Origin of the sequence: Cronobacter sp. HA18003 (assembly GCF_011605905.1) — a bacterium.
GTDB lineage: Bacteria > Pseudomonadota > Gammaproteobacteria > Enterobacterales > Enterobacteriaceae > Cronobacter > Cronobacter sakazakii.
Genome location: NZ_JAANQO010000029.1, coordinates 1 through 57,671 on the forward strand (window position 1 = coordinate 1; position 57,671 = coordinate 57,671).

The 57,671-nt window shown below is 58.2% G+C and carries 51 protein-coding genes and 4 tRNA genes (1 of these 55 running past the window's edge); 16 read left to right on the forward strand and 39 right to left on the reverse strand.

The features are described from left to right. Nucleotides 1-165 precede the first annotated feature (165 nt). Genes hemG through pepQ form a run of 4 tightly spaced genes read right to left on the reverse strand, consistent with a single transcriptional unit; the run spans nt 166 to nt 4,143 of the window. Complete coding sequence (gene hemG, locus G6041_RS20870; protein ID WP_007872657.1) at nt 166-699, reverse strand: menaquinone-dependent protoporphyrinogen IX dehydrogenase; 534 nt, start codon at nt 697-699, stop codon at nt 166-168. A gap of 10 nt (nt 700-709) precedes the next feature. Next, nucleotides 710-2,161 (reverse strand): Trk system potassium transporter TrkH, encoded by a 1,452-nt coding sequence (gene trkH, locus G6041_RS20875; protein ID WP_012126021.1) that lies wholly within the window; start codon nt 2,159-2,161, stop codon nt 710-712. 39 nt (nt 2,162-2,200) lie between these two features. Continuing rightward, entirely contained in the window at nt 2,201-2,812 is a 612-nt protein-coding gene (locus tag G6041_RS20880) for an IMPACT family protein (protein WP_012126022.1), read from the reverse strand. After that, nucleotides 2,812-4,143, reverse strand: a complete 1,332-nt coding sequence (gene pepQ / locus G6041_RS20885) for a Xaa-Pro dipeptidase (RefSeq protein WP_012126023.1) — start codon at nt 4,141-4,143, stop codon at nt 2,812-2,814. The genes G6041_RS20880 and pepQ overlap by 1 nt, the downstream gene beginning before the upstream one ends. A gap of 189 nt (nt 4,144-4,332) precedes the next feature. Here pepQ and fadB point away from each other — a divergent pair, with 189 nt between their 5' ends. The 3 genes from fadB (at nt 4,333) to G6041_RS20900 (ending at nt 8,179) form a co-directional block, all read left to right on the forward strand. Then, nucleotides 4,333-6,522, forward strand: coding sequence for a fatty acid oxidation complex subunit alpha FadB (gene fadB / locus G6041_RS20890; RefSeq protein ID WP_012126024.1), 2,190 nt, complete (start codon nt 4,333-4,335; stop codon nt 6,520-6,522). Between the two features lie 10 nt (nt 6,523-6,532). Next, a complete protein-coding gene (fadA, locus tag G6041_RS20895) occupies nt 6,533-7,696 on the forward strand; it encodes an acetyl-CoA C-acyltransferase FadA (RefSeq protein ID WP_004385505.1) in 1,164 nt (387 codons plus the stop codon). A gap of 135 nt (nt 7,697-7,831) precedes the next feature. Further along, a complete protein-coding gene (locus tag G6041_RS20900; RefSeq protein ID WP_004385506.1) occupies nt 7,832-8,179 on the forward strand; it encodes a hypothetical protein in 348 nt (115 codons plus the stop codon). Between the two features lie 27 nt (nt 8,180-8,206). Here the strand turns inward: G6041_RS20900 and fre are convergent, their stop codons facing one another. Together fre and ubiD are read right to left on the reverse strand one after the other, a co-directional pair. Next, entirely contained in the window at nt 8,207-8,908 is a 702-nt protein-coding gene (gene fre / locus G6041_RS20905; RefSeq protein ID WP_007891415.1) for an NAD(P)H-flavin reductase, read from the reverse strand. Between the two features lie 45 nt (nt 8,909-8,953). Continuing rightward, nucleotides 8,954-10,438 (reverse strand): 4-hydroxy-3-polyprenylbenzoate decarboxylase, encoded by a 1,485-nt coding sequence (gene ubiD / locus G6041_RS20910; RefSeq protein WP_004385509.1) that lies wholly within the window; start codon nt 10,436-10,438, stop codon nt 8,954-8,956. A gap of 183 nt (nt 10,439-10,621) precedes the next feature. Here ubiD and rfaH point away from each other — a divergent pair, with 183 nt between their 5' ends. Beyond that, entirely contained in the window at nt 10,622-11,110 is a 489-nt protein-coding gene (gene rfaH, locus G6041_RS20915; protein ID WP_007766492.1) for a transcription/translation regulatory transformer protein RfaH, read from the forward strand. Nucleotides 11,111-11,157: 47 nt separating this feature from the next. Here the strand turns inward: rfaH and G6041_RS20920 are convergent, their stop codons facing one another. The 10 genes from G6041_RS20920 to udp form a co-directional block, all read right to left on the reverse strand. Further along, a complete protein-coding gene (locus tag G6041_RS20920; RefSeq protein WP_004385511.1) occupies nt 11,158-11,490 on the reverse strand; it encodes a glycine zipper family protein in 333 nt (110 codons plus the stop codon). Between the two features lie 123 nt (nt 11,491-11,613). Next, nucleotides 11,614-12,417: a 3'-5' ssDNA/RNA exonuclease TatD gene (gene tatD, locus G6041_RS20925; RefSeq protein ID WP_171966536.1), complete on the reverse strand. Its 804-nt coding sequence runs from the start codon at nt 12,415-12,417 to the stop codon at nt 11,614-11,616. Nucleotides 12,418-12,445: 28 nt separating this feature from the next. Next, complete coding sequence (gene tatC / locus G6041_RS20930) at nt 12,446-13,207, reverse strand: Sec-independent protein translocase subunit TatC (RefSeq protein ID WP_012126027.1); 762 nt, start codon at nt 13,205-13,207, stop codon at nt 12,446-12,448. Nucleotide 13,208: 1 nt separating this feature from the next. Then, complete coding sequence (gene tatB, locus G6041_RS20935; protein ID WP_012126028.1) at nt 13,209-13,769, reverse strand: Sec-independent protein translocase protein TatB; 561 nt, start codon at nt 13,767-13,769, stop codon at nt 13,209-13,211. A 3-nt stretch (nt 13,770-13,772) separates the two neighbouring features. Continuing rightward, a complete protein-coding gene (tatA, locus tag G6041_RS20940; RefSeq protein WP_007704573.1) occupies nt 13,773-14,036 on the reverse strand; it encodes a Sec-independent protein translocase subunit TatA in 264 nt (87 codons plus the stop codon). Between the two features lie 78 nt (nt 14,037-14,114). Further along, nucleotides 14,115-15,755, reverse strand: a complete 1,641-nt coding sequence (gene ubiB, locus G6041_RS20945; RefSeq protein ID WP_007891403.1) for a ubiquinone biosynthesis regulatory protein kinase UbiB — start codon at nt 15,753-15,755, stop codon at nt 14,115-14,117. Next, nucleotides 15,752-16,357 (reverse strand): ubiquinone biosynthesis protein UbiJ, encoded by a 606-nt coding sequence (gene ubiJ / locus G6041_RS20950; RefSeq protein WP_084999154.1) that lies wholly within the window; start codon nt 16,355-16,357, stop codon nt 15,752-15,754. The genes ubiB and ubiJ overlap by 4 nt, the downstream gene beginning before the upstream one ends. Before the next feature lie 11 nt (nt 16,358-16,368). Then, nucleotides 16,369-17,124 (reverse strand): bifunctional demethylmenaquinone methyltransferase/2-methoxy-6-polyprenyl-1,4-benzoquinol methylase UbiE, encoded by a 756-nt coding sequence (gene ubiE, locus G6041_RS20955; RefSeq protein WP_004385518.1) that lies wholly within the window; start codon nt 17,122-17,124, stop codon nt 16,369-16,371. Between the two features lie 89 nt (nt 17,125-17,213). After that, on the reverse strand, nt 17,214-18,647 hold the full coding sequence (gene rmuC / locus G6041_RS20960) for a DNA recombination protein RmuC (RefSeq protein ID WP_041460625.1): 1,434 nt from the start codon (nt 18,645-18,647) through the stop codon (nt 17,214-17,216). A gap of 145 nt (nt 18,648-18,792) precedes the next feature. Then, entirely contained in the window at nt 18,793-19,548 is a 756-nt protein-coding gene (gene udp / locus G6041_RS20965; protein WP_012126031.1) for a uridine phosphorylase, read from the reverse strand. A gap of 259 nt (nt 19,549-19,807) precedes the next feature. Between udp and G6041_RS20970 the strand changes: the two genes are divergently transcribed. Beyond that, nucleotides 19,808-20,626 carry a dienelactone hydrolase family protein gene (locus tag G6041_RS20970; protein WP_012126032.1) on the forward strand — a complete coding sequence of 273 codons (819 nt, stop codon included), beginning with the start codon at nt 19,808-19,810 and terminating at the stop codon, nt 20,624-20,626. A gap of 418 nt (nt 20,627-21,044) precedes the next feature. Here the strand turns inward: G6041_RS20970 and metE are convergent, their stop codons facing one another. Further along, entirely contained in the window at nt 21,045-23,306 is a 2,262-nt protein-coding gene (metE, locus tag G6041_RS20975; protein WP_012126033.1) for a 5-methyltetrahydropteroyltriglutamate--homocysteine S-methyltransferase, read from the reverse strand. Nucleotides 23,307-23,630: 324 nt separating this feature from the next. Between metE and metR the strand changes: the two genes are divergently transcribed. After that, nucleotides 23,631-24,584 carry an HTH-type transcriptional regulator MetR gene (metR, locus tag G6041_RS20980; protein ID WP_012126034.1) on the forward strand — a complete coding sequence of 318 codons (954 nt, stop codon included), beginning with the start codon at nt 23,631-23,633 and terminating at the stop codon, nt 24,582-24,584. Here metR and G6041_RS20985 read toward each other — a convergent pair. The 3 genes from G6041_RS20985 to pldB all read right to left on the reverse strand — a co-directional run bounded on the left by G6041_RS20985 (nt 24,472) and on the right by pldB (nt 27,325). Further along, on the reverse strand, nt 24,472-25,371 hold the full coding sequence (locus G6041_RS20985) for a carboxylate/amino acid/amine transporter (protein WP_038878811.1): 900 nt from the start codon (nt 25,369-25,371) through the stop codon (nt 24,472-24,474). The two genes, metR and G6041_RS20985, sit on opposite strands and share 113 nt — an antisense overlap. A 111-nt stretch (nt 25,372-25,482) precedes the next feature. Continuing rightward, nucleotides 25,483-26,283 carry a sugar/pyridoxal phosphate phosphatase YigL gene (gene yigL, locus G6041_RS20990; RefSeq protein WP_004388405.1) on the reverse strand — a complete coding sequence of 267 codons (801 nt, stop codon included), beginning with the start codon at nt 26,281-26,283 and terminating at the stop codon, nt 25,483-25,485. 49 nt (nt 26,284-26,332) lie between these two features. Next, nucleotides 26,333-27,325 carry a lysophospholipase L2 gene (pldB, locus tag G6041_RS20995; RefSeq protein WP_004388406.1) on the reverse strand — a complete coding sequence of 331 codons (993 nt, stop codon included), beginning with the start codon at nt 27,323-27,325 and terminating at the stop codon, nt 26,333-26,335. A gap of 109 nt (nt 27,326-27,434) precedes the next feature. On the opposite strand from pldB, the gene rhtB reads away from it, so the two are divergent. Then, entirely contained in the window at nt 27,435-28,055 is a 621-nt protein-coding gene (gene rhtB / locus G6041_RS21000; RefSeq protein WP_004388407.1) for a homoserine/homoserine lactone efflux protein, read from the forward strand. Here the strand turns inward: rhtB and rhtC are convergent, their stop codons facing one another. From rhtC to pldA, 3 genes are all read right to left on the reverse strand, one after another. Next, a complete protein-coding gene (gene rhtC / locus G6041_RS21005; RefSeq protein WP_012126036.1) occupies nt 28,056-28,676 on the reverse strand; it encodes a threonine export protein RhtC in 621 nt (206 codons plus the stop codon). 59 nt (nt 28,677-28,735) lie between these two features. Continuing rightward, the gene (gene recQ, locus G6041_RS21010) at nt 28,736-30,565 is read right to left on the reverse strand and encodes an ATP-dependent DNA helicase RecQ (protein WP_007872621.1); all 1,830 of its coding nucleotides are present in this window, start codon (nt 30,563-30,565) and stop codon (nt 28,736-28,738) included. A 67-nt stretch (nt 30,566-30,632) separates the two neighbouring features. Then, entirely contained in the window at nt 30,633-31,502 is an 870-nt protein-coding gene (gene pldA, locus G6041_RS21015) for a phospholipase A (protein WP_012126037.1), read from the reverse strand. A 180-nt stretch (nt 31,503-31,682) separates the two neighbouring features. On the opposite strand from pldA, the gene yigI reads away from it, so the two are divergent. The 4 genes from yigI to G6041_RS21035 all read left to right on the forward strand — a co-directional run bounded on the left by yigI (nt 31,683) and on the right by G6041_RS21035 (nt 34,139). Beyond that, complete coding sequence (gene yigI, locus G6041_RS21020; RefSeq protein WP_004388411.1) at nt 31,683-32,153, forward strand: acyl-CoA thioesterase YigI; 471 nt, start codon at nt 31,683-31,685, stop codon at nt 32,151-32,153. A gap of 52 nt (nt 32,154-32,205) precedes the next feature. Then, nucleotides 32,206-33,099: an EamA family transporter RarD gene (gene rarD / locus G6041_RS21025; RefSeq protein ID WP_007853847.1), complete on the forward strand. Its 894-nt coding sequence runs from the start codon at nt 32,206-32,208 to the stop codon at nt 33,097-33,099. A gap of 189 nt (nt 33,100-33,288) precedes the next feature. After that, complete coding sequence (locus G6041_RS21030) at nt 33,289-33,675, forward strand: hypothetical protein (protein ID WP_012126039.1); 387 nt, start codon at nt 33,289-33,291, stop codon at nt 33,673-33,675. 59 nt (nt 33,676-33,734) lie between these two features. Next, nucleotides 33,735-34,139: a DUF2628 domain-containing protein gene (locus tag G6041_RS21035; protein WP_041460626.1), complete on the forward strand. Its 405-nt coding sequence runs from the start codon at nt 33,735-33,737 to the stop codon at nt 34,137-34,139. A 56-nt stretch (nt 34,140-34,195) separates the two neighbouring features. On the opposite strand, the gene corA is transcribed toward G6041_RS21035, so the two are convergent. The 8 genes from corA to lptM form a co-directional block, all read right to left on the reverse strand. Next, nucleotides 34,196-35,146, reverse strand: a complete 951-nt coding sequence (corA, locus tag G6041_RS21040; RefSeq protein ID WP_004388415.1) for a magnesium/cobalt transporter CorA — start codon at nt 35,144-35,146, stop codon at nt 34,196-34,198. 152 nt (nt 35,147-35,298) lie between these two features. After that, complete coding sequence (gene ysgD / locus G6041_RS21705) at nt 35,299-35,355, reverse strand: YsgD/CorL family protein (protein WP_350338730.1); 57 nt, start codon at nt 35,353-35,355, stop codon at nt 35,299-35,301. 271 nt (nt 35,356-35,626) lie between these two features. Beyond that, nucleotides 35,627-37,789 (reverse strand): DNA helicase II, encoded by a 2,163-nt coding sequence (gene uvrD / locus G6041_RS21045; RefSeq protein WP_004388416.1) that lies wholly within the window; start codon nt 37,787-37,789, stop codon nt 35,627-35,629. Nucleotides 37,790-37,928: 139 nt separating this feature from the next. Continuing rightward, nucleotides 37,929-38,645, reverse strand: a complete 717-nt coding sequence (yigB, locus tag G6041_RS21050; RefSeq protein ID WP_012126041.1) for a 5-amino-6-(5-phospho-D-ribitylamino)uracil phosphatase YigB — start codon at nt 38,643-38,645, stop codon at nt 37,929-37,931. Then, on the reverse strand, nt 38,645-39,550 hold the full coding sequence (gene xerC / locus G6041_RS21055) for a tyrosine recombinase XerC (protein ID WP_012126042.1): 906 nt from the start codon (nt 39,548-39,550) through the stop codon (nt 38,645-38,647). The genes yigB and xerC overlap by 1 nt, the downstream gene beginning before the upstream one ends. Then, nucleotides 39,547-40,251, reverse strand: coding sequence for a DUF484 domain-containing protein (locus G6041_RS21060; RefSeq protein ID WP_012126043.1), 705 nt, complete (start codon nt 40,249-40,251; stop codon nt 39,547-39,549). The genes xerC and G6041_RS21060 overlap by 4 nt, the downstream gene beginning before the upstream one ends. After that, nucleotides 40,248-41,072, reverse strand: a complete 825-nt coding sequence (gene dapF / locus G6041_RS21065) for a diaminopimelate epimerase (RefSeq protein WP_007780118.1) — start codon at nt 41,070-41,072, stop codon at nt 40,248-40,250. The genes G6041_RS21060 and dapF overlap by 4 nt, the downstream gene beginning before the upstream one ends. 32 nt (nt 41,073-41,104) lie before the next feature. Next, nucleotides 41,105-41,308 carry an LPS translocon maturation chaperone LptM gene (gene lptM / locus G6041_RS21070; protein WP_004388423.1) on the reverse strand — a complete coding sequence of 68 codons (204 nt, stop codon included), beginning with the start codon at nt 41,306-41,308 and terminating at the stop codon, nt 41,105-41,107. A gap of 166 nt (nt 41,309-41,474) precedes the next feature. Here lptM and cyaY point away from each other — a divergent pair, with 166 nt between their 5' ends. Continuing rightward, the gene (gene cyaY / locus G6041_RS21075) at nt 41,475-41,795 is read left to right on the forward strand and encodes an iron donor protein CyaY (protein WP_007704482.1); all 321 of its coding nucleotides are present in this window, start codon (nt 41,475-41,477) and stop codon (nt 41,793-41,795) included. On the opposite strand, the gene cyaA is transcribed toward cyaY, so the two are convergent. Then, a complete protein-coding gene (gene cyaA / locus G6041_RS21080; RefSeq protein WP_004388425.1) occupies nt 41,796-44,342 on the reverse strand; it encodes a class I adenylate cyclase in 2,547 nt (848 codons plus the stop codon). It lies immediately after the preceding gene. 282 nt (nt 44,343-44,624) lie between these two features. On the opposite strand from cyaA, the gene hemC reads away from it, so the two are divergent. Genes hemC through hemY form a run of 4 tightly spaced genes read left to right on the forward strand, consistent with a single transcriptional unit; the run spans nt 44,625 to nt 48,716 of the window. Continuing rightward, entirely contained in the window at nt 44,625-45,566 is a 942-nt protein-coding gene (gene hemC, locus G6041_RS21085) for a hydroxymethylbilane synthase (RefSeq protein ID WP_012126045.1), read from the forward strand. Further along, nucleotides 45,563-46,303 (forward strand): uroporphyrinogen-III synthase, encoded by a 741-nt coding sequence (gene hemD / locus G6041_RS21090; protein ID WP_012126046.1) that lies wholly within the window; start codon nt 45,563-45,565, stop codon nt 46,301-46,303. Before hemC ends, hemD begins: the two co-directional genes overlap by 4 nt. A 20-nt stretch (nt 46,304-46,323) precedes the next feature. After that, on the forward strand, nt 46,324-47,520 hold the full coding sequence (hemX, locus tag G6041_RS21095) for a uroporphyrinogen-III C-methyltransferase (RefSeq protein ID WP_012126047.1): 1,197 nt from the start codon (nt 46,324-46,326) through the stop codon (nt 47,518-47,520). Further along, nucleotides 47,520-48,716, forward strand: coding sequence for a protoheme IX biogenesis protein HemY (gene hemY / locus G6041_RS21100; protein WP_004387258.1), 1,197 nt, complete (start codon nt 47,520-47,522; stop codon nt 48,714-48,716). The genes hemX and hemY overlap by 1 nt, the downstream gene beginning before the upstream one ends. A gap of 569 nt (nt 48,717-49,285) precedes the next feature. Here hemY and G6041_RS21105 read toward each other — a convergent pair. The 7 genes from G6041_RS21105 to wecG form a co-directional block, all read right to left on the reverse strand. Then, nucleotides 49,286-54,868 (reverse strand): Ig-like domain-containing protein, encoded by a 5,583-nt coding sequence (locus G6041_RS21105; protein WP_012126048.1) that lies wholly within the window; start codon nt 54,866-54,868, stop codon nt 49,286-49,288. Between the two features lie 628 nt (nt 54,869-55,496). After that, nucleotides 55,497-55,573: transfer RNA gene (locus G6041_RS21110), tRNA-Pro, on the reverse strand. 36 nt (nt 55,574-55,609) lie between these two features. Further along, a tRNA-Leu gene (locus G6041_RS21115) sits at nt 55,610-55,695 on the reverse strand. Nucleotides 55,696-55,717: 22 nt separating this feature from the next. Further along, nucleotides 55,718-55,793: transfer RNA gene (locus tag G6041_RS21120), tRNA-His, on the reverse strand. A 54-nt stretch (nt 55,794-55,847) separates the two neighbouring features. Beyond that, nucleotides 55,848-55,924, reverse strand: a tRNA-Arg gene (locus G6041_RS21125). 102 nt (nt 55,925-56,026) lie between these two features. Continuing rightward, complete coding sequence (gene thrP / locus G6041_RS21130; protein WP_012126050.1) at nt 56,027-57,412, reverse strand: bifunctional threonine/serine APC transporter ThrP; 1,386 nt, start codon at nt 57,410-57,412, stop codon at nt 56,027-56,029. 225 nt (nt 57,413-57,637) lie between these two features. Further along, a protein-coding gene (gene wecG, locus G6041_RS21135) for a lipopolysaccharide N-acetylmannosaminouronosyltransferase (protein WP_029039575.1) crosses the window boundary here: on the reverse strand, nt 57,638-57,671 show its final stretch. It continues 707 nt past the right edge of the window; only the last 34 of its 741 coding nucleotides appear in the window; its start codon lies beyond the right edge, outside the window; it ends in the stop codon at nt 57,638-57,640.

Sequence of the window (57,671 nt, forward strand, 5' to 3'; positions counted from 1 at the left end):
AGTCAAGCGTTTATTTTCGCTTTCGTCTGCCTGACGGGCCGGCTCGTTTGCCGTTGTGCCGTGTCAGTGGAGGCGCATTATAGGGAGTTCTTTCCGCCTGACAACCCCTAATTTCAAAAAACTTTTCGTTCGCTTACTTTCCAGGCAATGTGCCGGAAAATGATACTAATCGCGGCTCAGACGGGCGATTTCCTGCGCAAAAAGGGCCACCTGAGGCCAGTCCGTGTAGACCACTTCTTTTGAGGTATCCGTTTCCCCGCCTGTCATTTTCATAATCAGGCGAATCATGAAGCGGTCAAACCAGCGATAACGCGGATAACGCAGCGCACCCGCAAAGACAGCGCAATGATCAGGCTGCCACGGCGAGTTCAACAGAAACTTGCGCGTATAGCTGTTGGTCTGCGGTGTGCGCTTCTCTGGCTTACGCGCCACAAGGTTTACCGAAAAGAACGCGCCCGGCAGCGCATTAAGCGCCTGTTGATGCTGCTTCACAAACGCGTCCAGCGTCGGGTGAAAATGGCCATAGCGAATCGACGCGCCTATCACCACCTTCTTATATTGCGTCCAGTCTGGCGCTTCGGCGCGATGCAGGTTAACCACATCCACCGCCTCGCCCATTTCCTGTAGCTGGGACGCGATATAAAAAGCGATTTCACGCGTTTGTCCGTCGCGGGTGGAAAACAGAATTAAGGTTTTCACATTTATCTCCTTATTCGCGCCAGAAAGTCGGGGTGAACAGCACCAGAAGCGTAAACACCTCCAGACGCCCGAAAAGCATATTGGCAATGAGTATCCACTTAGCGACGGGATTCATACTGGCGAAGTTATCCGCTACGACGCCAAGACCAGGCCCAAGGTTATTGAGCGTCGCCACCACAGAGGCGAATGCCGAGAAGTCGTCCACGCCGGTCGCGATAATCGCCAGCATGCTGACCAGAAACACCAGCGCATACGCCGAGAAAAATCCCCACACCGCTTCGAGGATACGTTCCGGCAACGCGCGGTTGCCAAGCTTAATACTGTAAACCGCGTTCGGGTGCACCAGCCTTTTCAGCTCGCGGTTGCCCTGTTTAAAGAGCAGAAGAATACGAATAACCTTGAGACCGCCGCCGGTTGAACCCGCGCAGCCGCCAATAAACGCCGAGCAGAGCAACAACACCGGCAGAAAGAGCGGCCACTTCGCGATGCTGTCCGTCGTAAAGCCTGCGGTCGTCGCCATCGACACCACCTGGAAAAACGCCTGGTTAAGCGTCGTTATCGCCGAATCGTAGGTATCATGGAACCAGAGCACCAGCGTACAGATAAAGACCAGCGTCAGCTGCACGCCGATAAACATGCGAAATTCCGGGTCGCGGGAATAGACCTTCAGGCTACGCCCGCTGAGCAGCGAAAAGTGCAGGCCGTAGTTACAGCCGGAGATCAGCAGAAAGATAGCAATAATGGTGTTAATGGTCGGGCTGGCGAAATACCCCACGCTTGCATCGTGCGTAGAGAACCCGCCGATAGCGATAGTGGCAAAGCTGTGGCCAATCGCATCAAACGCGGGCATTCCGGCAAACCACAGCGCCAGCGCGCACGCCACCGTCAGCAAGACATAAATCAGCCACAGCGTTTTCGCCGTTTCGGCAATACGCGGGCGCATTTTGTTGTCTTTGAGCGGCCCCGGCATTTCAGCGCGGTATAGCTGCATCCCACCGACGCCGAGAATAGGCAGAATCGCCACCGCCAGCACGATGATCCCCATCCCGCCGAACCATTGCAGCATCTGGCGATAAAAAAGAATGGCATGCGGCAGAGAATCAAGGCCCACCAGCGTCGTCGCGCCCGTGGTGGTCAGCCCAGAAAAGGATTCAAAAAAGGCGTCCGTGATGGTGAGGTTTGGCCGCTCGGAAAAGATAAACGGCAACGCACCGACGCTGCCCAGCACCGTCCAGAAGAGCACGACGATAAGAAACCCTTCGCGCGATTTCAGTTCGCGCTTCTGATGACGGTTCGGCCACCAGAGCGCCGCGCCGATAGCCAGCGCGACAAAAAAGGTTTGAGTGAAAGCGCGTCCCGCGCCGTCGCGGTATAGCAGAGCTACCAGGCCGGGAATGATCATTGTCCCGGAAAACAGGATAACCAGTAGACCAACGATTCGGGTAATGGCGCGAAAATGCATCTGCCGTTTCCTTTGGAATCAAAATGAAGGAGAGGATTATTATTCAACCGACAACAAATGCAATGCACCACGGCTAAAGTCGGCAAGCTTTGCCGAAAAAGCCGCCACCTGCGTATGCGGAAGCGCCACGCGCAACGCCACATTGGCCTGAAACGCGCTTTCCACCACCTTGCCGTTAAACTGACCGAGCAGCCCTTCCACACCCGCGAGCTGCGCGTAATCGCACAGCAAAGTATATTCCGTCAGCGGCACTTTGAGTGTCGTTTCAAGCCGCGTTAACGCCTGTTGAACGCCGCCACCATAGGCTTTGACCAGCCCGCCGGTGCCAAGCTTGATGCCGCCGAAGTAGCGCACCACCACGGCGGTAATCTCGCCGACGCCGCTGCCCATCAGCTGCGCCAGCATCGGTTTTCCGGCCGTGCCCGCCGGTTCACCGTCGTCCGAGAACCCGAGTTGCTGCGAATCATCGGGCGCGCCCGCCACCCACGCCTGGCAATAATGCCGGGCATCCGGATAATCGACGCGCGCCTGCGCAACGAACGCTTTGGCCGCTTCCACGCCCTCGGTATGGTCGAGCAACGTAATAAAGCGGCTCTTTTTGATCTCTTCCGTAAAGATCACCGGCGAGGCCGGAACAGGCCAGCTCTCCATCAGGCGAGCTTCAGATCCCGGGTCATGTTTTCCACGCCGTGCTCGTGAATCACCACGTTATCCTCAATACGGATACCGCCGAACGGCTTCAGCGCCTCGATTTTCTGCCAGTTGAAGTGCTTGCTGAACGGGCCTTCTCGCCACGGCACCAGCAGCGACTCAATAAAGTAAATGCCCGGCTCAATCGTCAGCACCATACGCGGCTGCAATACGCGCGTGCAGCGCAGATACGGATATTTCGCCGGTGCAGCCAGATGCGTGCCGGTATCGTCCTGCATAAAGCCCGCGACATCATGCACCTGCAAGCCCAGCGGATGCCCGATACCGTGCGGCATAAACGGCCCGGTAATGTCGGCTTCCACCATCGCTTCTTCGCTAATGTCCGTGACAATCTGATGACGGCGCAGCAGCTTCGCGATGCGCTGATGGAACTGAATGTGGTAATCGATATAACTGACGCCCGCTTTCATGGTGCCAATCAGCGCCAGCTGTTCTTCATTCACGTCTTTAATCAAAGCCGCGAAATCGCTGTCGCCGTCGGCCGCCCAGGTGCGGGTCAAATCGGCTGCATAACCGTTATATTCGGCGCCCGCGTCCAGCAGGAAGCTGCGCATCTCAGACGGCGCGCGGTGATCGAGCCGGGTGTAATGCAGCACGGCGGCGTGCTCATTAAGCGCCACGATATTGCTGTAAGGCACATCGGTATCGCGATGGCCGGTCGCGGTCAGGTACGCGAGGTTAATATCAAACTCGCTCATGCCTGACAGAAACGCCTCATGCGCAGCGCGATGGCCGTTAACCGCCGTCTTCTGCGCTTCGCGCATGCAGGCCAGTTCGTAATCTGTCTTATACGCGCGGTAAAAGTGCAGATAATCAATCACGCCTTTCGGGTTAATTTTATCCGCCGGGACGTCCAGCTTCAGCGCGCGCTCCGGCACCGGGCCAATGTACGCGATGTTGCCACGCGCGGCAGGCAGCTGACCGCCGATGTCATCGGCTTTCGGCAGCGCGATAATGTCTATCTCTTCCGTCCAGAACGCACTCGGCAGCGGCTCGACGTTATGCCAGTAATCCACCGGCAGGTAAAACCACAGCTTCGGCTTGTTCACGCCATCCACCAGCAACCAGCAGTTTGGCACCTGCGTCACCGGCACCCACGCTTTGAACTGCGGATTCACCTTAAACGGATACGGATGATCGTCTAAAAAGACATTAAACAGCTCCCCGGAATGGATAAGCAGCGCGTCCAGATTAAAGCGGGCAAGCACGTTGCGGGTACGCTCCTGGAGCGTATCCAGATGATTTTTATAGAGGGTGGTCAGCGAATCCATACTTTACCTTTAAAGTTTGAGCTCTCAACTCCGGCATCTTAGCACACCGGTTTATTCCCTGAGCGTTTTCCACCATCCGTGATCGCGTTTGCAAATATTTAAACAGTAATTTGCATTTCATTAACATCAACTCCACACTCCGCTTCATCTGGTACGACCAGATCCCCTTGCTGGATTCAGGAGACCGACATGCTCTACAAAGGCGACACCCTGTACCTTAACTGGCTGGAAGACGGCATTGCCGAACTGGTGTTCGATGCCCCCGGCTCGGTGAATAAGCTTGATACCGCGACCGTAGCAAGCCTTGGCCATGCGCTCGACGTGCTGGAAAAACAGCACGATCTCAAAGCCCTGCTGCTGCGCTCGGAAAAAGCCGCGTTTATCGTCGGCGCCGACATTACCGAATTCCTCTCGCTGTTCCAGGTGCCTGCTGAGCAATTAAGCCAGTGGCTGCACTTTGCCAACAGCGTATTTAACCGTCTTGAAGATCTGCCGGTGCCGACCCTTTGCGCCATAAACGGCTACGCGTTAGGCGGCGGCTGTGAATGCGTGCTGGCGACCGATTTCCGTCTCGCCACGCCGGATGCCCGTATCGGCCTGCCGGAAACAAAACTTGGCATCATGCCGGGCTTTGGCGGTTCGGTACGCCTGCCTCGTCTGCTGGGCGCTGACAGCGCGCTGGAAATCATCGCGGCCGGTAAAGACATCACCGCTGACGCGGCGCTAAAAGTGGGCCTGGTTGATGCGGTCGTGAAACCGGAAAAACTGATCGAGGGCGCGCTGCGTATGCTGCGCCAGGCCATCGACGGCGAGCTCGACTGGCAAGCCCGCCGCCAGCCGAAGCTTGAACCGCTGCGCTTAAGTAAAATCGAAGCGACTATGAGCTTTACCATCGCCAAAGGCATGGTGATGCAGACCGCGGGCAAACACTACCCGGCACCGATGACGGCGGTGAAAACCATCGAAGCGGCCGCAGGGCTGGGCCGTGATGAAGCACTGGCGCTGGAGAATAAAAGCTTTGTGCCGCTGGCGCGCTCCAGCGAAGCGCGCGCGCTGGTCGGCATCTTTTTAAACGACCAGTACGTCAAAGGCCTTGCGAAAAAACTGACCAAAGAGACCGAGACGCCGAAACAGGCCGCGGTACTGGGCGCAGGCATTATGGGCGGCGGCATCGCTTACCAGTCCGCCTGGAAAGGCGTGCCGGTCATTATGAAAGACATTAATGAGAAATCACTGACGCTCGGCATCAGCGAAGCCAGCAAGCTGCTGAATAAACAGCTGGAGCGCGGCAAAATCGACGGGCTGAAGCTCGCAGGCGTTATCGCCACCATCCATCCGACGCTGGATTACGCCGGCTTTGAGCGCGCTGACGTGGTCGTCGAGGCGGTGGTCGAAAACCCGAAGGTGAAAAAAGCGGTGCTGGCGGAAACCGAAGAAAAAGTCCGCCCGGATACCGTGATTGCCTCCAATACCTCGACGATTCCTATCAGCGAGCTGGCAAGCGTGCTGAAGCGCCCGGAAAATTTCTGCGGCATGCACTTCTTTAACCCGGTGCACCGTATGCCGCTGGTTGAAGTAATCCGCGGAGAGAAAACCTCCGACGCCACGATTGCGAAAGTGGTGTCCTGGGCCAGCAAAATGGGCAAAACGCCGATTGTGGTGAATGACTGTCCTGGTTTCTTCGTTAACCGCGTGCTGTTCCCCTACTTTGCCGGTTTCAGCCAGCTACTGCGCGACGGCGCCGACTTCCGCCAGATAGACAAAGTGATGGAGAAACAGTTCGGCTGGCCGATGGGCCCGGCGTACCTGCTGGATGTTGTCGGCATCGACACCGCGCATCACGCGCAGGCCGTGATGGCGGCGGGCTTCCCGCAGCGCATGCAAAAAGATTACCGCGATGCTATCGACGCGCTGTTTGACGCCGGTCGCTTCGGACAGAAAAACGGTAAAGGTTTCTATGCCTATCAGGAAGACAGCAAAGGCAAACCGCGCAAAGTGCCGGATGACGCGGTAGACAGCCTGCTTGCCGAAGTGAGCCAGCCGAAGCGCGCGTTCAGCGATGAAGAGATCGTGGCGCGCATGATGATTCCGATGGTCAACGAAGTGGTGCGCTGCCTGGAAGAAGGCATTATCGCAAGCCCGGCCGAGGCGGATATGGCACTGGTCTACGGTCTCGGCTTCCCGCCGTTCCACGGCGGCGCGTTCCGCTGGCTGGATACGCAGGGCAGCGCGAAATACCTCGATATGGCGCAGCATTATCAGCATCTCGGCCCGCTTTATGAAGCGCCAGCGGGGCTTCGCGATAAAGCGAGCCACAATGCGCCTTATTATCCCCAGGTTGAACCTGCCCAACCGGTAGGCGAACTGCAAACGGCTTAAGGAGTGACGAATGGAAAAGGTTGTAATTGTTGATGCTATCCGCACCCCGATGGGCCGTTCCAAAGGCGGCGCGTTCCGTCAGGTGCGCGCGGAAGATCTTTCCGCACACCTGATGCGCAGCCTGCTGTCGCGTAACCCGCAACTGGAAGCCAGCGCTATCGACGACATCTATTGGGGCTGCGTGCAGCAGACGCTGGAGCAGGGTTTTAACATCGCCCGCAACGCCGCGTTGCTGGCGGAAATCCCGCACAGCGTGCCCGCGGTGACGGTCAACCGTCTGTGCGGTTCGTCAATGCAGGCGCTGCACGACGCCGCGCGGATGATCATGACCGGTGACGCCAGCGTTTGTCTGGTGGGCGGCGTGGAACACATGGGCCATGTGCCGATGAACCACGGCGTCGATTTTCATCCGGGCTTAAGCCGTAACGTCGCGAAAGCCGCGGGCATGATGGGGCTAACGGCGGAGATGCTTTCACGTATGCACGGCATCAGCCGTGAAATGCAGGACGCTTTCGCCGCTCGCTCGCATCAGCGCGCCTGGGCCGCCACACAGGCCGGGCATTTTAAACAGGAAATCATTCCGACCAGCGGCCACGACGCCGACGGCGTGCTTAAGCGCTACGACTTTGACGAAGTGATCCGCCCGGAAACCACCGCCGAAGGGCTGTCGCAGCTGAAACCGGCGTTCGACCCGGCAAACGGTACGGTCACGGCGGGCACCTCGTCAGCGCTCTCCGACGGCGCGGCGGCGATGCTGGTCATGAGCGAATCGCGCGCCCGTGAACTCGGCCTGACCCCGCGCGCCCGTATCCGTTCTATGGCGGTAGTAGGCTGCGATCCGTCGATTATGGGTTACGGCCCGGTGCCCGCCTCGAAGCTGGCGCTGAAAAAAGCCGGTCTGACCGCGAGCGATATCGATCTGTTTGAGATGAACGAAGCCTTTGCCGCGCAGATCCTGCCCTGCATTAAAGATCTGGGCCTGATGGAGCAGATCGACGAGAAGATCAACCTTAACGGCGGCGCGATAGCGCTCGGCCACCCGCTTGGCTGCTCCGGCGCGCGTATCAGCACCACGCTGATTAACCTGATGGAGCGCCGCGACGCCGAGCTTGGCCTTGCCACGATGTGTATTGGCCTGGGCCAGGGCATCGCGACGGTCTTTGAGCGGGTGTGAGTCAGACAACGCGCCTGGTATCAGGCGCATTGGTGAAAAGTTTAGTTGCCGTTCTTCCCGCCTGTCAGGGGCGGGTTTTTTATTTTCCACATTTGTGCCAGGCTTTTTTAACGACTCTACACTTCAGGGAAAACTATGAAGGGATGCTTTATCTTCGCGCCGCTTGCCGCTGCGCTTTTTTGCACCACTTCTGCACGGGCAGAGCTGTCGGAGGAGACGCTGGCGCAGCGTTGCCTGACCTCGCTTATCAACACATGGCAGGATCACGCGTATATGCAAAAAGTCCTGACTGAATCGCGCGTTGTACCGGAAAGCGTGGTGGTGGAACGGTATGACGAAAACGTCGGCCAACAGCATATCGCGACCCAGCTCACCGCGAAGCTCGATCATCCAGTGCGCAAAAACATTACGCTGCTTTGCCTGCTGGAAAACGATAAACCGTTATATGTCTGGTCAGGAAAGGAGATTGCCGCCAGCCCGTAAACAGGGCTGGCGTTATGCGGGCACGACTCAGATAAACGCGAAAGCGTCGCCGAACAGGCGGTCTTCGCGCGCGGCGCGCTCGTTGCAGAAGAGGTCGCGGGCGATCTTCGCCATCTCGAAACGTCCCGCGATGTAGATATCGTGTCCGGCAAGCGTACCGAAATCCTGCATCACTGCCGTCAGTACCGTGCCGCTGCGACCGCGCCACGTCTCATCCGGCTGCTCGACCACCGGAACAATCTTCAGGTTCGGATGGTCAACCGACAGCGCTTCCAGCTCTGACAGATCGTAAAGGTGTTTCTCTTCGCGCCCGCCCCAGTAAATCGTGATATCGCGATTCGGGTTGCGCGCCAGCGCCGTCAGCAGAATCGAACGCGCGTAGGAGAAGCCCGTCCCACCGGCAATCAGGATCAGCGGACGCTCTTCGTCGTCGCGCAGCCAGGCGTCGCCATGCGGAATATCGACCACGATTTCACGCTCTTTGAGAATGCGGTCCATCACCGCCATCGCGTAGAGGTTAAGTTCCGACGCGCCGATATGCAGTTCGATAAAGCCCTGCTCATCCGGCGTGGAGGCCATAGAAAAAGGGCGCTTGTCCCGCTCATCCATTACCACCATCAGGTACTGACCTGCGCGAAACGAAAAGGCCGCTTCCGGCACTAAACGAACGCGATAAACGGTATCCGTGATGGCTTCTACCGAGGTCACTTTACAGCTTAAGGTTGTCATGCGTTCCCTCTGTCGGGTCAATAATGCAACTGCAACGGCGGCGCGTCAGGCGCCTTTTCCGTCATGAAAAATCGCGAGCTCATCCCAGATGGCGTCGATACGCGCCGTCACGTTGGGATCTTTCTTGATGGGTGTTCCCCACTCGCGCTGCGTTTCGCCCGGCCATTTGTTGGTCGCGTCGAGGCCCATTTTGGAGCCAAGTCCCGATACCGGCGAGGCGAAATCCAGATAATCGATCGGCGTGTTCTCCACCATCACCGTGTCGCGCGCCGGATCCATGCGCGTGGTGATCGCCCAGATCACATCGTTCCAGTCGCGCGCGTTAATGTCATCATCACAAACGATCACGAACTTGGTATACATGAACTGGCGCAGGAATGACCAGACGCCCATCATCACGCGCTTCGCGTGGCCCGCGTACTGCTTGCGCATTGTGACCACAGCAAGCCGGTACGAGCACCCTTCCGGCGGGAGATAGAAATCCACGATCTCCGGGAACTGTTTTTGCAGGATAGGCACCAGCACTTCATTGAGCGCCACGCCCAGCACCGCAGGTTCATCTGGCGGGCGGCCCGTATAGGTCGAGTGATAAATCGCGTTTTCACGCTGCGTCACATGCGTCACGGTAAAGACCGGGAAGTTATCTATCTCATTATAGTAACCGGTGTGATCGCCATATGGGCCTTCCGGTGCCATTTCGCCGGGTTCAATATAGCCTTCCAGCACGATTTCGGCGCTGGCCGGGATCTCAAGGTCGTTAGAAAGACACTTCACCACTTCGGTTTTGGTGCCGCGCAGCAGGCCCGCAAACGCATATTCGGAGAGCGTATCCGGCACCGGCGTCACCGCACCAAGAATCGTCGCCGGGTCAGCGCCCAACGCGACAGCGACCGGGAAGCGTTCGCCCGGATGCGCCTGGCACCACTCCTGGAAATCGAGCGCGCCGCCGCGATGCGACAGCCAGCGCATAATGAGTTTGTTTTTACCGATGAGCTGCTGGCGATAGATGCCCAGATTCTGGCGCTCTTTATGCGGGCCGCGAGTGACCGTCAGGCCCCACGTAATAAGCGGCGCGGCGTCATCCGGCCAGCACTGCATGATGGGAATGCGGTTCAGGTCGACTTCATCGCCCTGCCACACTTTCTCCTGACAAGGCGCGTTACGCAGCCGCTTCGTCGGCATGTTCAGCACTTGCTTAAACTGCGGCAGCTTGTCGAAGAGATCGCGGAAACCGCGCGGCGGCTCCGGCTCTTTCAGGAACGCCAGCAACTTGCCGACTTCACGCAGCGCGGAGATATCCTCCTGGCCCATGCCCATCGCCACGCGTTTCGGCGTGCCAAACAGGTTGCAGAGCACCGGCATGGTATGGCCTTTCGGGTTTTCAAACAGCAGCGCCGGGCCGCCCGCGCGCAATGTGCGGTCGGCAATTTCCGTCATCTCCAGGTAAGGATCGACGGGCAATGTAATGCGCTTGAGTTCGCCTTGCTGCTCCAGCAGCGCCAGAAAATCGCGTAGGTCGTGGTATTTCATGCAGTTATTCGTGGCTTTAAAATAAGCTTTTTATTATACGGTGTTCGCCGCAGGCATGCCGTAATTTTGTTAAATTAACGTGAATCATCACCACAGGCTATAGCACTGCGCGGTATAATGCCCTTAGCGATCCTGAGGTGGTTTTGTTATGCTGGCGCGTCCGGCCATGTAAGAAGAGTCATTATGCAATCCTGGTATTTACTGTACTGTAAACGCGGGCAGCTTCAGCGCGCTAAAGAGCACCTTGAACGACAGTCGGTGAACTGCCTTACGCCAATGATTACGCTTGAAAAAATGGTACGAGGCAGACGCACCTCCGTCAGCGAGCCGCTGTTTCCGAACTACCTTTTCGTTCGCTTTGACCCGGAAGATATTCATACCACGACGATAAGCTCCACCCGCGGCGTCAGCCATTTCGTTCGTTTTGGTTCGCACCCGGCCGTGGTGCCGCAGACGGTCATCGAGCAGTTGCTCGACTGGCACCCGGAAAACGTGACTGATCCGGATACGCCGCATACCGGCGATATGGTGGTGATTACCGAAGGCGCGTTTGAAGGGTTGCAGGCAATTTTTACCGAGCCCGATGGCGAAGCCCGTTCTATGTTGCTGCTGAATTTGCTGAACAAGCAGGTGCTGCAAAGCGTGAAGAACACCGAATTCCGTAAGGTCTGACGCGCAACGCAGACAGCAAAACGGCGGCTCAGTGCCGCCGTTTGTCATTAGTGCGTCGCTTCGCCAATAACGCCGCCCGCGCCTGCGCCAACCGCTGCGCCTTTCAGCACGCTTTTCCCGGTTGCCGCGGCAACGCCCGCGCCCACGACCGCACCCGCAACGCCACCTTTACGCGCCGCTTTGCCTTTATCGCCCTTTTTCAGCATCGCGCCGGTGCCTGCGCCAATGACCGCGCCGCCTACGGCGCTTTTGACATCTTTGCCTGCAATGGCACCCGCTGTCGCGCCAAGCACCGCGCCGGTCGCCGTTTTATCCATCGCCATCACCGGCGCGCTGGTGAGCAGCATCAGTGTCACAATGCCCGTAATTGTCTTTTTCATTATTGTCCCTCAGCTGTGTAATACAGGGGAAATCCCCGGCGGGAAGCATATCACCGGGCTTTGAGAGGGAAAGGCACCAGCAGCGTGCAAAAATCCACACTCTGCCGGTTTCAGCAGGCAGCGTTACGCAGGCGACGCGTTTTTCAGAAACAGACGGGCGGCATTGGCATCCGTCGTGGCCTCAAGCCAGGCGGGATCTTCACCGCGCCACTGCGCGACTTGCTTAAGAATATGCGGCAGCCAGCATGGCTCGTTGCGACGCGATTTTGGCCTGGGGGCGAGATCCCGAGGCAGCAGATAAGGCGCGTCTGTTTCCAGCAGCAGGCGATCGGCGGGAATAACCGGCAGCAGGGCGCGTAGTTCAAGCCCGCGACGCTCGTCGCAAACCCAGCCGGTAATACCGAGGTAAAGCCCGCGTGCCATTGTCTCCCGCGCCTCTTGTTCCGTGCCGGTAAAGCAGTGCAGTACCGCGCCCGGCAGTTTATCGAGCCAAGGATCGAGCAGCGCAAGAAAGCGCGCATGGGCATCGCGACAGTGCAAAAACACCGGCAGCGCCAGCTCTGCCGCCAGCCGCAACTGTTCTGTAAAGGCATGCTCCTGTTCGGCAGGCGTTGAAAAATTCCGGTTGAAATCGAGCCCGCATTCGCCAATCGCCACGACCTGCGCCTCCCCTGCGAGCGCACGCAGCCGCGCCGCGCTTTCATCATTCCAGGTACTGGCGTCGTGCGGGTGAACGCCCGCGGTCGACCAGCAGCCCTCGTAACGCCTGGCGAATGCGCAAGCCTTTTCGCTTTCTTCAAGCGACGTGCCGGTAAAGAGCATATTGCTGACGCCTGCCGCACGGGCGCGGGCGATCATCTCATCCCTGTCATGGTCAAACTGAGAGCTGGTTATATTCAGGCCAATATCAAACATTGCGCTTTCCATATGAAAACCGCCCTGACGGGCGGTTACGTTATTCTTCTGCTTCTTCTTCGGCATCCTGCTCTCGCGGACGCCGTTTACCGACGTAAAAGCGCGAGAAGAAAATCCCGACTTCAAACAGGCAGTACATCGGTATCGCCAGCAGCGTTTGCGAGAACACATCCGGCGGCGTGAGCAGCATGCCGACGACGAACGCGCCGACCAGCACATACGGGCGTTTGGCACGCAAGTCCTGCGGCGTGGTCACGCCCATCCAGCACAGCAAGACGATGGCGACCGGCACTTCAAACGACACGCCGAAGGCCATAAACAGCGCCATGACGAAATCGAGATAGCTGGTGATATCGGTCGACACCACAACGCCGACAGGCGCGGTTTTCGTTAAGAAGCCGAACGCCAGCGGGAACACCACGAAATAGGCGAAGGCCATACCGATATAAAACAGCAGCGTACTGGAAACCAGCAGCGGGATAATCAGGCGTCGCTCATGCGTGTACAGCGCCGGGGCGACAAACGCCCAGACCTGATACAAAATCACCGGTGCGGAGAGGATCACCGACACCATCATGGTCAGCTTGATAGGCGTGAAAAACGGCGACGCCACGTCGGTAGCAATCATGCTGGCACCGTGCGGCATCTGGCTTATCAGCGGGGCAGCGACCAGTTGATAGATATCGTTGGCGAAGTAGACCAGCGCCAGAAAAATCACCAGCACCGCGACGATGCAGTTCAGCAGTCGCTTACGCAGTTCAATCAGATGACTGATTAGGGGTTGGGTATCTTCAACAGCCATGTCAGGATTTATCACTCACGGTGGATGCGGCTTCAGGTTTCCGCGTGCTGGCGGACGCGTCCGACGACGCGTCAACGCCATTTTCAGGCTCGACAGGCGCTGCCCCGGTCTCTTCCGCGTGCGCCGTCTCCGTCACAGGCTTCTGCGCAGGTGACTGCGCCTGATGCTCAGCTTTCGCTGGCGTAACGCCTTCATGCTGCGCTTCGTTGCCTTTCACCAGCGGATTATGAATGGTGTGGGCGTCGTCGCTCGCTTTTTCCGGATCGTTAACGCTGTAAGAGCGCTTCATCGATTCCGCCGCTTCGCGCAGTTCGTCCATCGACGCTTTCAGCTCTGGCGTCAGGTTATCGATGCTCGCTTTTTCCACTTTCTTCAGGCTTTCCTGAAACTCCTGAAGCTTAAGCTCCTGGGTCAGTTCATTCTGCACCGTGGTTGCAAGCGATCGCAGCGCACGAACCCAGCCTGCAACCGTGCGGACAGCCACAGGCAAACGCTGCGGCCCCAGCACGATAAGCCCGATAACAAAAACCAGCAGCAGTTCGCCAAAACCAATATCAAACACGGATTACACCTGCTCTTTATCACGTTTTTTCGCGTCGTCAGCGGTGACGTCGCTTTTGGTTTCGCCGATTTGTTTATCCTGCGCAGAAGGCGCGGTGAAATCCGCATCCTGCTGGTGCTTTTGTTTGTCGTCGTCACCCATCGCTTTTTTAAAGCCTTTGATGGATTCGCCAAGATCAGAGCCCAGCGAGCGTAACTTTTTGGTGCCAAAAAGCAGAACAACCAGAACCGCGATAATCAATAACTGCCAGATACTGATGCCACCCATACATTTCCTCAGTTACCAGTGATAATGGTATTCATCAGGCCACAGTATACCTGTGGCCGTTTCATAACAATGCCTGCGCTAGTCGGTACGCCGCCAGCCGATAAGCCAGACGAGAATACCGCCTGCCATCAGCCATCCGGGCGACATGCCCCAGTCAGGACGGTTGATAAAGAGCAGCGTGCTGCTCAGCATTAGCGTGGCGCCAATGCCGAACAGATAGCGCGACTGCCCTTGCTTTACACGATGCTCCTGCAGCTCATGGGCAATCTTATCAACACTTTGTTGCAGTTGTTTGCCTTGCCGCAGGCTGTTGTAGACCAGTTCAGGAATTTCCGGGATTTTTTCCGCCCAGAATGGCGCTTTCTCTTTAAAGGAGCGCACCAGCGCCGGGAAGCCCACCTGATCTTTGATCCAGCTTTCCAGAAAAGGTTTCGCCGTTTTCCACAAATCGAGCTGCGGATAGAGCTGACGCCCTACGCCCTCAATATACAGCAGCGTTTTTTGCAGCAGCACCAGCTGCGGCTGCACTTCCATATTAAAGCGGCGCGCGGTGTTAAAGAGATTCAGCAGCACGTGGCCAAACGAGATTTCCGCAAGCGGCTTTTCAAAAATAGGCTCGCAAACGGTACGAATGGCGGATTCGAACTCTTCTACATTGGTATCCGGCGGCACCCAGCCCGAATCCACATGCAGCTCCGCCACGCGGCGATAGTCGCGGTTGAAGAAAGCGATAAAGTTTTCCGCCAGATAGCGCTTATCTTCTTTATTGAGCGAGCCCACGATGCCGCAGTCGATGCCAATGTATTGCGGATCGTGCGGGTGATCGTGGCTGACGAAAATATTCCCCGGATGCATATCACCGTGGAAAAAGCTATCGCGGAAAACCTGGGTGAAGAACACCTGAACGCCGCGCTCAGCCAGCAATTTCATGTCGGTGCCGTTGGCTTCCAGCGCCGCGACGTCATTGACCGGGATGCCATAGATGCGTTCCATGACCATCATCGTCGGGCTGCAGTAGTCCGAATAGACTTCCGGCACGTAGAGCATGGGGCTGTTTTCGAAATTACGGCGCAACTGAATAGCGTTTGCCGCTTCGCGCAGCAGATCGAGCTCATCCAGCAGCGTTTTTTCATACTCGCGCACCACTTCCATCGGGCGCAGGCGGCGACCATCCGGCAGCAGGCGCGGCACCCAGCGCGCGAGACGGTAGATAAGCTTCATATCCGCCTTGATGACCGGCAGGATATCGGGGCGGATCACCTTGATGACCACCTCTTTGCCGTTCTCTTTCAGCCGGGCGGTGTGCACCTGCGCGATTGAAGCGGAAGCAAGCGGCGTGATATCGAAATCATCAAACCACTCCTCAACGGGACGATCGCCCATGGCTTTTTCGATCTGCTGTTTAGCGAGCTTACCGTCAAAGGGTGCGACGCGATCCTGCAACAGCGCCAGCTGATCGGCGATTACCGGCGGAAAGAGATCGCGACGCGTCGACAGCATCTGACCGAACTTAATCCACACCGGCCCCAGCTCCTGCAACGCCAGACGAAGTCTTGTACCAAGCTCAAGATCTTTGTGCCGGTTCGGCATCCAGAACAACCCGCGACGCCAGATCCGCAGCGGCAGCGTGAGACGCATGCGCGGGATCAGCTCATCCAGACCGTAGCTCAGGAACGTTTTGATAATGAAATAAAGGCGCCGAATTTCACCTGGCGTCATTTGCCCTCCAGTTTATCCAACCGTTTGGTTAACGCTTCCAGCTGGCGCTCGACGGCCGAAATCTCTTCGGCAAACCAGGCGATTTCCAGCGCGCCCGGCGCGACGCGCCACTCTTCGGTAATCGCTTCCGCCAGATAGCGCTGATTACGCATAAAGCCTTTTTGCAGCAGTTGCCCGCCGCGACGCATAACGCGCCCGATGCCTTCCGCGGCGATATCGCCAACCCACGGGGCCAGCAGCCCGGCGGGATCAAATTCGGCCATGTCCATCAGCGCCACAAAATTTTGCACCACCTGCAGATCGCCCTGCACTTCCAGCTCGCCGCTGCGGATAAGCGCAGTTAGCTGCTGGCGGTCCTGGAGCTTCGGCAAAACGGAAAGGCGGGTGATAACGGTACAGTCCGCCTCGCCTTCCCATTTACTGAGCACATCCAGTTGTTGCTCGCTGAACACCAGCACCAGCGGCGTGGAAAGCTCTTCAAGCGTGATGCGCAACACTTTGCCCTGCAAACGCTGGCGCGGCGCTTTCAGCGCGCTCTCGCGGTACAGAAAAGTGTTCAGCGCGCCTTCAATGCCAGCCATCATTAGCGGTGTGAAAGGCATCCGGCACCTCCTCAGAATTTGTAGCCGCGATGCAGCGCTACGATCCCGCCGGTCATGTTGTAGTAGTTGACGTTCTCGAAGCCCGCGTCGTTCATCATCGCTTTAAGGGTTTCCTGATCCGGGTGCATACGGATGGATTCAGCGAGATAACGGTAGCTGCCAGCGTCTTTCGCCACCAGCTCGCCGACGCGCGGCAGAATGTGGAAAGAGTAGGCGTCGTAGGCTTTGTTCAGCGGCTCGAACACCGGTTTGGAGAACTCCAGCACCAGCAGACGGCCACCCGGCTTCAGCACGCGAAACATGGAACGCAGCGCTTTTTCTTTATCGGTGACGTTACGCAGGCCGAAGGAAATCGTGATGCAATCAAAGGTGTTATCCGGAAACGGCAGCGCTTCCGCGTTGGCCTGGACATACTCGACGTTGCCGACGATGCCGATATTGCGCAGCTTCTCGCGCCCCATTTTCAGCATCGAATCGTTGATATCTGCCAGCACCACTTTGCCGCTCTCGCCCACCAGACGGGAGAATTTAGCGGTTAAATCGCCGGTGCCGCCCGCGAGATCCAGGACTTTCTGGCCGCGACGCACGCCGCTGCAATCGATAGTGAAGCGCTTCCACAGACGATGAATGCCGAACGACATCAGATCGTTCATGACATCATATTTCGCCGCCACGGAGTGGAAGACCTGCGCCACCATATCCGCTTTTTGCTCTTTCGCTACGGTCTGGAAGCCAAAGTGCGTTGTATCTTGTGAATCTTCAACCATCTCAGTGCCTGCTTATCAAGGAAATGTTTGTGAAGTGTAACAGATTGGCCGCAATTGCCCTACGATTCAAGGCGGCATTAGCGCGCCGCTCAGCGCTCGCCCGCAACGCGAAACGCCGCTAAGTGGCTGTTTTCATCAGGGGCGCTGGCAAGCGCTTCGGCATCGGGGAGCGCAAACGCTTCATCATCCTGCACCGCCTGCTCGGCCAAATCCGGATTAATCTCGCGCTTTACCTCAACGCCCATACCGCGAAACGCCTCCGCCTGCGCAAGCAGGTTGCCGCGCCCGCTGGCGAGTTTTTTCATCGCCTGGCGGTAGCTGTCGCTGGCTTTGTCGAGGTTCTGGCCAATGGCGCTCATGTCGTCAACGAACAGCCGCATTTTGTCGTACAGGCGACTCGCGCGATCCGCTATCTGCTGGGCGTTACGGCTTTGATGCTCATAACGCCAGAGGTTGGAAATGGTGCGCAGCGCCACCAGCAGCGTGGTCGGGCTTACCAGCATGATATTGTTTTTTAACGCCTCGGTGATGAGCTCCGGCTGCTTGTCGATAGCCAGTAAAAAGGCGGGCTCGACCGGGATAAACATCAGCACGTAATCCAGCGTGCGCAACCCCGGCAACTGCTGATAATCCTTGCGCCCCAGCAGGCGAATATGATTGCGAAGCGAAGCGATGTGTTCGTTTAACGCCAGCTCGCGGCTGTAGTCATCTTCGGCGTTGAAGTAACGCTCATAGGCCACCAGCGTCATTTTGGCGTCAATCACCACATCTTTGCCCTGCGGCAGACGCACGATGACATCCGGCTGCATCCGGCTACGGTCGGCAAGCTGAATATTAACCTGGGTTTCATACTCATGCCCTTCGCGCAGGCCCGAGGCTTCCAGCACGCGCGCGAGCACTACTTCGCCCCAGTTGCCCTGGGCTTTGTTGTCGCCTTTTAACGCACGAGTAAGGTTGATGGCTTCCTGCGCCATTTGCGCATTCAGTTGCTGGAGATTACGGATTTCATGAGCCAGCGTATGGCGCTCGCGCGCCTCCTGGCCGAAGCTTTCCTGCACCTGTCGGCGAAAGCCGTCGAGCTGCTCGCGTAGCGGAGAAAGCAGGCCGCTCAGACTCTGGCGATTCTGCTCATCGACCTGACGACGGCTCTGCTCAAAGATACGGTTAGCGAGGTTTTCAAACTGTTCGCTCAGGCGCTGTTCGCTGCTCATCATCTGGCGCAGTTTTTCTTCGGCGTGGACCTGGGTGGCCTCCAGCCGCGTGGTGACTTCGCGCAGATCGGACTCCAGCGAGCTGTTGATCTCCCGCAGGTTGCGCAGTTCGTTATTGAGCAGATCGCACTCATCGCGCCAGTGCTGGTTATGCGCCAGCGCCTCGCGGGCCGCGCTGAGTTCGCCGTAAATATCGCGCTGTTCCGCCAGTAGATCCGCCTTGTACTGGGCGGTTCGCAGCCCTGACATCAGCCAGCCCACCACAACGCCTGCCAGCGCAACCACGGCTAACACCAGATATGAGATTTCCACCACGCCTCCTGCCTGAACTGCTCATCACGCCAGAGGGGATTGTGCTGTACATAATTCCAGACGAAAAGCGTTTTTCTGTAAGGATCGTCAATCCTGCGAGACATTACGCAAAAAGGCCGGCAGAGCGCCGGCCTGAAAGGAGTTATCAGAGAAGGCGGCGCGCCGCCTCCACCACGATTTTCACCGCGTGGCTTTCGGTTTGTTTCATGGTTTCCGCGTTCGGGATCTCTTGCTGGGTGCGGTTGACGATAACGCCCGCCACCATGCCCGCGCGCAGCCCCTGGCTTGAACACATGGTCAGCAGCGTGGCCGATTCCATTTCATAGTTCATCACGCCCATCGCCTGCCACTCTTTCATGGAGCCGTTAAAGCGGCTGACTACACGGCCAGAGAAGGTGTCGTAGCGCTCCTGGCCCGGATAGAAGGTATCGGAAGAGGCGGTTACGCCGATATGCGTAGTCGCGCCGACCGCTTTGGCCGCTTCCACCAATGCGGTAGTACAGGCGAAATCGGCAACGGCCGGGTATTCCATCGGCGCGAAGTGCAGGCTGGCGCCATCAAGGCGTACGGAGGCGGTCGTCACCAGCACGTCGCCGACGTTGATGTGTGGCTGGATAGCGCCAGTGGTGCCCACGCGCAGGAAAGTACGAATGCCAAGCTGCGCCAGCTCTTCTACCGCGATAGACGTTGACGGGCCGCCGATACCGGTGGAGCAGATGATGACCGCTTTGCCATCAAGCTCAGCGCGCCAGGAGGTGAATTCACGGTGGGAGGCCAGTTTGACCGGCTTATCCATCAGCGCGGCGATCTTTTCCACTCGCTCCGGGTCGCCCGGGACAATCGCTAATTCTGCGCCCTGAAGATTGCTTTTTTTAAGGCCGAGGTGAAAAACATCAGACATAGGTGACTCCTCTGTGGGTCGGTTTGTCAGGAGAAGCAAAACGGTACTTTACAGAACCTTTCCGGCGTTTTTCGTGACCGGATTCACTTCAAAAGAAAGGAGTTGCATTAATTTTCCATAATTTCGTGATTATGGTCACATATAGAGCGCATGAATGGAAATCCCGCGCGCCGAATGCCTGCTTTTGCCACCTCCACTCCCGCCACACGCAGGCTATAGTTAGGGATGCGCTAAAACAATAACGGGTACGGAGAATGCCATGACCAACAACACTGACCATCCGGCGGGCTTTGCCGCTGCAGTTTCACCTGTCGCTTCAACGGTAGTGCATACGCCGCAGGATGCCATTATCGCGGGCGAAACCTCGATTCCCACGCAGGGCGAAAATATGCCTGCTTACCACGCCCGCCCGCGCGCTGCTGATGGCCCGCTGCCGGTAGTGATTGTGGTACAGGAGATTTTCGGCGTACATGAACATATTCGCGATATATGCCGTCGCCTGGCGCTGGAAGGGTATCTGGCGGTGGCGCCGGAACTCTATTTCCGTCAGGGCGATCCGAATGAGTATGACGATATTTCGTCGCTGTTGAGCAATCTGGTGTCGAAAGTGCCGGACGCGCAGGTGCTGGCGGATCTGGATCATGTGGCAAGCTGGGCGTCACGCAACGGCGGCGACGCGCATCGTCTGATGCTGACCGGTTTTTGCTGGGGCGGGCGTATCGCGTGGCTGTACGCCGCGCATAATCCGCAACTGAAAGCCGCCGTGGCGTGGTATGGCAAGCTGCTGGGCGACAAAACGTTAAACTCGCCGAAGCACCCGGTGGATGTCGCCACCGATCTGACCGCGCCAGTGCTGGGGCTTTACGGCGCGCAGGATACGGGTATTTCGCTTGAGAGCGTGGAGACCATGCGTCAGGCGCTGCGCGCCGCCAACGCGAAAGCGGAAATTATTGTTTACCCGGACGCGGGCCATGCGTTTAACGCCGATTATCGCCCGAGTTATCACGAGGCATCGGCGAAGGATGGCTGGGAGCGCATGCTGGAGTGGTTCAAAACCTACGGCAGTAAGAAAGGATAAAAAAAGCGCCCGGGAAACCGGGCGTTTTTTGGTGGCGCGGTGGGTGCGCTGCGCTTACCCACCCTACAAAATCACAAACCGCATCACACCGTTTTCTGCGGGTTGCGGTGGGTGCGCTACGCTTACCCACCCTACAAAATCACAAACCGCATCACACCGTTTTCTGCGGGTTGCGGTGGGTGCGCTGCGCTTACCCACCCTACAAAGTCACAAACCGCATCACACCGTTTTCTGCGGGCTTCGGTGGGTGCGCAGGGCTTACCCACCCTACAAAATCATAAACCACACCACACCGTTTTTTCCGGGCTGCGGTGGGTGCGCTGCGCTTACCCATCCTACGTATGACCCACCCTACGCAACGCATAACTGGCCTTATCGTAGGGCGGGTAAGCGTCGCGCACCCGCCATCACAAAACCGTTACGCCTGACGCAGGTTCTGCGCCGCTTTCACCATGTTGGCGAGCGCCGCGCGGGTCTCCGGCCAGCCGCGGGTTTTCAGGCCGCAATCCGGGTTCACCCACAAACGCTCCTGCGGAATGCGCTGCGCGGCTTTCTTCAGCAGCGCTTCAATCCACGCCACGTCCGGCACGTTCGGCGAGTGGATATCATATACGCCCGGCCCGATTTCATTCGGGTATTCAAACTCCTCAAACGACTCCAGCAGCTCCATATCTGAACGTGACGTTTCGATGGTGATCACGTCCGCATCCAGCGCGGCGATAGAATCCATGATGTCGTTGAACTCGCAATAACACATATGAGTGTGGATCTGCGTGTCGTCCTTCGCGACCGCCGCGTTCAGGCGGAACGCCTCCACGCCCCAGGCGAGATACGCGTCCCAGTCGCTGCGCTTGAGCGGCAACCCTTCACGCAGCGCCGGTTCGTCAATCTGGATGATGCCGATGCCCGCGGCTTCGAGATCCGCCACTTCATCACGCAGCGCCAGCGCAATCTGTTTGGCGATAGTTTCGCGCGAGACATCCTCACGCGGGAACGACCAGCAGAGAATAGTCACCGGACCGGTCAGCATGCCTTTCACCGGTTTGTCGGTCAGCGACTGCGCGTACTTCGCCCACTCGACGGTGATCGGCGCCGGGCGGCTGATGTCGCCGATAACGACCGGCGGCTTCACGCAGCGGGAGCCGTAGCTCTGCACCCAGCCGTTCTGGGTAAAGACAAAGCCATCAAGGTGCTCGCCGAAATACTCCACCATGTCGTTACGCTCGGCTTCGCCGTGCACCAGCACATCGAGACCCAGACGCTCCTGCTCGGCGATCGCCTGCTTAATGTGTTCGGCGATACCGGTGCGGTAGTTCGCCGCATCGAGATTGCCCTTTTTGAAATCCAGGCGCAGGCCGCGAATTTCGGTCGTCTGCGGGAACGAGCCGATGGTGGTGGTCGGCCAGGCTGGCAGGTTAAAGCGGGCGCGCTGCGCTTCGGCGCGTACCGGATACGCATGGGCGCGCTGGCTGTCCTGCGGCGTAATGGCCTTAAGGCGCTGTTCCACCGCCGGGTTATGTACGCGGGCCGAGTGTTTACGGGCCTGAATCGGCGCGCTCCACTGCTCGATTTTTGTTGTGTCGCCGCTGTTCAGCGCATCGCGCAGCAGCGCCAGCTCTTCGCATTTTTGCAGCGCAAAGGCGAACCAGCTTTTCACTTCCGCATCCAGACGCGTTTCGACGCTCAGGTCGATAGGGCTGTGCAGCAGCGAGCAGGACGAGCCCACCCACAGCTCACGTTGGCCTGCGATCGCTTTCAGTTGGGCGTATTTTTCGGTGAGATCGGCGCGCCAGACGTTGCGGCCATTGATAACGCCCGCGGAGAGTAACCACTCCTGCGGCAGGCGGCGATGCAGTTCGTTGACATCGTCATGGCCATGAACCAGATCGACATGCAGCCCCTGCACCGGCAGCGCGGTGATGGTATCGAGATTATCACTCACGCCTTCAAAATAGGTGGTGAGCAGCAGTTTGGTCTGGCCTTTCAGCGCCTCGTAGGCCGGTTTAAACGCGTCCAGCCACGCCTGCGGCAGCTCCAGCACCAGCGCCGGTTCATCGATTTGCACCCACTGAATGCCACGTTTCGCAAGCTCGGCGATCACCTGCTGGTAGACCGGCAGAATGTCGTTAAGCAGGGAAAGACGATCGAACTGTTCGCCCTTCACTTTGCCAAGCCACAGGTACGTGACCGGGCCGAGCAGTACCGGTTTAACGTGATGGCCGAGCGCCAGCGCTTCGTCGACTTCATCCAGCAGTTGCGTCCAGGTGAGGCTGAACTGCTGGCCTTTGGTGAATTCCGGCACCATGTAGTGATAGTTGGTGTTAAACCATTTGGTCATTTCAGCGGCGGCGGCAGGTTCGCCGGTCGGCGCGCGGCCACGGCCGATGCGGAACAGCGTATCGATATCCACCGTGCCGTCCGCATTCTGGTGGCGCGCCGGCACGTTGCCGAGCAGCAGGCTGGTGGTCAGAACATGATCGTACCAGGCGAAGTCACCCACCGGCAGCAGATCGATGCCCGCCGCTTTTTGTTGTTCCCAGTGACGGGCGCGCAGTTCGCGGCCCACCGCCAGTAATTCTTCACGGGTGCTTTTGCCCGCCCAGTAGCTCTCTTGCGCTTTTTTCAGCTCGCGACGCAGGCCGACGCGGGGAAAACCGAGGGTGTGGTTATGGATAGTCATGATGTTCTGCCTCTCTTAAGAATGAATCCCGTGTCAGGAGATGAATCTGTTCGTTTTATCTGCTCGTCTAATTAATTAATCCGTATGTATTTCGGATTCTCCCCGAGGAGGAGAACTCTAAATAATTCGGCTTGCAGAAAGGCGGCGACGCAGCGAGTCCCCAAGAGCTTACTCCAGTAAGTGACTGGGGCGAGCGAGGAAAGCCAACGCATCTGCAAGTCGAATTATGACGAGTTTGGACGTCCAGATGTTTACACATCCATAATTGGCAGTTACTGTATATTCCTCAAGCGCAAATTATTCATGCTGAAGTGAAGGACATTCATGATCGAGATAAAACACCTGCGAACGCTTCAGGCGCTGCGTAATTGCGGCTCACTGGCGGCGGCGGCGGCATCGCTGCATCAGACCCAATCCGCGCTTTCACACCAGTTCAGCGATCTGGAGCAGCGCCTCGGCTTCCGGTTATTCGTGCGTAAGAGCCAGCCGCTGCGCTTCACGCCGCAGGGCGAGATCCTGTTACAGCTGGCAGCCCAGGTGTTGCCGCAGATAAGCCGCGCATTGCAGGCGTGCAATGAACCGCAACAGACCCGCCTGCGCATCGCGATTGAGTGTCATAGCTGTATTCAGTGGCTGGCCCCGGCGCTGGAGGCGTTTCGTAAACGCTGGCCGCAGGTGGAGATGGATTTCAAATCGGGCGTGACGTTTGATCCGCAGCCTGCGCTGCAGCAGGACGAACTCGATCTGGTGCTGACGTCAGACATTCTGCCGCGCAGCGGCCTGCACTATTCGCCGATGTTTGATTTTGAAGTGCGTCTGGTGGTGGCGCCCGATCATCCGCTGGCGACCAAAACGCAGGTGACGCCGGAGGATTTCGCCAGCGAAACTTTGCTGATTTACCCGGTGCAGCGCAGTCGTCTCGACGTCTGGCGTCACTTTTTACAGCCGGCGGGCGTCAGTCCGACGCTGAAAAGCGTGGATAATACGCTGCTGCTTATCCAGATGGTGTCGGCGCGCATGGGCATCGCCGCGCTGCCGCACTGGGTGGTGGAGAATTTCGAGCGTCAGGGGCTGGTGGTCACACGTGCGCTGGGCGAAGGATTATGGAGTCGGCTGTACGCTGCGGTGCGCGATGGCGAGCAGCGTCAGCCGGTGACGGAGGCGTTTATTCAGCAGGCGCGTCAGCACGCCTGTGATTCCCTTCCGTTTGTGCGGAGCGCGGCGCGACCCAGCGTCGGTGGACCCACAGAGAAGCCACTATCACCGCTCCCCCAATGATAAAGCTCGGCCAGTGGGGCTGCTGCTGCCAGATGGCGAGGTTAACCAGCAGCCCGGCGGGCACATGCATGTTATTCATGATGCCGAGCGTACCGGCGTCCACCTGCGTGGCACCATAGTTCCACATAAAGTAGCCAAGCCCCGAGGCCGCCACGCCAAGCCACACCAGAATGCCCCATTGCAGGCCGGTGGTCGGCAGTTTCTGTGGGTTGCCGAGCGCGAACCAGGCGATAACCGCCACCACGAACGCGCCGAGATAGAACCACGAAAACGCGCTGTGCTGCGGCATCGGATGCGTCTCCATCAGGCGTTTATAGCCCACCATCCCGATAGCGAAGCTGATATTCGCCAGCTGTACCAGCAGCAGCCCGGTCCAGAAGTGATCGCTCACTTTGTCATAGCGAATAATCGCCGCGCCGATAACCGCAAGCCCGGCGCTTAATGCATAGCCCCAGCGCAGCCGACGGCGGCTCAGCAGATCGTAAATCAGCGTGATATAGAGCGGCGTAAGCACCGTAAACAGCAGGAACTCCGAGACGGTCAGATAGAGATACGCCCGGAAACTCAGCAGGTACGTCACGCCCAGCTGCAGTGCGCCCACCACCATATAGAGCGCCAGCGTCTTCAGGCTCTGCCCGCGCGCGCGTAAGAACGGCAGGAAAACCAGCGCCGCCAGCCCGACGCGCATCAATACTGAGAAGTAGCTGTCTACATGGCCCGCCAGGTATTCGCCAATCAGGCTAAAAGAGAACGCCCACAGGATAGTGGTGATGATGAGTAACGCCACAATGATCATCTCAACAGAAAACAAGACGGGCATTGTAGCGAAGGCGCTGGCGAAAAGTTGCACTATTTGGTTGACAAGTGGTTATCGATAAACCACTTGTCACCCGGATGGTTAATCCAGAAACAGTTTACGCAGGTAGTGTGGAACGGCATCTTCAGCGTTAGTGCCGATGACTTCCAGCTCCGGCAGCAGATCTTTCAGGCGCTGGTGCGCGTTGCCCATGATGCAGCCTTTGCCTGCCATGGAGAGCATCTCCGCGTCGTTCATCCCGTCGCCGAACGCGATGCAGGACTCCAGCCCAAAGCCCATCGCTTTGGCAACCGCCTCCAGCGCGTGGCCTTTGGAGACGCCGCCCGCCATCACTTCAAGGCAGGTGAGCGTCGAAAAACTCACGTTAACACGATCGCCCCAGCGGGCGTTGATGGCCTGCTCCAGCGGCAGCAGCTTTTCGTGGACGTCACAAGTGAAGAAGACTTTGCTGACGCCCTGCGGCTCCAGCAGCGCTGGTTCAAAGAGCGAATATTTAAAAACCGCCTCTTTAAAATATTTCAGCTCGTCCGGGCGCTCGCGGCTCATAAACCATTCGTCGTCGCGATAGACGTTAGTGATGATATCGGGATTATCGCGCACCACGCCGAACAGATCGGCGGCGATATCGGTATCAAGGTTATGGGTAAACACCAGATTGCCGTCGGTGTCGTGCACCCGCGCGCCGTTGGAGGTGATCATATAAGCCTTGATCTCAAGGCCGTCGCGGATCTGGCCGACATCGATATGGTGGCGGCCAGTGGCGAACACAAAGTTCACGCCGCGGGCAGTCAGTAATTTGAGCGTTTGTTTGGCAAACGGCGTCAGTGCATGGTCAGGGGCTAAGAGTGTGCCGTCTAAATCAGACGCAACGACCTGATACATAATAAAAACAACCTCTGGTGGAGCGACCGAACGCTCCGGTCGCGAGTAATCAGTTATGCTCGTCGAAAAAATCGACAATGGCATTCAGCGCTTCGGCGCGCATAGCGTCCTGCTCAAACAGGATCTCATGGTACGCACCTTTGATGACGTAAGGTTTACCCCCCCAACACGGGTGGCCCGCCGCGGCGCGAAGTTCACAGAAGCGGTCGTGCGAGCGGTTATCCACCACACGTTCCAGCTCTGCCTGGAGTAACAATAGCGGCGTGGTGCTGTCGGTGGCCCCCGCCAGCACCTGTTCTCCTGCCTGGATGCCTTCCCGCACCCAGTGATACGTAGGCCCGCCGACGCGCAGCTGCGGTTCATCGGCGTAAAAACGCAAATTGCGCCGGTAGCGCTCGTGGCTGTGCGTCAGCATGTTGAGGCTGAAGGGCAGCGGTCGCCAGCGTCCGGTGCCAATGGCGTAACCATCGCGCAGCGACGGGTACTCTTCCGCCCAGTCGAGGATCGAGCGCAGCATCCAGTCCGGCAGACGGATAATAATGCCGAACATCGGGGCGCAGAGCGCCACGGCATCAAACGCTTTTGGGTTACGCAGCAGAAACAGCGTGCCAATCGCGCCCCCCATCGAATGCGCCAGCAGATAGCGTTTCCGCCACGGGCCGGTCGCGACCTCCTGCTGCCAGAAACGCTCGAAATCATCGACATAATCGCTGAAATTCACCACGTGCCCGCGGTGGGTATCTTCCAGCAGCCGCCCGGAACGCCCCTGCCCGCGGTGGTCGATAATCAGCACATCAAACCCGCAGTGGAACAGATCGTATGCCAGTTCCGCATACTTAACGTAGGTTTCGATGCGGCCGGGGCAGACGACAATAACGCGATCGTGGTTTTCCGCACGAAAACGCACAAAGCGCACCGGAATATCATCCACGCCCAAAAACTCATCTTCTTCGCGCTGTTGCCAGAAATCTGTCAGCGCACCCATGGTGAACGCCGCGAATCCGGCTTCCCGTGAAAACCAACTGTTCCTGTGTCTGGTCATGGTCCTTATTGCTCCGCATCCACGCCTGTCCGGGCTTTTTTGTGATTCGTAGCACATACCTCAACAATAGCGTATTGTGGCATAAAAGTGCGCAATCAGGGAGCTTCGCATGACCTTCGAGTGGTGGTGTACCTACCTTCTGACGACCCTTATTCTCAGCCTCTCGCCGGGTTCTGGCGCCATCAACACGATGAGCACCGCCATCAGTCATGGCTATCGCGGTGCAGCGGCGTCTATCGCCGGGCTACAGACCGGTCTTGCGCTGCATATCGTGCTGGTTGGTATTGGTTTAGGCGCGCTGTTCTCCCGCTCCCTGATGGCCTTTGAAATCCTGAAATGGGCGGGTGCCGCGTACCTTATCTGGCTTGGCATTCAGCAGTGGCGCGCGGCGGGCGCCATCGATCTCAACGCGCTCGCGCAGAGCCAGCCGCGCAGCAGACTGTTTAAACGCGCGGTGTTTGTGAATCTCACCAACCCGAAAAGCATCGTGTTTCTCGCCGCGCTCTTTCCGCAGTTTATCGTGCCGCACCAGCCGCAGGCGATGCAGTATGTAGTGCTCGGGGTAACGACTATCGTGGTGGATATTATCGTGATGATTGGTTACGCGACGCTTGCGACAAGAATTCGCGGATGGATCAAAGGCCCGCATCAGATGAAGGCCTTAAATAAAATCTTTGGTTCGCTGTTTATGCTGATTGGCGCGCTGCTTGCCACCGCGCGCCGCGCCTGATTAGCGAGAGATAATGAGATGGATGCCGAAGCCGGTGAACAGCGCGCCGGCGGTGCCGTCGATCCACTTCGCCAGACGCTGATAGCCCTGGCGCATTTTCGGCAGCGCGAAGACGCTCGCCACCAGCGCAAACCACGCGAAAGTCTCCAGCGCTATCAGCACGAAAATGCCCCAACGCGCGCTGGTGCCGACGCTGTCGCTGACAAACAGTGAAAAAACGCTGCCGAAGTAGATAACCGCTTTCGGGTTCGCCAGGTTGGTCAACATTCCTTTCAGAAAACTGCGCCCGCGCGCCGCCAGCTCAACTTGCGGCGTCTCGCCCGTCGGCGCGCTTTTCTTCAGCGCGCCACGCAGCATCTGATAACCCATCCAGCAGAGATAAAGCCCGCCGCCCACCACAATGATGTTATGCAGCCAGGCCATTTTTTCGAGGATCAGGTGCAGGCCGAGCAGCGCTACGCCGGACCACACCATGACGCCTGCGGTAATGCCCAGCACGCCCATCAGCGCCTCTTTGCGCGAGCGGCTGGCTGCGGTTTGCGAGACAAAAAAGAAGTCGGGGCCGGGGCTTGCCAGCGCCACCAGATGTACCATCGCGACGGTAAAGAACAGCGTTAACATAGAGGTTTGCCAGGTCGGAATCAGAGAACATTCATCCTGGCATGTTTAGGCGGGGCTGACTACTCTTCGTCGTCGCCGTCAACGTGCTCGCGGATGAGCGTCATAAACGGCCTGCCGAAGCGCTCCAGTTTACGGGTGCCGACGCCGTTAATGCCGAGCATTTCGCCGGGGCTGAGCGGCATTTGCTCGGCCATTTCAATCAGCGTCGCGTCGTTAAAGACGACATACGGTGGAATGTTTTCTTCGTCGGCGATGGCCTTACGCAGTTTGCGCAGTTTCGCAAACAGCTTGCGGTCGTAATTGCCGCCGTACGATTTTTGCGCCACGCGCGGTTTGAGCGCCGCGACGCGCGGCACCGCCAGCATCAGCGGCGCTTCGCCACGCAGGAACGGGCGCGCGGCTTCGGTCAACTGCAACGCCGAGTGCTGCGCAATGTTCTGCGTCACCACGCCCAGATGGATAAGCTGGCGGATAACGCTGACCCAGTGCTCCTGGCTCTGATCGCGCCCGATGCCGTACACCTTGAGCTTGTCGTGGCCCAGTTCGCGGATGCGCTGGTTATTCGCGCCGCGCAACACTTCCACCACATAGCCCATCCCGAAGCGCTGCTCCACGCGCGCGATAGCCGACAGCGCTTTTTGCGCATCCACCAGGCCATCGTAGCGGCGCGGCGGATCGAGACAGATATCGCAGTTGCCGCACGGTGCCTGACGCCCTTCGCCGAAATAGTTCAGCAGCACCAGACGGCGGCAGGTTTGCGCCTCGGCGAACGCGCCCATCGCGTTTAGCTTGTGACGCTCGATATCCTGCAGCGGGCCAGGCGCTTTTTCTTCCAGACAGCGGCGCAGCCACGCCATATCCGCCGGATCGTAAAACAGCATCGCTTCGGCAGGCAGGCCGTCGCGCCCGGCGCGACCCGTCTCCTGATAGTAGGATTCAATATTGCGGGGAATATCGAAGTGCACGACAAAGCGCACGTTGGGTTTGTTGATGCCCATACCGAACGCTACGGTCGCCACCACAATCTGTAAATCGTCGCGCTGGAATTTCTCCTGCACCGACGCGCGCACCTCATGCTCAAGGCCTGCGTGGTAGGCGGCGGCGCTGATGCCGCGGCTTTGCAGACGCGCGGCGGTGTCTTCCACTTTGGCGCGGCTGTTGCAGTAGATAATGCCGGATTTGCCGCGCTGCTCCTGCACATAGCGCATCAGCTGATCGAGCGGTTTGAATTTTTCCATCAGCATGTAGCGGATGTTCGGGCGGTCGAAACTGCTGATTTCAATCAGCGGATCGTCAAGGCCCAGAAGACGCACGATATCGCGCCGCGTCGTGTCATCCGCCGTCGCGGTGAGCGCCATAAACGGCACCGCCGGGAAACGCGCGCGCAGCTGGCCGAGCGCCGCGTATTCCGGGCGGAAATCGTGGCCCCACTGGGAGATACAGTGCGCCTCATCCACCGCCACCATCGCCAGATCCCAGTAGCCCAGCGTGTCGATGAAGTTATCCATCATCAGTCTTTCCGGCGCGATGTAGAGCAGGCGCACCTGGCCGGTACGACAGCCCGCCAGCACCGCCTGCTGCTCCTCGCGGCTCTGCGTCGAATTGAGGCACGCCGCGGCCACGCCGTTCGCCAGAAGCTGATCGACCTGGTCTTTCATCAGAGAAATCAGTGGAGAAACCACGATGGTCAGGCCGGTTTTCACCAGCGCCGGGATTTGATAACACAGCGATTTGCCGCCGCCGGTGGGCATCACCACCAGGCAGTCGCGCCCTTCAAGCACCGCGTCGATAATGGTGGCCTGGCCTGGACGGAACTGCTGATAGCCAAAGGTTTCCTGTAAAACCTGCTTAGCCAGCGTTTCCTGACTGTAAACTTCCGCCTGCGCCACACTCACTCCAGATACTGAAAATAAAACAGGCGCTATTTTCAGCGCCTGCGTCGGAAACTGCAATGCCTCAGAAGAGATCGTTAAGCATAACCCCAAAGCCAAAGCGCGTCTGGTTAAAGTTGTAATCAATTAACGATTCGCCGTAGCCGCTGTAGAGCTGGGTGTAGAGGCGCACGTGTTTCGTAATCGGGTAGCTCAGGCCAAGCTCCGCGCCGCCGTAACCGGTGTTCCAGTTATACTGGCCCTTCACGCTCCAGATAGCCTCGCCCCACTGGTAGCCCACCTTAAGCTGGTAGTAGCCCATATATTTGGTGATGTCCGGGTTGTCGTCGGTATTGCCCACCACATACCACGGCTTCACTTCCACCAGCCAGTCGCCATTCTGCGCCATCAGGCGCGTATAGAGACGGTTCCAGCTGCGGGAGGTTGGGTCCGAGCGGCCATTCGACTGGTGGTTATAGCCAAATTCCACATCGCGCAGCGTCCAGCCCGCCAGATCGTAGTCAGTCGCGAAGCCCAGGAACAGCTGCGGCTCATAGTTGGTCTCGCGAAACGGCGACGACTGGCCGCTGTTAGAGAGCTGCCACCAGGATTTCTGCGTATAGGAGCCGCCCAGTACCGAGTTCGGGCCCATAATCCCACGCCAGAACGGGAACGCCAGGCTCAGCTGGAATTTCACTTCGTCTTTACGCGCGTCATCCGCCCAGTCGTAAGACTTAATGGCTTCTTTATTGAGATCGTCGGTCACGGTGTAGAGCAGGTAGTTGCTCTCGTACGGGTAAAGCGTAAACGGGTTATCGTGATCCTGAAGCAGGTTGGCGATGATGCTGCCGCGAACGGCAGGCGCATCATGCACCTCTTTAATCGTCGCTTCCTGTGCTAATGCTGTGCATGGCAGCAACGTTGCCGCCATAAACCAACCCAGAAACGTGCGCATTTGGCAGTGTTCTCCTGAACGAATATTTCGATGGTGAATTATTATCCGGCAGACATTCTACATATTTATTTCGCGTCTGCTTAGTCCTGCTTTCTTAAACTGGAAAGCAACAAATGGGAAGCATAAAATCAACATTCATTTAACCTTATGTGCCCACTCTATTTGGACGAGGAAACCATCATGTCCGCAACCCTGCTGACCCCGGAAGCAGCCCTGCAACTGGTCGGCGAAATCTTTGTTTATCACATGCCGTTTAACCGTGCCCTGGGGCTGGAACTGGAACGTTACGAAAAAGAATATGCTCAGCTCGCCTTTAATAATCAGCCGATGCTGGTGGGCAACTGGGCGCAAAGCATTCTGCACGGCGGGGCGATTGCGTCGGCGCTCGACGTGGCGGCGGGCCTGGTGTGTGTCGGCAGCACGCTGACGCGTCATGACAGTATCAGCGAAGAAGAATTGCGCCAGCGGCTCTCCCGGATGGGCACGATTGATATGCGCGTCGACTATCTGCGGCCCGGCCGCGGCCAGCGCTTTACCGCCTCCAGCACGCTGCTGCGCGCGGGCAATAAAGTGGCGGTGGCGCGCGTCGAATTACATAACGAAGAGCAGGTCTATATCGCCAGCGCCACGGCCACCTACATGGTAGGGTAAGTCGCGCAATACTGATAAACTGCTCACACTTTTCTCATACCACGAGTTTCACATGGATGCTAAGCAGACGCGTCAGGGCGTGTTCTTTGCGCTTGCCGCTTATTTTATCTGGGGCATTGCCCCCGCGTATTTCAAACTGATTCAGGCGGTTCCGGCCGATGAAATTCTGACGCACCGCGTTATCTGGTCCTTCTTTTTTATGCTGGCGCTCATCAGCCTGAGCCGCCAGTGGGGATCGGTGAAGCGGCTGTTCGCCACGCCGAAAAAAGTCTTTAGTCTGGCGCTCAGCGCCGTGCTGGTGGGCGGCAACTGGCTGCTGTTTATCTGGGCGGTGAATAATCATCACCTGCTGGAAGCGAGCCTCGGTTATTTCATTAATCCGCTGGTCAACGTGCTTTTGGGGATGATTTTCCTCGGCGAGCGTTTTCGCCGGATGCAGTGGCTGGCGGTGCTGCTGGCAGCCTGCGGCGTACTGGTGCAACTCTGGACGTTCGGCTCGCTGCCGGTTATCGCGCTGGGCCTCGCGTTTAGCTTCGCGTTCTATGGGCTGGTGCGTAAAAAGATCATGGTCGACGCCCAGACCGGCATGCTGATGGAAACCCTCTGGCTGCTGCCGGTTGCGGCGATTTATCTGTTCGGCATCGCCGACAGCCCGACCAGCCATATGGGCAGCAATCCGTGGTCGCTGAATCTGCTGCTGATGGCGGCCGGTGTGGTGACGACCATTCCGCTGCTCTGCTTTACCGCGGCCGCGACGCGCCTGCGCCTCTCCACGCTTGGATTTTTCCAGTATATCGGCCCGACGCTGATGTTCCTGCTGGCGGTCGTTTTTTACGGCGAAGTGCCGGGGCCGGATAAAATGGTTACCTTCGGGTTTATCTGGCTGGCGCTGGCGATATTTATTATGGACGCGCTTTATACCCAACGGCGTTTACGCCAGCATTAATAAAGACTTTTATAACAGGGCGTTACTGACGCCCTGTTATCTTTCCTTACACCAAATAATCCTGTTTCTCACCTACTGATATTAGCCGGGACGCGCGCCTTGCAACCCGATGCCCCTTACCTATAATCCGGCCTTTATGCATTACGCCATCTGCTGTTTCGTGATAACAGAGGCGCAAAAGGTATTTTCATGTCAGCCCTGTTTGCTTTCTTTTTCCCGCCGCGCACGGCCACCCTGCGCCGTCTGCCTTATCTGGGATGGCTGTTCGGTTTGCTGTTCGGTCTGGGCCTGCTACTTGCGATTATGCCTGACGATGTGGCGCTGGCTCTCTTTTTAATGGCTCTCTTGCTCTATTACCGCGCCGGTGCGCTGCGTGCCCGCGACGCCGGTTTGAAAGCGCGGCGTTACCTTCTGCTTTCGCTGGCCATGTTTCTCATTGGGTTTGGGCTGGCCTGGCTGCGTGATTTCGGCGCGGACAGCATGCCGTTCATGAAATTCGGCTGGGGTTTTCAGGTAATAATGACGCTGCTCTTACTGGCCGCCCCGTCGCATCAAACAGTGACAAAGACCACATAATATCGGGCGGCATCGTCGCCCGAATCAACGACTATTTCAGGCGTAAAGGAGCCTTACTGATGTCCCATATGGAAAACGACAAAAAGAATTACGACTACATGGCCGATCCGAAATTAAGCGACAAGTGGAAATTTCGCTTTAAGTTCATTGAAGATCACGGTTATCCGGCCGTGCTGGTTCCAACGCCCGCGTGGCGTGACGCGCTGAAAAAAATGAGCATTAAGGAACGTCTGACAGTATCCCTTAATTTCATCACCTATTTTTTCAGCTTCATCTATCTGGCCATTCTGGGGCTGTGGAAGAAAAGTATTATTTGCGTGCTGGCCATCTTTGTCGTTGCAATTATCAGCGACCTGCTGAATATGAGGTCGCTGATATATATCGTCCCGTTCTATTTCGCCTGTCGCACCAACGTCTGGTATTACGATCTTAAAGTCAAAGGCAAGCATGACTGGAGCCTGTAAGGTTCCGCGCCTTGCCCTGTAAAAAAAGCCTCTTCATAGAAGAGGCTTTTTTATTTTTATAACCAGTTCTTACGCTTGAAGTAGAGATAAGGCGCCAGCCCCGCCAGCAGCATCGCGACAATCGCGCCGGGGTAGCCATAGCTCCAGTGCAGCTCGGGCATAAACTCGAAGTTCATTCCGTAGCTGGAGGCCACCAGCGTCGGCGGCAGGAAGACCACGGACACCACCGAGAAGATTTTGATAATGCGGTTCTGCTCGATGTTGATAAAGCCCATCGCCGCCTGCATCAGGAAGTTCACCTTCTGGAACAGCGATTCGTTATGCGGCAGCAGGGATTCGATATCGCGCAGGATCTCACGCGCCTGCTCCAGCTGACCGCCCGGCAGACGCGCCTTGCGCACCAGGAAGTTTAGCGCGCGCTGGGTATCCATCAGGCACAGACGCACTTTCCAGCCGGTATCCTCCAGCTCAGCCAGCGTCGAGAGCGCCTCGTCATATTCATCGCCCTGATGCCCTTCCATAATGACGCGGCTCAGGTTTTCGAGATCGCTGTAGATGTTTTCTATCTCGTCCGCCAGCTGTTCGATTTTCGTTTCAAAGAGATCGAGCAGCAGTTCGTAGGCGTTGCCGTCCATCATCGACTGGCTGCGCGCGCGCATGCGGTACAACCGAAACGCCGGCAGCTCGCGCTCGCGCAGCGTAAACAGCCGCCCGTTACGAATGGTGAACGCCACGGTGGAGTTGCCGCCGTGATCTTCCGCGTCTTCATAAAAGAAAAACGAGTGAATATGCAGCCCGTCTTCATCTTCGAAGAAGCGGGCGGAGGCTTCGATATCCTCCAGTTCCGGGCGTGTCGCCAGGCTTTGGCCAAGTTCCGTTTGCACGCGCTGTCGTTCGCTCTCTTCCGGCTCCACCAGGTCAACCCAGATGGAATCTTTCAGCGAAACGGCCTCGTCAACTTCGAGGCGGGACAGTTTGTTATTTTCCAGTTGAAATGCGCTCAGCATGACCGGGACTCCCAAAAAAACAAATTCTGGACAGTTCGGTTGGGCACACAGAAACAGATTGGGTTTCAGACCATTAAACAGCCTGACTCAGCGCGACGGGAGAGAAAACGGTCGCTGACAACCACTAAGGCCATCAGCGTAAGAGGATAGCCTTAGGAGTTGTTCCTGTTTGACAGGTTTTTGAGCCAGCATCTACTGGGTGTGTCCAAGGCGAATGTCCTCTTAGCGTAATCGTGGGCGCATGTTACGCCACCAAAAATTAGGCGTCAACACGTACACTTAAGATAAAACACCTCAATGTTTGACAAGAATTATAGTGCCTGAGAGCGCCTTTTGCCGGACCGTTTTCGCGCTCCGCTTCCTGCCATTCCCGGGCGATTATCGCCGCGCCAGATGACAGAAAATCCAGCGCGCGATGAAGAAATAAAAAAGCCGCCGACGCGACGCGCCAGCGGCCTGAGTGCCCTGCACAGAAAGACGTCAGACGGTTTCGAGGCGCGCGTAAGCGGCCACCAGCCATTTAATGCCCTGACCGTTGAACGCCACCTGCAACCGGCTATGTTCGCCGCTGCCTTCGAGATTTACGATGGTGCCTTCACCGAATTTCGGGTGGCGCACGCGCTGGCCAAGCTTATAACCGGAGTCGTTCTGCGCTATCGGCGCGCCCAGCTGCTTATGGCTGACCGGACGGCTCACGCTCGCGCGCAGGCGCACTTCTTCCACACAGCCTTCCGGCAACTCAGCGATAAACCGCGACGGACGGTGATACGCCTCTTTGCCGTACAGTCGACGGGTTTCCGCATAGGTGAGCGTCAGCTTCTGCATGGCGCGGGTAACGCCCACATAGGCCAGGCGTCGCTCCTCTTCCAGACGCCCGCCTTCATCGAGCGACATCTGGCTTGGGAACATCCCCTCTTCCATCCCGACGATAAACACCTGCGGGAATTCCAGCCCTTTGGCGGAGTGCAGCGTCATCAGCTGCACCGCGTCCTGCCAGGCGTCGGCCTGCCCTTCGCCCGCTTCCAGCGCGGCGTGGGACAAAAACGCCTGCAGCGGCATCAGATCTTCGTCTTCTTCGTTGTAGCTGAACTGGCGCGTCGCCGTCACCAGTTCTTCTAAGTTTTCGATACGCGCCTGGCCCTTCTCGCCTTTTTCCTGCTCGTACATCAGCCACAGGCCGGAATCTTTAATTACCCGGTCAGTCTGCACGTGCAGCGGCATATCGATGGTTTCATGCGCCAGCGCTTCGATAAGCTCAAGGAAACGCTGCAAAGCGCTGGCGGCGCGGCCGGCCAGGGCTTTCTCCTGCAACAGCTGGCGGCACGCCTGCCAGAGCGTCAGTTGACGATCGCGGGCGGTCTGGCGCACGACATCCAGCGTGCGGTCGCCGATGCCGCGCGTCGGCGTATTCACCACGCGCTCAAAGGCCGCGTCGTCGTTACGGTTGGCGATAAGACGCAGGTAAGAGAGCGCGTCTTTGATCTCCTGGCGTTCGAAGAATCGCATGCCGCCGTAGATGCGATACGGCATGCTCGCCTGTAACAGCGCCTCTTCCAGCACGCGCGACTGGGCGTTGCTGCGATAGAGAATGGCGCAATCCTGCAACGCGCCGCCGTTCTCCTGCCATACCTTGATGCGGTTGACCACAAAGCGCGCTTCATCCAGCTCGTTGAACGCGCAGTAGAGAGAGATAGGCTCGCCGTCGCTGCCGTCGGTCCACAGCTCTTTACCAAGACGCCCGGCGTTATTGGCGATCAGGGCGTTCGCGGCGTTAAGAATATTGTTGGTGGAGCGGTAGTTTTGTTCGAGACGAATGGTCTGCGCGCCCGGAAAGTCATTCAGGAAGCGCTGAATATTCTCCACCTGCGCGCCGCGCCAGCCGTAAATCGACTGGTCATCGTCACCCACGATCATCACTTTGCCGGTGTCGCCCGCCAGCAGGCGGATCCAGGCGTACTGAATGCCGTTGGTGTCCTGGAACTCATCCACCAGAATATTGGTGAAGCGCTCGCGGTAGTGATTAAGGATATGCGGTTTGTTAAGCCACAGCTCATGGGCGCGCAGCAGCAGCTCGGCGAAATCCACCAGCCCCGCGCGGTCGCACGCTTCCTGATACGCCTGATACACCTTCTGCCAGGTCTGCTCTACCGGGTTGCCGTAGCTCTGAATATGGTGCGGGCGCAGGCCGTCATCTTTTTTGCCGTTGATGTACCACATCGCCTGGCGCGGCGGCCACTGCTTCTCGTCGAGGTTCATCGCTTTGATAAGACGCTTAAGCAGACGCAGCTGATCTTCGCTGTCGAGGATCTGGAAATCCTGCGGCAGGTTGGCGTCCATATGGTGTGCGCGCAGCAGGCGATGGGCGAGACCGTGGAACGTGCCGACCCACATGCCGCCCTGGCTGGTGCCCATCAGCTGGCCGATGCGGTGGCGCATCTCCGCCGCCGCTTTGTTGGTAAAGGTCACCGCCATGATGGAGTACGGCGAACAGTTTTCTACCATCATCAGCCAGGCGATACGATGCACCAGCACGCGCGTCTTTCCGCTGCCCGCGCCCGCCAGCACCAGCATATTGCTGCGCGGCGCGGCTACGGCTTCGCGCTGTTTATCGTTAAGGCTGTCGAGCAGGTAAGAAACGTCCATTGATTGGCACCGCCGCGTTAAAAACAGAAAAAACACAAAACGCCCGCAGGCGTCTCGCTAACCAGGCTGACGGGATATCAGGCAGCGATACACATGCCGCCTGCCGAAAAACCTGGAATTATATACAGAGTAGTGATGATTATATCAGCGAGGTCAGGGATGCCAACCGCGAAATCTCCAGATGCGGCAACAAGCGGCTGTCATCTATCTGCATCAGGTCGCCATCGAGCAGGTTTATCCAGCACGCCTGCACGCCGGAGCGGATAGCGCCCGCCACGTCGGTAGTCAGGTCATCGCCCACGTGCAGAATAGCCTCGGGCGCGACGCCAAGCTTCTGCGCGGCCAGATGATACATATCGCTGTACGGCTTGGCGCGGCCGTGCGGCCCGGCGCGCAACACAAACTGAAACAGGCCGCCCAGGCCGAACTGTTCCGGCTCGGCGTTACCGTTGGTGATGGCCACCAGCGGCCACTTTTTCGCGAGCTGCTGCAACGCCTCAAGATTTTCCTCAGGCACCTCGATGCGGCTGCGCCAGCGGGCGAAGTTCAGCATCGCCTCGTTCGCGCCTTCAGACGCCTCATGGGCAGAAAGCCCGGCCTCCAGCATCACCTGTTCAATAGCGCGCCGCCGCCATTCGGTCACATCGTGATAAATCTCCGGCTCCTGCTGGCGCAGCGCCGTTCGGGCGCGGTGCAAATCCGCGGCGGTGAACGCGCTGAGCCGCGGGTGATAGCGCTGCATAAACGCCAGCGTCTCTTGCTCGGTGCGGGCGATAACCGGACGGTTATCGTAGAGCGTATCGTCAAGATCGAACGTCAGGGCGGCAATCGCGCCCAGCGGACGGTAGAAGTACATTACGGTTTTCCTCGTCTGGCGCGTGGGTGCGCCGCGTCGTAGACCGAAGCCAGATGCTGGAAATCGAGATGCGTATAGATCTGGGTGGTCGAGAGATTGGCGTGGCCCAGCAGCTCCTGAACCGCGCGCAGATCGCCGCTGGATTCCAGCATATGTGTCGCGAAAGAGTGGCGCAGCTTATGCGGGTGAACATGACTGTTCAGCCCCTGTTTGATGCCCCACTCCGCAAAGCGTTTTTGCACGTTACGCGCCGAGATGCGTTTACCTTGCTTTGATAAAAATAGCGCGTCGTCGTCGGGGCCGAACAGCTCGCGCAGGTTCAGCCAGTGTTCAATCCAGGCAACCGCGCTGCGCCCTATCGGCAGGCGGCGCTCTTTGCTGCCTTTTCCCATCACCCAGACTTCACCACTGGTGAGATCGAGATGATTGCAGTCGATATTGACCAGTTCAGACAGACGCAGCCCGGCGCCGTACATGATTTCGAGCATCGCGCGATCGCGTACCGCCAGCGGATCGTTAAGATCGATATCCAGCAGCCGGTTGACGTCATCCACGTCGATGTTTTTCGGCAGATGGCGCGGGGTTTTCGGTGTGCTGACGCCTTTGGCCGGGTTCGCTTTTAGCTCGCCCTGGCTTACCTGCCAGTCGAAAAAGCTACGCAGCGCAGAGAGACGCAGCGCCAGGCTCGACGGCCCCAGTCCGGCGCGACGGCTGCGTACCGCGAGCGATCGAACCATCGCGGCGTCGCACTGCGCCCAGCTTTTAAGCCCCGCCTCGCCCGCCAGCCCGACAATCGCCGTCAGTTGCCGCTCGTAATTGAGCAGCGTCACCGGGCTTAACTGGCGCTCCACTTTCAGATAACGCAGAAAGCGCGCAATGGGCGGGTGCAGCGGCGAGTCGGTCATACGCGTTCAATCCAGCGGGCAAGAAGATCGGGCAGCATCAGCGACAGCTCATGCAGCAGTTGCGTGCCCTGCCCTTGTTGATAGTGCTGCGGGTCGCGGCTGCTGAAAATCAGTACGCCGAGCTCGCCATGTTCGCCAAGCAGCGACATCGCCACCGATCCGACGGCTTTCGCCTCCGGTAATACCACCAGCAGTTCCGGGCCGTTCAGCGTTCCCAGATAGTGCGTCTGCTGGCCAAGACGCTGGATACGCACCGGCTCAAACGCCTGACGCGACAGCGCCAGATGGGTAAAGCCGGAGGGCGCGCCAAGCCGCCAGCGCTCAGGGAACAGGCGAATGCTTGCGCCCGCAAGCCCCATATCGCGTGCCCAGCGGTTGAGCCGCTCCAGCATCTCCTGAAGACTGCCGGCGCAGGCGAGCCGCCCCTGCAATTTCAACAGGCGATAAAATAACCCTTCGTTGGCGCTCGCCTGTTCCATCAGCAACGTCATGTTTTCTTCCAGTTCGTTGATGTGGTTACGCGCGCGCGCCATGTGCCACTCCACCAGCGAAACCGTTCCGCGCACCGGGTGCGGCACGCGGATCTGCTCCACCATCGCGGCGTTGCGGATAAAAAAATCGGGATGGCGCAGCAGATAGTCGAGCACCGCGTCGTCATCAAGCGTTGCCAGCGTCTCCTGCTGTTCTCCAGCCTTACTCATAAGTGAATAAATCCATCATAAACGTGGGTGGCGGGGCCGGTCATAAAGAGCGGATTGCCAGGCCCTTTCCAGGCGATGTCGAGACGACCACCAGGCAAGTCGACGCGCACCTGCGCGGCCAGCAGCCCCTGCTGAATGCCGACCGCGACCGCGCCGCACGCGCCGCTGCCACAGGCCTGCGTTTCGCCCGCGCCGCGCTCAAACACGCGCAGCCGGATGTGTTCCGTATTCATCACCTGCATAAAACCGATGTTGGCGCGCTCCGGAAAGCGTTCATGGCTTTCCATTAGCGGCCCGAGCGTCTCCACCGGCGCGGTGGCGACGTCATCCACCTGAATCACGCAGTGCGGGTTGCCCATCGACACCACGCCGCACAGCACCGTTTGTTCGGCAGCGCGCATGATGTAGGTCTTCTCAGCTTTGTTGGCGCGAAACGGCACCAGCGACGGCTCGAAAACCGGCTCGCCCATGTTCACACGCACCTGCTCGTCTTCGTTGACGGTTAACACCATGCGGCCGTTCGCCGTGCTGACGCGGATTTCCCGCTTGTTGGTCAGCCCTTTGAGGCGCACGAAACGGGCGAAACAGCGCGCGCCGTTGCCGCACTGCGCCACTTCGCTGCCGTCGGCGTTAAAAATGCGGTAGTGAAAATCGAGATCGGGATCGTAGGGCGGTTCGACCACCAGCAGTTGATCGAACCCCACGCCCTGATGCCTGTCCGCCAGGCGGCGGATCATGTCAGGCGAAAAGAAGACGTTTTGCGTCACCGCGTCCACGACCATAAAGTCGTTACCCAGGCCATGCATTTTAGAGAACTGCATTGTTGTACTCCGTTTGCGCGGTTACGAGTCGGTTACTGCCTGCTGACCTGCGTCGGGCCATCGGTATCGCCACGGTTGTTGGTATCCGGGATGGTCGTCTCGGTTTGCTGTTCCGGCGCTTTCTGCGGCTGGGCTTTGCTGTCTGCTGGCGGGAAGTAAAGCGGGCCTTTCAGACCGCAACCGGTGAGGCTAAACAGGGTCAGCATCACTGCCAGAGAGCGAAAAATCGTTTTCATTTATCGGTGCCTGTTGTTCATTCATCTGTTTTCTATCATCGCAGGTGAAGATGCAAAAGCAAGAGTTTGCGTAACGCCGGATGACACAAAAGCCGTTCCGCCCGCCGGTTTCTATTCCCGGCTATTGCTTTTATACTGCCGCCATCGCGTACAACAGGAAACCAACATGAACGACAGTGAATTTCACCGCCTGGCCGACGGCCTGTGGATGACCATTGAAGAGCGTCTCGACGCGTGGGATGGCGACAGCGATATCGACTGCGAAATCAACGGCGGCGTGCTGACGCTCTCGTTTGAAAACGGCAGCAAAATCATTATCAACCGTCAGGAGCCGCTGCATCAGGTGTGGCTGGCGACCAAACAGGGCGGTTATCACTTCGATTATAAAAACGACGAATGGATTTGCGATCGCAGCGGTGAACGCTTCTGGGATCTGCTGGAAACCGCCGCCACGCAGCAGGCGGGCGAGGCGGTCAGCTTTCGTTAATCAGGACTGATATTGCTGTAACAGCGGCGTGGCGCTGTCGTCATCGTTGAGCGGCGTCACGGCTTTGATGGTCTGGGTGCGGAAGGGGATCACCTGCTGGCGGCCATCGACCTTCACAATCTGGTAGAACTGCGGCAGGTTAAAGTTGACGAAGCTTGAACCGTAGGTAAAGCGGTCATGCGATGACGAGTAGAACCGGCTGACGTCGCGCACCAGCTCCTCTTTGCTGCCTTCGCAGTGGTGATACACCTCGGCGCGGTTGCTTTCATCGAGAATATAGATGTTAAAGCCGTCGTCGTTGGTCTCTTCAAAGAAGAACTGAATAATCCCTTCGCTCGCAAAGCCATCGACCACCGACGGCAGTTCAACGTGATCGGTTTCCACCTGAACAGACAGACCGTGCAGTTTGTTATGCGAAATCGCGCCGTAAAACTCAATGGCGTTTTCCAGCTTCTGTACCGAGACGTTAAGCCGCTCGAAGAACAGGCCCCAGGTCTGGCCCGCCACGCGCAGCGCTTTGAAGCGGCCAGGCTCCAGACGCGTGCTGGAGAGACGAAACTCAATACACTCGGACACCAGTTGCTGCACGCGGGTACGGATAAGCCCGCGCAGATGCTGGCTATAGCAGAACACTTCGACGCTGTCCGGCGGCGCGGCGTCCTGATGCATTTTGCCAAGAATCGTTTTCAGCGCCTCGATCATCGCCTGTTCGCCGTTGAAATGCAGCGTACGCACTTCATTCCACGAGTTGCGATACAGCAGATCGATACTGCCGACCAGGCACTGCTGCTGCTCGCCAAAGCTGAAGACATCAAGCTTACGGAAATCGAAATGCACCACCTGATTGCGGAACGCCGTCGTCGGGTCATATTCCAGGTTGACGATGATCGCCAGATGGCGGATTTCGCACGGGCTGTAGAGCGCTTTTGGCGTCGGTGCCGGTAACCGCAGCGGGAAATGGTGCGACACATCCGCCACCAGTTCCTGGAGTTTCGGCAGGTCACAAATGCCGTTGCCCTTAATAAACAGGCGGGTGCGCGACGTCAGCAGGCCGTTAAACCACGCCCAGGCCACCAGCTTATTAAGATAACGGTTATATTCCAGCGGCTGATGGCTGATGATGGAATCCATGCTCGGCGCGCGGTTGTAGAGATACCACCCGGTGCGGTTGGCGCGGCCCGGCGGCACATGGATGAAGGTGAGCGTTGGCTCAGAGAGATCCGGCGAAATCTGCGGGTTCACCAGCGTCACTTTCCCCGGCAGCGCTTCAAACGCGGCATAGAGTTTGCGCGTCAGCACACCGATATCCTGCGGGCTTGCGGAGACGCTCAGGTTATTGCGGCGCGCGAAGCGGATCAGGTTACGGTAGCTCTGCATCATCGCATCGAGCAGCTCGTTATGCGCCTCGCGCACCTGGTCGATTTTCCAGTTGGCGCGATTATCAAGCATCGTCAGGCGCGCTTCATCCCAGCCCCACTCTTTCACCAGCTGGCTTACCACCTCGCGGCGCCAGCCCACACAAGCGCGCTCGCGGGAGAGTTTTTCGCACACTTTCAGATAGAAGCAGCGGCGCACGAGATCGAGGCGCGCGCTGTCGTCGATAGCCGTCAGATAGTGCGTGACGCGCTCCAGCATCATGCAGTAAGGATCGAGCCCGAACGAGACAATTTCGCCGTCGTGTAACCGCTGTTTGATATCTTTCGCGAGCAGGCGAGTGTTCGGATATTCCCAGGAATAGGCTTCCAGCAGCAGCGTTTTCAGCACGGCTTTATACGGGGAATCGATGCTTTTATAGAGCTGCCAGAGGCTCGCGCCGAAATATTCTTCGGCGGAAAGGGAGCTTAAGCCGCCCAGATCAAGCCATTCGTTTGGCGTCAGCACGCCCTGCGCGTAGAGCGTCATCACGTAGTCGTCGTAATGCTCTTCTTCGTCACACGGCACCATGTTCCAGAGAATACGTTTGCCGGCCATGCGTACGGCGGTGCGGTAGAACTCGTCCAGCAGCAAAATATGCTGCGTCGAGCCGCAGTCTTCGCCGCCGAGGCTACCGCTTTCGTTATGGCGGAAGCGGTTTTCATCAATCAGGAAGAAACTGACCTCAACGCCCAGCGACGCCGCCCAGCTTTCCAGCAGGCTGCATTTACGCTGCAGCAACTGGCGCTCGTCGTTATCAAGCCAGGCCTGATGGCAGACCCAGATGTCGAGATCGGACGAACAGCTCTGCCCCACAGAGGAGGTGCTGCCCATCGAATAGATGCCGGTAATCGGCAGTTCGCCCTGTACCGTTTGCTGTGCAGGCATGCCGCGCTGGGTTTCCAGCTCGTTCAGGTAGTGGCGTTGGGTTTCATCAGGCGTGTAGAGGCAAATGCCGTAGGGAACGTTACCTTCAAGGTAACCCGGCATCAGCGGATGGTGATAATGCAGTAATGTTGGCAGCAGACTGTAGACCTGTTGGAAAGCAGGCCCCATGGCAGCAAGCGCGCGATCCACACGCAATTGATTGATGGCATCCAGTCTCTGCTTCAGTGTCTCAATATAGAGGTACAAGACGTATCGCCTGATGGTTACAGAATGTAAACAGTGTTCACCGTTGTGTCGCCCTTGTGATTATGGTGTGACGGGCAAACAAATGGCTCAAAACGTGATCAATCTAACACCTTGTAGATTGACCGTAAAGAAAGATGCGCTACAGATAATTATAGCACCGTTCCCCTGCCCTTAGCGCCTTTCTGTGTGGCATCTGCACGCCGCGCCTCGCCGCCGTTTGACCTGACAGCCTTCCGCTAACAGTGGTAGGATGATCGGCAGACGACATTTACGGTATGAAGCATGTTAGACAATGTATTAAGAATTGCCACCCGCCAAAGTCCGCTGGCGCTCTGGCAGGCACAATATGTGAAGCAGCGGCTGGAGGCCTGTCATCCGGGTCTGACCGTTGAGCTGGTGCCGATGGTAACGCGCGGCGACGTCATCCTTGATACGCCGCTGGCGAAAGTGGGCGGCAAGGGACTGTTCGTGAAAGAACTGGAGCTCGCCATGCTGGATGGCCGCGCCGATATCGCGGTGCACTCCATGAAAGATGTGCCGGTTGAATTCCCGGAAGGGCTTGGGCTGGTCACCATCTGTGAACGCGAAGATCCGCGCGACGCCTTTGTGTCCAACCAGTATAAAAGCCTTGATGAAATGCCTGCGGGCAGCATCGTCGGGACATCGAGCCTGCGCCGTCAGTGCCAGATCGCCGCGCGCCGCCCGGATCTTATCATCCGTTCGCTGCGCGGGAATGTCGGGACGCGCCTGAGCAAACTCGATAACGGCGACTACGACGCCATTATTCTGGCGGTGGCAGGCCTCAAACGTCTGCAACTCGACGCGCGCATCACAAGCCCGCTCGCACCGGAAATTTCGCTGCCCGCCGTAGGCCAGGGCGCGGTCGGCATTGAGTGTCGCCTTGACGATACCCGCACTCGCGAACTGCTCGCGCCGCTCAATCACGAAGAGACCGCCGTGCGCGTGCGCGCCGAGCGCGCCATGAACACGCGTCTGGAAGGTGGCTGTCAGGTGCCTATCGGCAGCTATGCGGAACTGAGAGACGGCGAGCTGTGGCTGCGCGCGCTGGTGGGCGCGCCGGATGGCTCGCGTATCGTGCGCGGCGAACGCCGCGGCGCGCCAGAGGACGCACGCCAGCTTGGCATTTCGCTGGCGGAAGAGCTGTTAAACCACGGCGCGCGGGAGATCCTCGCCGACGTTTATCAGGGGGATGGCCCCGCATGACGATTCTGGTCACCCGCCCCTCTCCCGCCGGGGAGGAATTAGTGAGCCGCCTGCGCGCACTGGGGCAGGAGGCCTGGAGTTTTCCGCTGATCGAGTTCTGCCCTGGCCGGGAGTTGCCGCAACTGCCCGCGCTGCTCGACGCGCTCGCGCCGCACGATCTCCTCTTTGCGTTGTCGCAACACGCGGTGAGTTTTGCGAACGCGCACTTACAGCGTCTGGGGCAGCGCTGGCCTCGCGCCGTCGAAGCGTTCGCCATCGGGCGCACCACCGCGCTGGCGCTGCATCAGGTCAGCGGTTTGCACGTCCATTACCCGCGCGATCGGGAAATCAGCGAAGTCTTGCTACAATTACCTGAATTACAAAACGTTGCCGGTAAGCGTGCGCTTATCCTGCGCGGCAACGGCGGTCGCGAACTGTTAGGGGAAACCTTAACGGAGCGCGGCGCAACCGTGACGTTTTGCGAATGCTATCAACGTAGCGCGAAAATTTACGACGGCACCGAGGAAGCGCACCGCTGGCATACGCGCGGCATTACCACGCTGGTGGTGACGAGCGGCGAGATGCTGCGCCAGCTGCATGACCTGATGCCGCCGTGGTATCGCGAAAACTGGTTGCTGCGCTGTCGGCTGGTGGTCGTCAGCGAGCGTCTGGCGACGATTGCCAGGGAGCTTGGCTGGCAGAACATTCTGGTCGCTGATAACGCCGATAACGACGCGCTGCTGCGCGCGTTGCAATAACTTTTAAACGGGAAGCCACAATGACGGAACAACAACACACCCCTGCTACGGTTGAAGAAACCCCGCAGGTTGTGGAGACTACGCCACAGCCGGAACCGACCGCGAAAAAAGACCGCTCCGGCAAAACCGCGCTGGTGCTGAGCGCTGTGGCCATCGCCATTGCGCTGGCGACAGGCGCGGGCCTGTGGACCTGGAGTAAAAAGCAGTCCGATACGCAAAACGCCAACAGCGATACGCTCGCCACCCAGTTAACCTCGTTGCAAAATCAGCAGCAGGCGCAGAAAGCTGAATTTGAGAAAACCCTCAAGGCGCAGGCTGACGCGCTCGCGGCCGCCACTCGCCAGCAGGAAGCGATGGCGCGTGAACTGGATGAAGTCCAGAAGAAAGTCGCGACCATCTCCGGCAGCGACGCCAAAACCTGGCAGCTCGCCCAGGCGGATTTCCTGGTCAAACTCGCCGGACGTAAGCTCTGGAGCGATCAGGACGCCACCACCGCCGCCGCGCTGTTAAAAAGCGCCGATGCGAGCCTCGCCGACATGAACGACCCAAGCCTTATTACCGCCCGCCGCGCGCTGACGGATGACATCGCCGCGCTGGCGAGCGTCACGCAGGTCGATTACGACGGCATCATTCTTAAGATCAATCAGCTCTCCAACCAGGTCGACAACCTGCGCCTTGCGGACAACGACAGCGACGACGCCCCGATGGACAGCGACGGCAGCGAGCTTTCCAGCTCGCTGAGTGAATGGCGTCAGAATCTGGTGAAAAGCTGGCACAACTTTATGGACAGCTTTATTACCATCCGCCGCCGCGACGAGACCGCCGTGCCGCTGCTGGCCCCGAATCAGGATATCTACCTGCGCGAGAATATCCGCTCGCGCTTGCTGGTCGCCGCCCAGGCCGTGCCGCGCCATCAGGATGAGATTTACAAGCAGTCGCTTGATAACGTCTCGACATGGGTACGCGCCTATTACGACACCAGTGACGCGGGCACCAAAGCGTTTCTGGAATCTATCGACAACCTGGCCCAGCAGAACATCAGCATGGATCTCCCGGAAACCCTGCAAAGCCAGGCGATTCTGGAAAAACTCATGCAGACGCGCGTGCGTAACCTGATGGCGCAGCCGTCAGTACCGGGCGATGCTGCCGTCCCGCAGGTTGACGACCCGCGGACCCAGGCTCCGGCAGATGCGGCACCGACGCAGGGAGAACAGTAATGCTGAAAGTCTTATTGCTGTTTCTGCTGTTGATCGCCGGGATCGTGGTCGGCCCGATGGTGGCAGGCCATCAGGGTTATGTATTGATCCAGACCGATACCTGGAATATTGAAACCAGCGTCACCGGCCTTGCGATCATCCTGATCCTCTCGCTGGTGGTGCTGTTTGCGATCGAGTGGCTGCTGCGCCGCCTGTTCCGCACCGGCGCACGTACCCGCGGCTGGTTCGCGGGCCGCAAACGCAGCCGCGCGCGCAAGCAAACCAAACTGGCGCTGCTGAAGCTTGCCGAGGGCGACTATCAGCAGGTTGAAAAGCTGATGTCGAAAAACGCCGATCACGCGGAACAGCCGGTGGTTAACTATCTGCTGGCCGCGGAAGCCGCCCAGCAGCGCGGTGACGAAGCCCGCGCCAATCAGCATCTTGAGCGCGCGGCGGAGCTGGCGGATAACGATCAGATCCCGGTTGAGATCACCCGCGTGCGTCTGCAACTGGCGCGCAATGAAAACCACGCGGCGCGTCACGGCGTTGACCGTCTGCTGGAAATCACCCCGCGCCACCCGGAAGTGCTGCGTCTGGCAGAACAGGCGTATATCCGCACCGGCGCGTGGAGCTCACTGCTGGATATTATTCCTTCGATGCAAAAGGCGGGCGTGGGCGACGACGAGCACCGCGACGCGCTGACGCGTCAGGCCTGGATCGGGCTGATGGATCAGGCGCGTGCCGATCAGGGCAGCGACGGTCTGAAAGCCTGGTGGCGTAACCAGAGCCGCAAAACGCGCCATCAACCGGCGTTGCAGGTGGCGATGGCGGAGCATCTGATTGAGTGTGACGATCATCAGACCGCGCAGGAGATTATCCTCGATGGCCTGAAGCGCCAGTATGACGATCGGCTGGTACTGCTGATGCCGCGCCTGAAAGCCGGTAACCCGGAGCAGCTCGAAAAAGCGCTGCGCCAGCAGATCAAAACCTACGGCGATCGCCCGCTGCTCTGGAGCACTTTAGGCCAGCTGCTGATGTCCCACGGCGAATGGAAAGAGGCGAGCCTCGCGTTTCGTGCCGCCCTCAAACAGCGCCCGGACGCCTTCGATTACGCCTGGCTTGCAGACGTACTCGACCGACTGCATCAGCCCGAAGAGGCCGCCACGATGCGCCGCGATGGCCTGCTGCTGACGCTACAGCAAAACGGCCCGCAATAATTCCCACCCCTCTTCGGAGGGGTTTTTTATTCCTGCGGTTTGAGTAAGTCGTTAACGTCAGTGACCGGGGTGAGCGCGCGCCACCAACACCGCCACGGCGCAAAAGATGCCCCACAGCGCAGGCAAAAAAATACCTGCCCGAAGGCAGGTATCAAAACAGGTCTGTTTGACAACAAATGTGGTGCTTCACTCAACGTTATGTCCATGGTGTTTGATGAGGCCGAAGCGACATCTGTCTGTGGACGATAAGCACCGTAAACGGCTCTGCGTCATTCCTGGGTTTATGAAGCCGGAGCAAACATAATAAGTGGAATGAGCATCTACATTTCTATTGTAGCATTTATCGTGCCAGGTATGCAGCGTTTGTCTGCAACGGCTAACCCCTTGTTTCATCGCTACTGTGACCGGGGCCGTAGGCGCATTTCCCTGGCAGGCGCAGCCTTCAGGTGTCATCAAATAGCGACACGGTTTCCAGCCCGGCATCTTTCCTTATAGATATTAAAAACTTATATGTCTCCTGTGGGCGACACGTATAACGCGGAGTGTCGCTAAAACCCATCACTTCTCTCTTACATCAGTTTTACGTGGACATTTTCCTGAATCAGCAAATCGCCCAGCGTGTTGGTCGACCCCAGCGCGCTGTTGTGATAAACGTCGAACACATGATCGCCGATAGTCTCGACGCCGCTCACCGACCAGATGCCTTCCGGCGTATTAAGCAGCGTCACTTCACCGCCGTTGTCCCCCGTAATACGCAACGGCTCGTGAGGATCGTCTTTCAGATTCAGCGCGTTATCGAGATTCAGGGTCAGGCTGCCGTTGCCGCTGGTACCGAGATCGAGCACATCAATGTGCGTCACTTTGAAACCGAGCTGCGCGAGGTTGAGCGTCTGCAGCTTGTCGCCGAGGGTTAAGGTATCGACACCCGCGCCGCCATCAATCCGGCTGAAATCCAGACTGTTGAGAATAAAGTGGTCGTTACCGTCAGTGCCTGTCAGCGCCACGTCGCTGATGAGCAGCGGCTCAGCGAACAGTGCCATCAGCGCGGGTGGCGCCACGCCGTTCTGCAACTGCACTGTATGCTGTGTGGAAACCTGATTACCGGCGTCATCGCGCGACGTAATATCGAGCGTATAGCTCCCTTCGGGCTGGGCCAGGGCATCGGGTGAGATCGCCACGCTCCAGCTACCATCGCCAAGCACCGTCGTTGTCAGCGTGACGCTGCCAAAGAGGACAGTCACCTCCGCGCCGGGTTCGGAATCACCGCTGATCAAAAGCCCTCCGCCTGCGATCTCCGTCTGATCGATAATGTCATCGCCGGTCACGGGTAACACATCGACCGTGGGGATAACGGTATCGACGGTAGAGAAGGTCTGCCGGCTGCCCGCGTTACCCGCCACATCGGTTACGTCCACGCGAATCGGTACTGCGCCCTGCGGCAGCGCCTGAAGCTGTGTCGGCGTTAGCGTCACGCTCCAGGTACCGTTGCTGTTAATGGTGGGCGTATAGGCGATGCCGCCAATAGTGACCGTCGCTGACTCCACCAGCGCACTGGAATTCAGCCCCGTGGTGCCGGTAATCGTCTGATCCGTTTGTGATTCTGCCTGGCTCAGGAAGCCATCACCATACGCAAGCGTAATGGTCGGCGCGGGCAGCGTCCTCAGCACGCTGACTGGCGCGGTGTCGCTGCCGCTGTTGCCTGCGGCATCCGTCTGGGTTGCGCTGAGCGTGTAATCGCCATTCGGCACAGAGCCCAGCGCGCTGGCAGGCAACTGCACGCTCCAGGTGCCGTTCGCCAGCACCGTGGTGTTATAGGTAACGCCGTTAAGCGTCAGCGTTAATGGCAGGTCGGCTTCGCCGGTGCCGGTGATCGTCACGCCGCTTTGCGCCTCCGCCTGATTGATGTAACCGTCAGCAGCCAGCGGCTCGTTAATCGTGATAACCGGCGCGGTGAAATCAATCGTCAGCGGCACCGTCTCCGTGACGGTATTTCCCGCGTCATCTTCAGCGGTGACGACCATGTCATAAACATCATCCACAAGCGATGCCAGCTGCCCTGCGGGAATATTGATACTCCAGTTGCCGTTACCGGCGGTCGTCACCGGGCCGTAAGTTTCACCGTTTAAGGTAAACGTCACGACGCTGCCCGGATCGGACGTGCCGGAGACCGCGATGACGCCAGCCGCCTCGGTCGGGTTAATCAGGTTGTCGCCGGTCACGTCATTGACCGTCAGCGACGGCGGTACGAAATCGGCGCTGAAGCTGTTATTCCCGTTGCCGCTATTGCCCGCGGTGTCGGTCACCGTCACGGTAATAGGAATTTGCGAGCCATCGGCGGGCATCGCCTGTAAATCCGCAGCAGGCACGGTGATCTGCCAGGTGCCGCTGGCATCAAACGTGGCGGTATAAGTGATGCCGTTAATCACGACTTCCACGTTTGCCGCATGGGCGGTGCCTGTTGTGCCCGTCACGATTTGATCGGTTTGCGACTCCACCTGCGATAAAAACGCATTGCCGAAGGGCAGCGCTTCGACCGTTGGCGCAGGCGGCGTCACCAGCATTTCAAACGGCCGGTTTGTTGTGCCGCTGTTGCCCGCCGCGTCGGTCGCCACCACGTTTGCGGTATAGTCACCATCCGCGAGCGCGGCGAGTGACACATCCGTCGTCCAGACGCCGCTGGCGTTGGTCGTGGCGTTAAAGGTCAGCGTGCCAATGGTGATCACCACCGTACTGTTGGCCTCTGCCGTACCGCTTAGCGTTACCAGGCCTCCCGCCTCCGCCGCGCTGACAATATCATCGGTCGCGATGGGATTGATGGTCACCACGGGCGCGGTGGTATCAAGCGTCACGAGATGATCGACAGACACCGCGTTGCCTGCGGCGTCGGTGAGCGAGGCGGTGACGGTCAGCTCACCGTCACTCTGTGCCTGAACATCTGCTGCCGGCACATCCACGCTCCACGTCCCGTCCGGCTGTACCGTCGCGTTGTAAGTATTGCCACCCAGTGTCACCGTGACGGTGCGCCCGGCGTCCGCGGTGGACGCTGTGCCGGAAATCGTCACGTCGCTTTGCGACTCCGCATCGCTGATGATGTCATCCACCGCAATAGTGTCTATCGTCAGCGTGACAGAGCTATCGACTGTCACCGTCTGTCCCGCGGATACCTGATTCCCGGCGATATCCTGCGAGCCCACCACCACACTGAGTGGCCCGTCGTTCAGGCCGCTCAGCGCCGTGGCAGGGACGGTGACGCTCCAGCTACCATCGCTCCCCACCTGCGCGTTATACGTCACGCCATTAAAGAGCACCGTCACTGGTTGGCCGGCTTCAATAGCCGTGCTGTCGCCGGTAATGGTCAGGTCGATGCCTTTTTCCGTCGCGTTAATGATGTTGTCTGTCGCAATCGGATCGACAGAAATCGTCGGGTTCGTCTGGGCGACGACCGTGAGATCGCCGCTGGCGGAGGCCGGGTTACCGCTGGTATCCGTGACGCTGGCGTTGACAGTCCACTGTTGATCGGTGAGCAACAGCACATCCGTCGCGGGCACCTCCACGCTCCAGCTGCCATCGCTCTGCGTGGTGGCGGTATACGTTTTACCATTGAGCGTCAGCGTGACGGTCTGCCCCGCTTCAACATTTGTGCTGGTGCCGCTCAGCAGGAGCGGTCGGGTATGCTCGAAGGCGTTCAGGTAACCATCGCCGGACAGCGGGTTGATGGACAGTACCGGCAGCGTGGCGGCACTGGCGTCGATCGTCACCGGATGGTTAATGGTGACGCTGTTACCCACGGCGTCGCTTAACGACACCGTTAGCGGCTGCTGGCCGTCAGCGAGCGCCTGAAGGTCTGCCGCAGGCAGATTGACAGTCCAGCTACCGTCCGGCTGAACGGTGGTGGTGTAATCCTGACCGTTAAGCGTCACGGTCACCGTCCGCCCGGCGTCTTCTACCGATGCCGTACCGCTCACCGGCACATCTCCCGCAATCTCCAGTGAGTTGATGATATCGTCGCCCGCGACAGGGTTGACGGTAAGAGCTACCTCGGTATCAACCGTGACCGTGCTCCCCGCCACGCCGCGGTTACCCGCCGCGTCACTGGCGCTGACGGAAATGGGCACATCGCCCTGAGGCAGCGCCTGCACATTCGCCGCCGGTATCGTCACGCTCCAGCTACCGTCGGCCCCGGCCGCCGTCACATAGGTCACACCGTTGATGAGCACACTGACGCTCTGTCCGCTCTCCAGCCCGCTACTGGTGCCGCTCACTACCACATCCGCGCCGCTCTCCAGCGCCGTGATGATGTCATCGCCGGTGACCGGCGTAACGGCAAGCGTCGGCGGCGTGGTATCCACATCGAATGATTGCTGCGGCGCAGCACCGAAGTTCCCTGCGCCATCGACCGCAACCACGGTTATCGTTATTTCGCCATCCGCAAACTGCTGGAGCACATCGGGCGGCAACGCCAGCTGCCAGTTGCCGTTCTCATCGACGGTCGCCAGATAGTTATTACCGCCCGCCACGGGATCGACATTCAGCGACCACTTGCCATCGCTGCCCCGCACCGGCGTGGCGTGGCTGAGCACATCCAGCCCACCGATGTTGACGATCACCCCCTGAGAGCCGCCGAACGCGCCGGTTTTCCCGGTGAGCAACTGCGTGACTTTGGTGTCGTTATTGTTCAGCAGATCGTCGCCAAACGGCGTGTTGAGTGTCGGCGCGGGCGGCGTCAGCGCCATGGTTACGGTTTCGCTGGTGGTGCCTGTATTGCCGGCAGCGTCTTTGGCGGTGACGGTGAGCGGATAGTTGCCGTTTGCCATGCCATCGAGCGCATTGGCAGGGATTTGCACGCTCCATTTGCCGTCGGCACCCGTCGTGGTGGTGTATTGCTGATTGTTATAGCTCACGGTGATTTGCGCGCCGGGCTCAGAGGTACCGTTTATCGCAATGGGCAGTTTGCTTTCAATGGCGTTCACCAGATTGTCGCCCGTGAGCGGTAACACGGTAACCGGCGGCGGAATGGTATCGACCGTGGCGATAATCGTATTACTGCCGGTATTGCCCGCCGCGTCGGTGACGATAACGCTTATCGGCAGTTCACCCTGCGGCAGCGTACTGAGCTGTGCAGGCGTCAGCGTCAGGCTCCAGTTGCCCTGGCCGTCGACCTCGACCGGGTACGAGACGCCGTTTATCACGACTACCGCGCTTTGTCCCGCGCCGGTTATGCCGGTCGTGCCGCTGATGGTCTGGTTGCCCTGGCTTTCGGTCAGCACCAGCATATCGTCGCCAAATACCGGGGCGATTTGCGGGTCGGGCAGGAATTGCGCCGCGACATCCAATGACGATTCGGCGCTGATGGTATGGCCGGCGGTATCGGTCGTGGTCACGCGCACCGGCAGCGGACCGTCCGGGAATGCCTGCACGTCGGCTGCCGGAACCGTCAGCGACCAGGTATTATCCGCCGCAACGGTAGTGGTGTAGGTTTTGCCGTTAATCGTCACCGTGACCGTCGTGCCAGGGGCCACGTTCACGGTCTGGCCGCTGACCACCAGCGCGTTTTGCGCTTCCTGGGCATTCAGCATGCCGTCGCCGGAAAGCGTATTGAGTTTGATGGTGCCATTGCTGCCGCTGTTCCCGCCATTGTCGCCGCCCCGGTCGTTATCGCCACCGCCACCGCCGGAACCTGCCGCGGCAATCACGCCGCCGAGCGCCACCGCGCCGAGAATTGGCCCCAGAATAGCCATCGTATGACTGTCGCCGATAAGCAGCGGCTCAATGCTGTCTACCGTCTGATATTCCGGCGTCAATCCAGGCGCGCTGGCGGCCATCGTTTCATTCGAGGGAAAGACGGCATGAACCGGCGGATGTTTCCCGTCATCAAATAATAATTCGCTGTGATAGCCGTCCTGCTCGGCAAAATAGTTTTTACAGACGACGGTACTGCCGTTTTGCATATGCAGAATTAGGTCATCGCCCTGCCGTTCGTAATGCAGCGCCGCATCTGGCGTTGCCTGAATACGCACCACGGAAGGCTCCGACAGTATTAATGTCCGGGTGCCCTGCGCCTGTACGGTGGTAATTAATTCGCCGCCATGACGCGCCAGCGTTTGAATGGTTAATGCCTGCGCGGTTGCACTGCCATCGAGAATTGTTGCCATAACCCCTCACTTATTTTTGTCACGTATGTCAAAACAGAACGTTCCGCAAACAACGGGAAGAGAAAAACGGGCTGTGCTCAGAAAAGGCGCACAGAGCAGGGAAGACGGCAACGCGAGGAAAATTCCAGGCATTCAGTCCCGACGGCTTAATTTCAGATATGTAATAGGTGTAATGGGTGTTGGGAAAATTTCAAATGGTCTAATTAAAAATTAGCAGTCAATTAATTCATGAGGATTTGCGCAGGGTTCTTTTAAAATCAATGCATTATATTTTTTCGCTCATCACCGAAAATTATATAAAAGCAATCTGGCTAATATTAATTGGCAACCACCAATCTTAAAGGCGGCTAAAATTAACAATGCATCACCAAAAATAAATCAGTAATCATAAAAAACCCTCATTTCAAAATAAAAAGTGGCCAATAAAGCGCAGCGGCAGATTTAATCATTAGCACAGAAACTGATTAATAACGCTAACCGAATTTTGTGAGCGCGATTACAGTACGGCAGGCAGATAACAACACGAGAAGTGTTTAAGAAACGAGAAAAGTTTCTGGAAAAATAAAGTACAGAAGTAAAGCGGCAGGAGGCGGAAAACAAAAAACCTCGCCGAAGCGAGGTTCAAAAGTGGTCGGCGAGAGAGGATTCGAACCTCCGACCCACTGGTCCCAAACCAGTTGCGCTACCAAGCTGCGCTACTCGCCGTATACTGCTTTTTGACTTTTTTGTTCAATCAAGTAGTGGTGCGAGGGGGGGGACTTGAACCCCCACGTCCGAAGGACACTAACACCTGAAGCTAGCGCGTCTACCAATTCCGCCACCTTCGCATCGCCACAAACTCTTAAATAATGGGGTGGCTAATGGGACTCGAACCCACGACAACTGGAATCACAATCCAGGGCTCTACCAACTGAGCTATAGCCACCACTGTATTCTTTCACGCGGTATTAAAACCACCGCAGCTCAAGCGCCGGTTAAATGGCGCGCCCGACAGGATTCGAACCTGAGACCTCTGCCTCCGGAGGGCAGCGCTCTATCCAGCTGAGCTACGGGCGCGTAGCGCCGTTGCGGGTGGGGATACTACGGACTTCGCGCCCTGCTGTCTAGTGCTTTTTTGAAGAAAATGCGCGTTTGGTTATGCTTTGCGCATTCTGGCGGTTATCCGTCCACTTTGGGGGTCGAACCGTAGCGATCGAACCCGAAAAGCTTATAAATAACGCTCACCAGTACCAGGAAAATCGCGCCGACAATCAGCGACATCCGCGTATCGTCGTTGAATCCCATGCCCACCAGCACACAGATCAGGAACGCCATCGTCAGGTAATTCGCCCACGGGAACAGCACGGAGCGGAACGGATGCGAGGCAATCGCCGCCTGGTGCGTCTGGCGAAAGCGCAGCTGGCTAATCAGGATAACAAACCACGGCACCATACCCGGCAGCACACTGGCGCTGTAGACATAAACAAACACGCGCTGCGGATTCGGGATAATGTAGTTCAGGCACGAGCCCACCAGCAGGATAACAATGGAGAGCGCGACCCCCGCCACCGGTACGCCGTTGCGGGAGACTTTGCCCATCGCCGCCGGTAACTGGCGGTTTTTCGCCAGCGCATAGAGCATACGCCCGCAGCTGTACATGCCGCTGTTGCAGCCGGAGAGCGCGGCGGTCAGCACCACGAAGTTGATAATGCCTGCCGCGGCGGTGATGCCGATTTTCGCGAAGGTCAGGACGAACGGGCTGCCGTTGCTGCCAATCTCATCCCACGGGAAGATAGTCACGATAACGAAAATCGCGCCTACATAGAAAATCAGGATGCGCCACAGCACTTTGCCGACCGCGCTGCGCAGCGTCACCTGCGGGTTTTTCGCTTCGCCCGCGGTAATGCCAATCAGCTCAACGCCCTGGTATGACGCCACGACGATACAGAGTGCTGTCAGAAAGCCCTTCCAGCCGCCGGCAAAGAAACCACCGTGCGAGGTGAGATTGCCGAAGCCAATGGCATGGCCGCCGTTGCCGAAGCCAAAGAAAATCACGCCAAGCCCAACCACTATCATGACGATAATGGTGGTGACTTTAATCATCGCGAACCAGAACTCGATTTCGCCATACAACCGCACCGCAGCAAGGTTCGCCAGCGCGACCAGCCCCACGGCAATCAGCGCGGGTATCCACTGCGCCATCTCCGGGAACCAGAACTGGACGTAAACCCCGATGGCGGTGATTTCCGAAATACCCACCGCCATCCACATAAACCAGTAGGACCACGCGGTGAGATAGCCGAAAAACGGGCTCATATAGCGGTGCGCGTAAACGGCGAACGAACCGGTTACCGGCTCAAGGAACAGCATTTCGCCCATAGAGCGCATAATGAAAAAGACGAACAGCCCGGCGATGATGTAGGCCAGCAGCACCGACGGCCCCGCCCATTTCAGCGTGCTGGCGGCGCCCATAAACAGCCCCACCCCGATAGTGCCGCCGAGCGCAATCAGCTCGATATGTCGGGCCTCCAGCCCTCGCTGTAGTTCCGGTTTATTCTCTGCCATAGATCCTCTGTGTTGTGTTTCACGTGCGTCCAGGTGAACCTGGTTATTGTGATGGTGAATAACGACGCGCCTGCGGGCAGCGTAACCCTGCCGCGTCCCGGCAAGGGGCGGGCGAATGGTTCCGCAATTTGAGAGAAATGGCAAATAATGCGTGGTAAAAATGCGCTTACTGCGCAATAAATCATCAGAAGAGAAACGGCGGCATCGGCAGACGCCGCCTCAGGATTAGAGCCTGCCGGTATAGTGCCAGCCCAGATAG

What these genes read in the sequence shown, in the direction of transcription:
- yigI (WP_004388411.1), top strand. Translation starts at nt 31,683, where the DNA reads ATGTCCGCAACCCTGCTGACCCCGGAAGCAGCCCTGCAACTGGTCGGC.
- yigL (WP_004388405.1), bottom strand. Translation starts at nt 26,283, where the DNA reads ATGTATCAGGTCGTTGCGTCTGATTTAGACGGCACACTCTTAGCCCCT.
- fadA (WP_004385505.1), top strand. Translation starts at nt 6,533, where the DNA reads ATGGAAAAGGTTGTAATTGTTGATGCTATCCGCACCCCGATGGGCCGT.
- pldA (WP_012126037.1), bottom strand. Translation starts at nt 31,502, where the DNA reads ATGCGCACGTTTCTGGGTTGGTTTATGGCGGCAACGTTGCTGCCATGC.
- pepQ (WP_012126023.1), bottom strand. Translation starts at nt 4,143, where the DNA reads ATGGATTCGCTGACCACCCTCTATAAAAATCATCTGGATACGCTCCAG.
- metE (WP_012126033.1), bottom strand. Translation starts at nt 23,306, where the DNA reads ATGACTATCCATAACCACACCCTCGGTTTTCCCCGCGTCGGCCTGCGT.
- udp (WP_012126031.1), bottom strand. Translation starts at nt 19,548, where the DNA reads ATGTCTGATGTTTTTCACCTCGGCCTTAAAAAAAGCAATCTTCAGGGC.
- tatC (WP_012126027.1), bottom strand. Translation starts at nt 13,207, where the DNA reads ATGGCTGTTGAAGATACCCAACCCCTAATCAGTCATCTGATTGAACTG.
- fre (WP_007891415.1), bottom strand. Translation starts at nt 8,908, where the DNA reads ATGACAACCTTAAGCTGTAAAGTGACCTCGGTAGAAGCCATCACGGAT.
- G6041_RS20880 (WP_012126022.1), bottom strand. Translation starts at nt 2,812, where the DNA reads ATGGAGAGCTGGCCTGTTCCGGCCTCGCCGGTGATCTTTACGGAAGAG.
- dapF (WP_007780118.1), bottom strand. Translation starts at nt 41,072, where the DNA reads ATGCAGTTCTCTAAAATGCATGGCCTGGGTAACGACTTTATGGTCGTG.
- pldB (WP_004388406.1), bottom strand. Translation starts at nt 27,325, where the DNA reads ATGACCAGACACAGGAACAGTTGGTTTTCACGGGAAGCCGGATTCGCG.
- tatA (WP_007704573.1), bottom strand. Translation starts at nt 14,036, where the DNA reads ATGGGTGGCATCAGTATCTGGCAGTTATTGATTATCGCGGTTCTGGTT.
- hemD (WP_012126046.1), top strand. Translation starts at nt 45,563, where the DNA reads ATGACGATTCTGGTCACCCGCCCCTCTCCCGCCGGGGAGGAATTAGTG.
- G6041_RS20920 (WP_004385511.1), bottom strand. Translation starts at nt 11,490, where the DNA reads ATGAAAAAGACAATTACGGGCATTGTGACACTGATGCTGCTCACCAGC.
- corA (WP_004388415.1), bottom strand. Translation starts at nt 35,146, where the DNA reads ATGCTGAGCGCATTTCAACTGGAAAATAACAAACTGTCCCGCCTCGAA.
- xerC (WP_012126042.1), bottom strand. Translation starts at nt 39,550, where the DNA reads ATGACCGACTCGCCGCTGCACCCGCCCATTGCGCGCTTTCTGCGTTAT.
- tatD (WP_171966536.1), bottom strand. Translation starts at nt 12,417, where the DNA reads ATGGAAAGCGCAATGTTTGATATTGGCCTGAATATAACCAGCTCTCAG.
- hemY (WP_004387258.1), top strand. Translation starts at nt 47,520, where the DNA reads ATGCTGAAAGTCTTATTGCTGTTTCTGCTGTTGATCGCCGGGATCGTG.
- rarD (WP_007853847.1), top strand. Translation starts at nt 32,206, where the DNA reads ATGGATGCTAAGCAGACGCGTCAGGGCGTGTTCTTTGCGCTTGCCGCT.
- rhtC (WP_012126036.1), bottom strand. Translation starts at nt 28,676, where the DNA reads ATGTTAACGCTGTTCTTTACCGTCGCGATGGTACATCTGGTGGCGCTG.
- hemX (WP_012126047.1), top strand. Translation starts at nt 46,324, where the DNA reads ATGACGGAACAACAACACACCCCTGCTACGGTTGAAGAAACCCCGCAG.
- G6041_RS21105 (WP_012126048.1), bottom strand. Translation starts at nt 54,868, where the DNA reads ATGGCAACAATTCTCGATGGCAGTGCAACCGCGCAGGCATTAACCATT.
- trkH (WP_012126021.1), bottom strand. Translation starts at nt 2,161, where the DNA reads ATGCATTTTCGCGCCATTACCCGAATCGTTGGTCTACTGGTTATCCTG.
- metR (WP_012126034.1), top strand. Translation starts at nt 23,631, where the DNA reads ATGATCGAGATAAAACACCTGCGAACGCTTCAGGCGCTGCGTAATTGC.
- G6041_RS21035 (WP_041460626.1), top strand. Translation starts at nt 33,735, where the DNA reads ATGTCCCATATGGAAAACGACAAAAAGAATTACGACTACATGGCCGAT.
- rfaH (WP_007766492.1), top strand. Translation starts at nt 10,622, where the DNA reads ATGCAATCCTGGTATTTACTGTACTGTAAACGCGGGCAGCTTCAGCGC.
- ubiB (WP_007891403.1), bottom strand. Translation starts at nt 15,755, where the DNA reads ATGACGCCAGGTGAAATTCGGCGCCTTTATTTCATTATCAAAACGTTC.
- fadB (WP_012126024.1), top strand. Translation starts at nt 4,333, where the DNA reads ATGCTCTACAAAGGCGACACCCTGTACCTTAACTGGCTGGAAGACGGC.
- yigB (WP_012126041.1), bottom strand. Translation starts at nt 38,645, where the DNA reads ATGTACTTCTACCGTCCGCTGGGCGCGATTGCCGCCCTGACGTTCGAT.
- rhtB (WP_004388407.1), top strand. Translation starts at nt 27,435, where the DNA reads ATGACCTTCGAGTGGTGGTGTACCTACCTTCTGACGACCCTTATTCTC.
- G6041_RS20900 (WP_004385506.1), top strand. Translation starts at nt 7,832, where the DNA reads ATGAAGGGATGCTTTATCTTCGCGCCGCTTGCCGCTGCGCTTTTTTGC.
- G6041_RS21060 (WP_012126043.1), bottom strand. Translation starts at nt 40,251, where the DNA reads ATGAGTAAGGCTGGAGAACAGCAGGAGACGCTGGCAACGCTTGATGAC.
- ubiD (WP_004385509.1), bottom strand. Translation starts at nt 10,438, where the DNA reads ATGAAATACCACGACCTACGCGATTTTCTGGCGCTGCTGGAGCAGCAA.
- G6041_RS20970 (WP_012126032.1), top strand. Translation starts at nt 19,808, where the DNA reads ATGACCAACAACACTGACCATCCGGCGGGCTTTGCCGCTGCAGTTTCA.
- hemC (WP_012126045.1), top strand. Translation starts at nt 44,625, where the DNA reads ATGTTAGACAATGTATTAAGAATTGCCACCCGCCAAAGTCCGCTGGCG.
- lptM (WP_004388423.1), bottom strand. Translation starts at nt 41,308, where the DNA reads ATGAAAACGATTTTTCGCTCTCTGGCAGTGATGCTGACCCTGTTTAGC.
- ubiE (WP_004385518.1), bottom strand. Translation starts at nt 17,124, where the DNA reads ATGGTTGAAGATTCACAAGATACAACGCACTTTGGCTTCCAGACCGTA.
- ubiJ (WP_084999154.1), bottom strand. Translation starts at nt 16,357, where the DNA reads ATGCCTTTCACACCGCTAATGATGGCTGGCATTGAAGGCGCGCTGAAC.
- G6041_RS21030 (WP_012126039.1), top strand. Translation starts at nt 33,289, where the DNA reads ATGTCAGCCCTGTTTGCTTTCTTTTTCCCGCCGCGCACGGCCACCCTG.
- uvrD (WP_004388416.1), bottom strand. Translation starts at nt 37,789, where the DNA reads ATGGACGTTTCTTACCTGCTCGACAGCCTTAACGATAAACAGCGCGAA.
- cyaY (WP_007704482.1), top strand. Translation starts at nt 41,475, where the DNA reads ATGAACGACAGTGAATTTCACCGCCTGGCCGACGGCCTGTGGATGACC.
- thrP (WP_012126050.1), bottom strand. Translation starts at nt 57,412, where the DNA reads ATGGCAGAGAATAAACCGGAACTACAGCGAGGGCTGGAGGCCCGACAT.